The organism is Brevibacterium sp. LAARM3_SD1 (assembly GCF_057364765.1).
This window is the reverse complement of record NZ_JBNFOL010000019.1, coordinates 1-57671: the sequence shown is the minus strand read 5'-3', so window position 1 is coordinate 57671 and position 57671 is coordinate 1. Positions and strand designations below refer to the sequence as shown.

Sequence of the window (57671 nt, the reverse complement as noted above, 5' to 3'; positions counted from 1 at the left end):
GCGGACTGCTGTCGAAGCTCATCGACCGAGTGCCGATCGACGGTTCGCGCGCTGAGATCGAAGGACTCGCGATCGAAGCCATGGAGGGTCAGGGCCGCCGCCACCGGATCACCCACGTGCGGGTCACCCGCACCCACGAGGACAGCAGAGACGACGCGCAGACCGCCGCAGCCGGTGGTTCGGGGACGAAGGAAGAGGACTGAGATGGAATTTCGCACGGACTACCCCGAGGACTACCGGGCCGGTTTCGCCTGCTTCGTGGGGCGGCCCAATACGGGCAAATCGACGCTGACGAACGCTCTGGTGGGGGAGAAGGTCGCGATCACCTCGGCCAAACCTCAGACGACCCGTCACACCATTCGGGGAATCGTCCACAAGGACGACCACCAGCTCATCCTCATCGACACCCCCGGACTGCACAAACCGCGCACCCTGCTCGGTTCACGGCTGAATGATCTTGTGGCGTCCACACTGGGAGAGGTCGACGTCATCGGCTTCTGCCTGCCCGCCGATGAGCCGATCGGCCCCGGTGACCGCTATATCGCCTCCCAGCTGGCGCTGCTGGACGGACGGACCCCGATCGTGGCGCTCGTGACGAAGGTCGATCGGGTGCCCAAGGACAAGATCGCCGAGGCGCTGCTGGCCGTCGGGGAACTCGCCGACTTCGCCGATGTCGTCCCCGTCTCCGCGGTTGAGGACTTCCAGGTCGACACCGTCGATTCGGTGCTCGCGGCGCACCTGCCGACATCACCTCCGCTCTACCCCGACGGCGACCTCACGGATGAGCCGGAGGAGAAGATGATCGCCGAACTCGTCCGTGAAGCAGCCCTCGAGGGTGTGCGGGATGAGCTGCCACATTCGCTGGCCGTGCAGGTCGAGGAGATGTATCCGCGGGAGGGACGCAGCGAGGAAAATCCGCTGTGGAACGTCCACGTCAACCTCTATGTCGAACGTCCCAGTCAGAAGGCCATCATCATCGGCAAGGGCGGCAGCCGACTGAAGGCTATCGGCTCGGAATCCCGGCAGGGCATCGAACGGCTCCTCGGCACGAAGGTCTACCTCGACCTGCACGTCAAGGTGGCCAAGGACTGGCAGCGCGATCCCAAGCAGCTCGGCCGCCTCGGCTTCGACTTCAACAACTGAGCCTGTCAAGCCTGTCGCCGATGGCGGGGTGTATCGCGCGTTGTCTGTCAGTTGTCAGGTGGCGGAATCCGCGTCGATCCGCGTCGATCCAGGCTCTGTGATGGACGCCACCTCGTGTCGGCCGAGTTGAACCGGGTGCTCGAGCCTGCCTTAGACTAGGCCGAGTGAATGCCGAGCAGACTCTGGTCGCACTGAGCGACCGATCCCCACAGGTTGCCCCCGAAGAGCTCATCGCAGGCCTCGTGCCGCCGCCTCAGTTCGAGGACGTGTCCTTCGACAGCTACCGCACGGACCCCGCCGAACCTTCGCAGGAAGAAGCGCGGAACAAGCTGCGGGAATTCACCGAACGCTCCACCAGCCAGGGATTCTTCGGCAAGCTGTTCTCGAAGGGCAAGTCCGGCGGCGCGAAGGGCGTCTACCTCGACGGCGGCTACGGCGTCGGGAAGACCCACCTGCTGGCCTCTGCCTGGCATGCGAATGAGAAGCCGGCGACCTTCGGCACCTTCGTTGAGTACACGAACCTCGTCGGAGCCTTGGGCTTCGCCCGAGCCCGCGACGACCTGTCGAAGATGAAGCTCGTCTGCGTCGACGAATTCGAACTCGACGATCCCGGCGACACCGTGCTCATGTCGCGACTGATGCGTGAGCTCACCGACGCCGGGGTGAAGATCATCGCAACGTCGAACACTCTGCCCGGTTCGCTAGGGGAGGGGCGCTTCGCCGCTCAGGACTTCCTGCGCGAGATCCAGGCACTGGCCGATCAGTTCGAGGTCTATCGTATCGACGGCAAGGACTATCGTGCTCGGGAGCTCACCGCTCCGGCAGACCCGCTGCCTGAATCCGAGCTCGATTCGGCCGCAAGCCAGCTCGACGGGGTCGTCGCCCGTGACGACTTCTCTCAGCTGCTCAGCCACCTGTCCACTGTCCACCCCTCACGCTACGGGCGGATGGTCGATGGCATCGACGCGGCTGTGTGGGAGAACGTGCGCACCATCGACAACGAGAGCGTGGCTCTGCGGTTCGTTGCGCTCGTCGACCGGCTCTACGACCGCAATGTGCACATCATCAACTCCGGCGCGGCCCTCGACAAGGTCTTCACGGAGGAGTCGCTGGCCGGCGGGTACAAGAAGAAGTACATGCGCTGCCTCTCACGCCTGACCGCTCTGTCGTCCTGATCCAGGACCGGGTTCGTCAAAGCCCCGCCGGCAGACGCCGGACACTGTCTGCACCCTCCAGAAGCAGGCACGGCCGACACTGACGACGCCCGTCACACCTCAGATCGAGGTGCGGCGGGCGTCTTTCGTCTCAGCGCAGGCCAGACGGTCGTCTCAGCGCAGTCCGATCAGATCGAAGACGCGCAGGTCCGGCACCCAATCTGGCAGACCGGTGAGCCTGAGAGTCAGCCACACGATGATTCCGACGAAGGCGGCTGTCACCGCCCCGACAGTCCACCGCACCCACAGGGGCTGCGCCATGATCCACTGCGTCCAGCGTTCGACATTCACCCGTACGAAGTGCAGAAGGCGCTGAGCCCAGCGGAACTCGCTGGAGATGATGAATAATCCGATGATGACGATGAGCCAGCCGGGACCGGGCAGTGGAACAAGGGCGAGGCCGACGAGCACGATGATCGTGCCGAGTCCGCCGACGATGCTGCGATAGATGGCTGCCGTGTGCGCATTGGCCAGCACAGTGCGTCGCCACCGGAGGAAGCCCAGGCGCAGCTTCCGCCACGGTCGGGGACCTTGTCGATGGTGGCGTGACAACCAGCCTTTGGGGCGGGTCTGCGAGCTCTCTGCGTTCACCCAACCACTATAAGATGGTGACCCTGAAAGCTTGATCGGTACGTGTGACCACGATCACCCGATTCTGATTTTGCGTATGCCGCCACCTGCGTATAGAGTTATATCTCGTTGCCAGGGAAACCGGGCAGCGAGAAATGCGGATGTGGCTCAGTTGGTAGAGCATCACCTTGCCAAGGTGAGGGTCGCGGGTTCGAGTCCCGTCATCCGCTCGGAGGCGTCATGGCACTGCCTTGGCGGTGGCGTGGCCGAGAGGCGAGGCAGCGGCCTGCAAAGCCGTATACACGGGTTCGAATCCCGTCGCCACCTCGGATGACCGGCAGAAATGTCGGTTGACCAGCGCGATTGGCGCAGCGGTAGCGCGCTTCCTTCACACGGAAGAGGTCACTGGTTCGATCCCAGTATCGCGCACAGGGACCCTCGGGTTCCGGTGCAACAAATGAATAGAGCGCGATTGGCGCAGCGGTAGCGCGCTTCCCTGACACGGAAGAGGTCACTGGTTCGATCCCAGTATCGCGCACAGAAGAAGCCCCGAGTGATCCACTCGGGGCTTCGTGCATTCACGCTTGAGCTTCTTTCGCAATAGCTCACTTTTGGTTGAATAGCCCATGTTTGAAACAGGGCTGTTCGCTCTAAGCTGGGCTGAACCCGCGAAACTGGATTGTGTACGTTTCGTTCACCATGTTGCAGGACTGAAACGCGGTCAGCATGCGGTATCAAAGGGGTTTGCTAGTACGCTAGGTGTTGTACTAAACGACGATGACTCGGAGCACCTATGTCTACTCCTCAGAACCCGTACGGATCGGGTGACGGTTCGCCTGACAACCCTAACGGGCAGAACCCGTACAACCAGCCGCCGAGCGCCCCCGGATACGGCAGCGACCAGAACGGCGGTCAGCAGCCCGGCCAGTACGGCTCGGAGCAGTCCGGTCAGCAGTACGGCTCGTCGGGCAACCAGCCTTACGGCTCGCAGCCGAACTACGGTCAGGGCGGCAACGACGGTTCGCAGCAGTACGGGCAGCAGGCTCCCCAATACGGTTCACAGCCGAACTACGGTGCATCGAACGACCAGAACCAGTACGGCCAGAATCAGTTCGGCCAGGACCCGAACAATCAGAACCAGTACGGGGACAACCAGTACGGGCAGAACCCCTATGACGCCAACGCGCAGTACGATGCCAACCAGTACGGTCAGCAGCCGGCCTACGCAGGTGCAGACGGATCCTCCGATCAGTTCACCCCGGCCAACCCGAACGCCGCCTACGGACAGTACCCCTCGGGTACCGGCGGCAACACCTCGAAGAACATCTGGGGCATCCTCGCCCTCATCGGCGGCATCGTCGGTGTCCTCGGTGCCTTCGTCTTCGGCGGCGGCGCACTCTTCGGCATCGCAGCGGTGATCTTCGGCTTCGTCGGACTCTCCGCAGTCAAGAAGGGCCTCGCCAGCAATAAGGGCCTCAACATCACCGGCATCATCCTCGGTATTGTGTCGGTGGTCATCTCGATCGCCGTGATCGTCGCGACCGTCATGTTCGGCGCGTTCATCTTCAAGGCTGCTGACGAAGCCGCCAGCTCCTCCGCCCCCGCCGACCCGAGCCAGGGCGCGGGCCAGGACCCCAGCCAGGGCTCTGACGGCGGAGACGCTCCGCCCGCCCAGGCCGGAGAGGTCGAGATCGGCACCGACGTCACCGCAGCGATCAATGTCCGCCCCGGCACCGTCGATTCGACCGCATCCGGTGCCGAGTCGTCCAATGGTGAGGTCGCCATCGTGACGATGACCGTGAAGAACAACTCGAGTTCCGAGCTGGATCTCGGTCTCACGAATCTGTCCGCCAACAACGGCGGCAGCACGGAATACGACGACGTCTTCGACGGCCAAAACTACAAGGGCTCCCTGGTGTTCCAGGACCCGGTGCCCGCCGGCGGCGAGACGACCTACCAGTTCGCCTTCGGCGTCCCCAGTGCTGAAGTCGACGGGATGCACCTCAAGCTCGAACTCATCGAGGACCTCGGCAAGGGCAAGGACTTCGAGTTCTACAAGCAGTGAGCGACTGAACCCCGAGGTGACAGGGCGCATGCGGTCCTGAACGCTCGGGTAAAGTCCCCAGCAGACTCAGTATGGGTGGCAGTCCTACGACTGCCACCCAACTGATTTGTGACAACCGAATTGGTACTAGAATCGACTGGTGACCAACCCACCGAACAGGTTGGTCGACTGAACACTTAACGAACGGAGAAGATCAGTGGCAGACAGCATTGACTGCGCGGGCGAAAGCATTCCTTTCACAGAGGGGCTGACCGGAACGGAGATCTTCTCCACCGACCGCACGGTCGTTGCAATGTGGCTTAACGGCGAACCCGCCGACCTCAGCCGTCAGCTGCAGGCAGGGGATCGGATCGCACCGATCACCATCGACTCCGACGCCGGACTCGACATCCTGCGCCACTCCACCGGTCACGTCACCGCACAGGCCGTCCAGGAGCTCTTCCCCGGAACCAAGCTCGGCATCGGGCCCTACATCACCGACGGCTACTACTTCGACTTCGACGTCGCCGAACCCTTTACCCCCGAAGACCTCAAGGCGATTCAGAAGAAAGCCGCCCAGATCGTCAAGTCCGGCCAGACATTCAACCGCGTCGTCGTCACCGAGGACGAGGCCCGCGCCCGCATGGCGAACGAGCCCTACAAACTCGAACTCATCGGTGACAAGGGCAAGGGCACCGATGAAGAGGCCTCCGTCGAGGTCGGCGGCGGTGAACTCACCGTCTACGAAAATGTCGACCGCAAGGGCGAAGTCGTGTGGCAGGATCTGTGCCGCGGCCCCCACCTGCCCAACACCAAGCTCATCGGCAACGGCTTCGCCATCACTCGTTCCTCGGCCGCCTACTGGCGCGGCGACCAGGCGAATGCGAGCCTGCAGCGCGTCTACGGAACCGCTTGGGCGTCGAAGGACGACCTCAGGGCCTACCAGGATCGCATCGCCGAAGCCGAACGTCGCGATCACCGCAAGCTCGGCGCCGAGATGGACCTGTTCTCCTTCCCCGAGGAGCTCGGCTCCGGTCTGCCTGTCTTCCACCCCAAGGGCGGCGTCATCAAACGGGAGATGGAGGACTACGTCCGCGCCCGTCACATCGACGAGGGCTTCGAGTATGTCGGCACCCCGCACATCTCGAAAGAGACTCTCTACTACACCTCGGGACACCTGCCCTACTACGGCGAGAACATGTTCCCGGCCATGTCCGTCGACGAGGTCCGCAACGAGTCCGGCGAGGTCGTCAAGGAGGGCACTCCCTACCGGCTCAAAGCCATGAACTGCCCGATGCACAACCTCATCTACCGGTCCCGCGGCCGCTCCTACCGCGATCTGCCGCTGCGCCTGTTCGAGTTCGGCACCGTCTACCGCGACGAGGCCTCCGGAGTCATCCACGGCCTCACCCGCGTCCGTGCACTCACCCAGGACGACTCACACTCCTACGTCGCCCAGGAAGACGCCGCCGCAGAGATCCGCCACCTGCTGAACTTCGTGCTCAGCCTGCTGCGCGACTTCGGCCTCGACGACTTCTACCTCGAACTCTCCACCCGCGACGAGGACGGGAAGAAAGCCGACAAGTTCATCGGCTCCGACGAGCAGTGGGCCGAAGCCACCAGCGTGCTCGAGGAAGTCGCCCAGGAGACCGGACTCGAACTCGTCCCCGACCCGGGCGGCGCGGCCTTCTACGGTCCGAAGATCTCCGTCCAGGCCCGCGACGCCATCGGCCGCACCTGGCAGATGTCGACCGTCCAGCTCGACTTCAACCAGCCCGAGCGCTTCGGACTCGAATACGTCGCCGCCGACGGCTCCCGCAAACAGCCGGTGATGATCCACTCCGCGAAGTTCGGCTCCATCGAACGCTTCCTCGGCGTGCTCACCGAGCACTACGCCGGTGCCTTCCCCGTGTGGCTGGCACCCGTGCAGGTGACCTGCATCCCCGTGGCCGACGAGTTCAACGACTACCTCGCCGAGGTGGCCGACCAGCTGCGCAAGGCCGGAGTCCGGGTCGAGATCGACGACAGCGACGATCGATTCCCCAAGAAGATCCGCAATGCGTCGAAATCGAAGGTGCCCTTCACCCTCATCGCCGGAGGAGAGGACCGCGACGCCGGAGCCGTGTCCTTCCGCTTCCGCAGCGGTGAACAGGAGAACGGCGTCCCCGTCGCCGAGGCGGTGCGACGGATCCTCGACTCGATCGAAACCAAGGCTCAGGTATGAGCGGAGGCGACGACGACCGATCCGCTCAGGAGAACCCGGACGGCCGCCTCGGCGAGGGGATCCCCACCCCGAGGCTGCCGCCGGGTTCCCCGGGGAACCCGACGGATTCCAACGTCTGTGGACCCCGCACCGGATGGTCTACATCGATGGTCAGGACAAACCGAAGAACGATCAGCCCGAGGAATGCCCGTTCTGCGCGGCACTGTCGAAGTCGGATGAGGACGGACTCATCGTCGCCCGCGGCCAGGCCGTGTATGCGGTGCTCAACCTCTACCCGTACAACCCGGGCCACCTGCTCATCTGCCCCTACCGCCACGTCGCCGACTACACGGATCTGACCGGGGAGGAGACCGTGGAACTCGCCGAGTTCACGCAGAAGGCGATGCGTGTCATCCGGGCCGTATCCGGACCCCACGGATTCAACCTGGGCATGAACCAGGGACCGGTGGCCGGCGCGGGAATCGCCGCTCACCTGCACCAGCACGTCGTCCCGCGCTGGGGCGGAGACGCGAACTTCCTGCCAGTGATCGCCCAGACCAAGGCCCTGCCGCAAGTGCACGCCGATGTGCAGGCACGCCTGTCAAAGGAATGGAACAGATGAATCCTGAAGACCTCGGCACTCTTGCCGAGTACTCCTCACCCGTGTTGCGCGGCCATGACACCGTCATCACGATCCGACGACCCGACCTCGAGTCCAACAGCTACCTCTCCCAGCTGTTCTCGCTGACCGAGGACACCTCCAGACGGCTGACCCACTCATGGTCGGACTCGACCCCGCAGTGCGGTCCGAACTGGTCGGGATACCTCAGCGCGGAGAAGAAGGCAGCCCCGCAGCTCTACGTCGGTGACAGCCTGGAGACGGCACACCAGATCACGGACAACCACCTCGGCGTGGCCGAATTCGCGCTCGACGACTCCCGTTCCAGGGCCCTCTACGTCGCCCGCGTCGCCGAACCCGGACGCTACGGACTCGACGAATCCATTCCGGCGACCGAAGAAGCCCCACGCCGGATCACCACGGCGTCCTACCTGGCCAACGGCCTCGGCTATACGAATGACCGACCCGCACGGGCCTTCCTCGTCGACCTCGCCGAACCCGGTCTCGGCACCGTGGGCCTGCGTGGGGCGTCCGAGGTTCCGCTGTCGACTCTGCTGACGACCCCGGACAACGACGTCTACGATCCGCAGTTCTCCCCGGACGGACACTGGGCGAGCGTGATCGCAGCGGTCGAACCCGATCGCGGGCGGCCCGACTTGCGCAGCACCGTGTGGCTGCTCGGCCGCGAGGAGTCGCGCCCGCTTGACCTGCCGCCGATGAGTGTGAGTCTGCACGTGTGGATCGACGCTGATCGGGTGCTGCTGCTCGGCAATGCGCTGACCCGGGACGAACTCGACTTCGTCGGGCAAATGCCCGGGCTCTTCATCCACACGGTGTCGACCGGCTCCACGAGGCGGCTGACCGACCCGGAGACCGTGGCGCTGGCACCGATCCCGCCGCAGATCCGCGGGGGAGCGGTCGTCGCCGCTGTCGACACGGACGGGGCCACCCGGATCGTTCGCATCGGCCTCGACGCCGCAGAGGTCGGCATCGACGACCTCGAGTTCCTCACCGACGACACCACCGTCGTCAACGGCTTCGATGCCGACAACGAGACGCTCGTCTTCACCGGATCGACCCCGCACTCTCCGGCCGTGCTCGGCCGCATCGCTCTCGGCGGGCCCACGGCGTCCGGGGCCGCCACGGCGATGGGGTCCTCTGTCATCGTCAAGGAGCATCCGGCACCGGCGAACTCCGTCCTGCCTCAGGTCCTGCGGGTGCCAGGCGATTCCGGGACGATCACCGGCTGGCTGGCCAAACCGCACGGGGAGGGACCCTTTCCCGTCATCCTCAACATCCACGGCGGGCCCTTCGCCCAGTACACGCATTCGTGGTTCGACGAGACCCAAGTGCTCACGTCCGCAGGCTACGCCGTCGTGTTCTCGAACCCGCGCGGATCCGGGGGCCGCACCCGCAGCTGGGGGACCGCCGTCCAAGGAGACATGGCGGCACCGGCGATGGCCGATGTGCTTGCCGTCCTCGACCATGCCCTCGACCTCGATCCCTCCCTCGACCGCAGCCGTCTGGGCATCCAGGGCGGATCGTACGGGGGATATCTCACAGCCATGACGATCGCCGTGGACCACCGCTTCCGCGCCGCCATCGTCGAACGCGGCTACCTCGACCCCGACAGCTTCGTCGGGACCTCCGACATCGGCCGCTTCTTCACCGAGGAGTACACGAGCCGCAGCCGCGAGGCGATCGCGGCCCAATCACCTCTGGTCCACGCTCCACAGGTCGGCACACCGACCTTGGTGATGCACTCGGAACTGGATCTGCGCTGCCCGCTGGAACAGGCCCAGCAGTACTATGCGGCCCTGCAGAGAGCCGGGGTCGACACCGAGATGCTCATCTTCCCCGGCGAGAACCACGAGCTTTCCCGGGCCGGGCAGCCCCGCCACCGCAGGCAGCGCTTCGAAGCCATCCTCGACTGGTGGGACCGCCGACTGAGCGGTGGGAACCGGACACAGCCGGCCGAAGAGCGACACCTCCCGGAAGCGGCCGATCCAGAGGCCGCCTCTGCCTCCGACACCGCGTCATGAACGTCGAGTTGGTCGGTAAAGCGCAGACCCGATATCGTTCTCTGGGCCGCTGTCGCGCTCTTGCCGAAATCCCCCAGCGTCATTATTCTGCAAACACTTGCCTCCCTTCGCCGCCGACCACTGGAGAAACATGAAACCTCGTAAAGCCTCACGGGTCGTATTACTCAATGAGCGCGACGAGGTTCTCCTGATCCGTGCCCAGGATCTGCTGACCCCCAGTCACCAATGGTGGATGACCTGCGGAGGCGGTTCCGAACTCGGCGAGTCGGCAGCGCAGACGGCGGCCCGGGAACTCGCGGAGGAGACCGGGATCGAATGCGAACCTCACGAACTCATCGGTCCCTTGGCCACGCGCGACGAGGTCTTCGAATTCACGGAGAAGTCGCTGCGCCAGGTCGAAACCTACTTCGCGTTCCGCACCAGCGAGGACATCGAGCTCGAAGATGCGGTATGGACGGACATCGAGAAGCGCAGCCTGCTCGAATTCCGCTGGTGGACTCGGGAGGAGCTCCTGGCCACGACGGAGACGATCTATCCGAAGAACCTCCTGGGTCTTATCGACCTGGCTACCGCCGGGTCCGTTCCCGACGTGCCGCTGGTCATCGACTGAGCTCACGATCGCGGAACCGAACAGGTCAGCAGCGAATTCCGGTGCGATTCCGCACGGAATCGCGCACGGGAAGTCTGCACGAGTCGGCGCGGTCAGCGTATAGACTTGAGAGGCTGTAACTACAGGAAGGAACACCAGTGTCAGGTCATTCCAAATGGGCAACGACTAAACACAAGAAGGCTGCCATCGATGCCAAGCGCGGCAAGCTCTTTGCCAAGCTGATCAAGAACATCGAGGTAGCCGCACGCAACGGTGGACCCGACCCCGACGGCAACCCGACGCTGTTCGATGCGATCCAGAAGGCGAAGAAGAACTCGGTCCCTGCGGACAACATCACCCGTGCGGTCAAGCGCGGCGGCGGTCTCGACGGCTCCGGAGTCAACTACGAGACGATCATGTACGAAGGCTACGCCGCCGGCGGTGTGGCTCTGCTCATCGAATGTCTCACCGACAACCGCAACCGAGCCGCCTCCGAGGTGCGCGTGGCCGTGACCCGCAACGGCGGTTCGATGGCCGATCCCGGTTCGGTGACGTACAACTTCAACCGCAAGGGCGTCATCACCGTGGGTGCCGAGGAGACCGACGAAGAGGCCATTCTGCTGGCGACGATGGACGCCGGAGCCGAAGAGGTCAAGGAAGTCGGCGAGAAGTTCGAGATCATCTGCGAGGCCACCGACCTCGTGGCCGTGCGTACGGCCCTCGTCGACGCTGGAATCGACTACGACTCGGCCGAGGCCTCCTTTGTGCCCGAACTCGAGGTCAGCCTCGACGCAGAGACCGCGAGCAAGGTCTTCTCCCTCATCGATGCGCTCGAAGACAGCGACGAGGTGCAGAACGTCTACTCGAATGCCGATGTCAGCGATGAGGTCCTCGCCGAACTCGATGCCTGATGCGCATCCTCGGCGTTGATCCCGGACTGACCCGGTGCGGGCTCGGTGTCATCGACACCCTGCCCGCCCGGAAGGCGAAGATGGTCGCCGTCGACGTTCTGCGGACTCCCTCCGCAGACTCCGTCGACCTCCGTCTCGGTGCCATCGCCGAGGCGTTCGACACATGGTTGGACACGTACCGACCCGATGTCGTGGCCATCGAACGCGTCTTCGCCCGCAATGACGTGTCCACGATCATGGGCACCGCACAGGCCTCGGGGCTGACCATGGGGCTGGCGGCCCGCCGCGGACTGCCCGTGGCCATGCACACCCCGTCCGAGGTCAAGGCCGCGATCACCGGTTCCGGACGTGCGGACAAGAAGCAGGTCACCTCAATGGTGACGCGGATCCTCGGGCTCGACGCCCCGCCGAAGCCCGCTGACGCCGCCGACGCCCTGGCGATCGCGATCTGCCATTCCTGGCGTGGGGCGCTGTCGGCCCAATCGACGCCGGGGAAGAGCAAAGACCTCACCGAACGCAAGGCCGGCGGCCGGCAGGGCAGCGGACTGACGAAGGCCCAACAGCAGTGGGCCGAGGCCATGCGGCGCGCCAAGTGAGCATGGGGGAGCGGGCGCCTGCTAACCTGGATTCGTACACGTGTTCCCCTTAAGAAAGGCTGCTCGTGATCAGTTTCCTCAGCGGTACGGTGCATCGGATCGCAGCTGACCACCTCGTCGTCCTCACCTACGGTGTCGGCCGCAAGGTCCATGTCACCCCCGACACCCTGGCCGGAACTCGGCACGGAGCCGAGATCGAACTGGTCACCAGCCTCGTGGTGCGCGAAGACTCGATGACGCTCTACGGCTTCGCGACCGAGGATGAGAACCACACCTTCGAGGTGCTGCTGTCGATCTCCGGGATCGGTCCGCGTCTGGCGATGGCGATCCTCTCGGTGATGGGACCTGACGAACTTGCCGCCGCGATCACGAATCAGGATGCCAACGCGCTCACCCGTGTCCCCGGAATCGGGAAGAAGGGCGCCTCGCGCATCATCCTCGAGCTGGAGAACAAACTGCCGAAGCTCACCGCTGCCGCTCCCGGACCGACCCTGTCCTTCGGCGGCGGCAACCAGCAGGTCGTCGACGCTCTTGTGGGTCTCGGGTGGAAGGAAGCGCAGGCTGAGGACGTCGTCGCCGACGTTGTCAAGGAGACCGGTGCTGATGCCGGCACCTCCGTGGTCCTCAAGGCCGCTCTGAAGGTTCTGGGTGCGAAGAAATGACCGAATCGTTCGAACCTGGAACGGGCAGAGACGGGGTCGACTCCTATGAGCTGGAGTTCGGCGATCAGACGATGACCGGTGCCGAACGCGAACGGCTCGTCTCCGGCCGGGCCGAAACGGCCGAACGCGACGACGAGGCGGCCCTGCGCCCGAAAGGGCTTGCCGACTTCATCGGTCAGCCGCAAGTGCGCGAACAGCTTTCGCTCGTGCTCGATGCCGCGAAGGCCAGACAGAAGGCTCCCGACCATGTGCTGCTCTCCGGCCCTCCCGGGCTCGGCAAGACAACTTTGGCGATGATCGTCGCCCATGAGATGAACTCGAGCCTGCGGGTGACCTCCGGCCCGGCGGTCCAGCACGCCGGTGACCTCGCCGCCATCCTGTCCTCCCTCGAGGAGGGCGAAGTCCTCTTCATCGACGAGATCCACCGGATGGCCCGGGCGGCGGAGGAGATGCTGTATGTGGCGATGGAGGACTTCCGGGTCGACGTCATCGTCGGCAAGGGGCCCGGCGCCACGGCCATTCCGCTCGATCTGCCGCAGTTCACCCTCGTCGGAGCGACCACCCGGTCCGGTCTGCTGCCGGCACCGCTGCGCGACCGCTTCGGCTTCACCGCGCTGCTTGACTTCTACTCGAGTGCCGACCTGCTCACGGTGCTGCAGCGCTCGGCCCGGATGCTCGGCATCGACTCCGAACTCGCCGGACTCGAAGAAATCTCCACGCGGTCCCGGGGGACCCCGCGAATTGCGAACCGCCTGCTGCGCCGCGTCCGCGACTGGGCACAGGTGCGGGGGAGCGGAATCATCGACGAGGAGGCCGCCACCAATGCCCTGCGCGTCTACGAAGTCGACGAACTCGGACTCGACCGTCTTGACAGGTCTGTTCTGCAGGTGCTGTGCAAGCGCTTCGGCGGGGGACCGGTCGGTCTGGGAACCCTCGCCGTCTCCGTCGGCGAAGAAGCCGATACGGTCGAAACCGTGTCCGAACCCTACCTCGTGCGAGAGGGACTGATCAGCCGCACCCCACGTGGACGTGTGGCCACGACGGCGGCCTGGAATCACCTGAAAATGCAGATCCCAGCAAATTATGAGTTCTGAACCCCGCATTTGAGTTCGCTATGGGAGGTGAGGACGAACTAAGCTGGTTCACTGATTCATTCATATGAAAGGCTGATATCTGTGGATTTGCTGATCCCTCTTGCGCTTGCCGCGCTGCTGATCTTTTTCCTGTTCAATTCTCGGCGTAAGCAGAAGGCGCGTGCGGAGGAGATCAAATCGGGTCTCGTGCCCGGTGCAAAGGTGATGACTACCTTCGGTGTCTTCGGAACCGTGCTCTCCATCGACGAAGAGAACAACCAGGTGACCATCGAGTCGGGCCCCGGAACGGTCCTGCGCGTCCACCGTCAGGCCATCGGCCAGATCGAGAACAACCAGGCCGCAGCGCCCGTCGACGCCCCTGGCGCCGCCGCTCCTGCCGCTGAGGCGACGTCGATGCCGCCGCCGACGACGAGAAGCCGGCCATCACCGATGCCGAGCTCGACGCCATGAACGAGCGCAAGCGCGCCGAGAAGGACACCGCGGACGAGGACGCAGCCGAGGACGTCGTCGCTGACAAGTCGGCTGCGAAGGCCGAGGACGCCGACGCCGAGGACGCCGACGCCGAGGACGCCGACGCCGAGGATGCCGCTGAGACCGATGCCGACTCCGCCACTGCGGACGAGGACTCCACGGACTCGGATACTGACAAGAAGAACTGATCCGTTCTCGCACTCTGCTCCCGACTGAAAGCTGAAACGTGTCCGATATCGAAGAAAAACCACGCCCTGGTTTGCGCTTCCTGTGGCTGACCATCATCACTGTGGTCCTCGCCGCAATCATCGCCGGAGGAGTCATCTGGTCCAACGCCACGACGACTCCGAAACTCGCTCTCGACCTTGAGGGCGGAACGTCGATCATTCTGGAACCGCAGGTGTCCGAGGGCACGGACATCAGCAAGGAGCAGCTCGATCAGGCCGTGGCGATCATCCGCCAGCGCGTCGACTCGACCGGTGTCTCCGAAGCCGAGATCACGACGCAGGGTGACCGCAACATCGTCGTGAACCTCCCGGGCAACCCCGACGAGGAGACGCGGAACCTCGTGCGTTCGTCGGCTCAGCTCGTGTTCCGTCGTGTGGCGCTGGTCGGTGACCCGCGTTCACAGGAGCAGATCCAGAAAGAGCAGGAGAAGAGCGGCGGCGAGGAGTCGGGTGGCGACGACGGGCTGAGCGACGAAGAGCGCAAACGCCTCGAGGACCTCACCGGCGCCGACTCGCAGGGCGACGCCCAGGGCGAGTCGCAGGCTCCCTCCGGCGGCGGCGATGTCGTCAAGGCCGGCGGAACGGCTGAGAAGAAGACCGATGAGTCGTCTGCGAAGACGAAGTCCTCGGAATCGGAGAGCAAGGACGCGGAGAAGTCCGGGAAGGGCAGCGGCTCGAGCGAGGGTTCGAAGGTCACCGACTCGACACCGCGGCCCCTCTTCGATCCCGAGAAGGATGCCGCCGAGTGGCAGACCGACAAGATCATCAAGGAATACTCGGAGCTCGACTGCACGAACAAGAAGAACCGGACGGGCGGCCAGCAGAAGCCCTCGGACGAACCGGTCGTCTCGTGCTCCGAAGACGGCCAGGCGAAGTACATCCTCGGGCCCGTCGAACTCTCCGGTGATCACCTCGCCGATGCCAACGCGGGCTATGCCGCGGGAGCCAACGGCGTGCAGACGAACAACCCTGCCGTCAACCTCTCCTTCGATGCGACCGGACGTGAGATCTTCAAGCAGATCACCTCGGACATCACCGGCAAGCAGCAGCCGTACAACCAGTTCGCGATCGAGCTCGACGGCCTCGTGCTCTCGGCTCCGTCATCGAACGCTGTCATCACCGACGGCAACGCCCAGATCACCGGCGACTTCTCCCTCGACGAGGCGCAGACTCTGGCCAATCAGCTCAAGAACGGTTCGCTGCCTCTGAGCTTCCAGGTCCAGAGCGAGGACCAGATCTCGCCGACCCTGGGATCGAACTACCTCAAGATCGGTCTGCTCACCGGACTCGTCGGGCTCCTCCTCGTCGTCGTCTACTCGCTGCTCCAGTATCGAGTCCTCGGCCTCGTCACCGTCTCGAGCCTCGTCGTCGCCGGTGTGCTCACGTATCTGCTGCTGTTGTTGGCATCGTGGAGATACGGCTACCGACTGTCCCTGGCAGGTGTCGCCGGTATCATCATCGGCATCGGCATGGCGGCGGACTCGTTCATCGTCTACTTCGAACGTGTGAGGGACGAACTGCGCAGCGGGCGCAATCTGCTCTCCGCCGTCGAGGTCGGCTGGGATCGAGCCAAGCGCACGATCTACGCCTCGAAGGCCGTGAACATGCTCGCCGCCGTCATCCTCTACATCCTGGCCGTCGGCTCGGTGCGAGGTTTCGCCTTCACCCTGGGTCTGACCGTGATCATCGACGTGCTCATCGTCTTCCTGTTCACCCACCCGATGCTGCAGCTCCTGTCCCGGACGAAGTTCTTCGGCGAAGGCCACCCGATGTCGGGCATGGATCCGCGACTGCTCGGGGTCAAACCCTCCGCTTACCGCGGAGCACTCAACCTGTCCATCGATGACAAGGACAAGACGCCCGAGGCGAAGCGCCGTGAGAAGGCGCGGATGCGCAAGGCCGGAATGACACCCGAGGACGGCTCCGAGACGCCCAACGCGGCAACGACCGGATCCGAATCGGACGAGACCTCGACGACGAAGAAGACCAAGGCCGCGAAGTCGAAGAGCGCGAAAGCGGCGAAGACCGCGACTGCGGCGGGCGGAATGACCATCGCAGAGCGGAAGGCCGCCGCTCGGCGAGCCGAGGACGATGATGCCGCCGACGACTCGGCGACTGACGATGGCAAGGAGGCTGACAAATGAAACGGTTCTTTGCCTGGGGCAACCGCCTGCACAGCGGCGAATCATCCATCCCCTTCGTGGGCAAGGCGAAGCTGTGGTTGGGCATCTCCGGCGTCCTCGTCCTCCTGTCCCTGCTCGTCCCGCTCATCTTCGGGTTCAACTTCGGCATCGCCTTCAAGGGCGGTTCGCAGTTCCAGGTCGACCACGTCACCGACACCTCGGCGGCGAAGGGCGAGGGCATCGTCAACGAGGTGGTCTCCGGATCCGAGCCGCGTCTGACGCCGACCAGCGACACGGCCGTTCAGATCGAGACGAACCAGCTCACAGATCCGCAGATGCAGGACGTCCGCGACGCCCTCGTCTCCGGGTACGACGTGAAGGTCGAAGACGTCACCTCGACGTTCGTCGGTCCCGAGTGGGGACAGGACGTGACGTCAAGATGATCCGTGCGCTCGTCATCTTCGTCGCCATCGCGCTCGTCGTCATGGCGCTGTACTTCCGAACCTGGAAGATGTCGTTGGCAGCGATCGTCGGACTCTTCGTCGTGATGATCGTGACCATGGGCATCTACTCGGCCACCGGCTTCGAAGTCACTCCGGAGGCCATCATCGGCTTCCTCACCGTGCTCAGCTTCTCGCTCTATGACACGGTGGTGGTCTTCGACAAGATCCGAGAGAACACGACCAGGTTCGAGGAGAAGCGGAACCTCAAGTTCTCCGAACTCGTCAACCTCGGCGTCAACCAGACGACCGTGCGTTCGATCAACACCTCGGTGGTGTCCGTGCTCCCGATCGCCTCGATCCTCTTCATCGGTGTGTTCCTGCTCGGCGCGGGAACGCTCGTCGATATCTCGCTGTCTCTGTTCATCGGTACTATAGTGGCAGCCGCTTCGACGCTGTTCGTCGCGAGCCCCCTCTATGCTCTCCTCCGCGCGAATGAACCGGCGGTCAAGGCACAGGAGGAGGCCGTGCGTGAACTACGCTTGAAGAACGGGGGAGCAGACGTCCCACCGGTGACACACGCCGAAGTCTGATTCCCGAGAGAGGAGATGTTGTGGCTTCGTCCGCTGAATCGCGCCGTCCGCGAGGCATCTCCCGCTTAGCCTGGTGGGCGGCCAGGGCGCAGAACAACCCTGGCTACCCGCGAGTGCTCGGCCCGATGATCCGAGCCCTGCAGTCGAACCATCCGAAGGCGGACATCGACCTCGTCGTCCGGGCCTACAAGGTTGCCGAGGAGGCACACCGCGGGCAGACCCGGAAATCCGGTGACGCCTATATCACCCATCCGATCGCAGTCGCGACGATCCTCGCCGAGATCGGCATGCTGCCGGTCACGCTCGCCGCCGCACTGCTGCACGACACCGTCGAAGACACCTCGTACTCACTCGAGGAGCTCACCGAGGAATTCGGACCCGAAGTCGCCGCGATGGTCGACGGGGTCACGAAGCTCGACAAGCTCACCTACGGGCAGGCCGCGCAGTCCGAGACCGTGCGCAAGATGATCGTGGCGATGGCCAAGGACATCCGCGTCCTCGTCATCAAGCTCGCCGACCGTCTCCACAACGCGCGCACCTGGCGATTCGTCCCGGCCTCGTCGAGTACGAAGAAGGCCCGCGAGACCCTCGACATCTTCGCCCCGCTGGCACACCGGCTGGGCATGAACACGATCAAATGGGAACTCGAAGACCTGTCCTTCCAGGTCCTCCATCCCAAGGTCTATGACGAAGTCGTCCGACTCGTCGCGGATCGGGCTCCCGAACGGGAGAAGTACCTGGCCACCGTCTCCGAAGAGCTCCAGGGCGAGCTCAAGGAATCCGGGATCGAAGCTTCCATCACCGGTCGCCCCAAGCACTACTACTCGATCTATCAGAAGATGGTCGTGCGCGGACACGAGTTCGCTGACATCTACGATCTCGTCGGAGTCCGCGTCCTCGTCGAATCCGTGCGCGAATGCTATGCCACCCTCGGCATCGTCCACGCCCGCTGGAACCCGGTTCCCGGACGGTTCAAGGACTATATCGCGATGCCGAAGTACAACATGTACCAGAGCCTGCACACCACGGTGATCGGGCCGGCCGGCAAACCCGTCGAGATCCAGATCCGGACCCACGAGATGGATCGGCGCGCAGAATTCGGCGTCGCCGCCCACTGGAAGTACAAGGACCTGGGCAAGTCCTCGAAGGCCGTGACCTCGAACACCGCACGGTCGGTCAAGGTCTCCGATGCCGGAGAAGTCGACGACGCCGCCTGGCTGCGTCAGCTGCTCGACTGGCAGCGTGAGGTCTCCGATCCCGACGAATTCCTCGACAGCCTCCGCTATGAGGTGAATTCGAAGGAGGTGTACGTCTTCACTCCCAAGGGCGAGGTGATGAGCCTGCCCTCCGGTGCCACCCCCATCGACTTCGCCTATGCCGTGCATACCGAGGTCGGACACAAGACCATGGGCGCCCGGGTCAACGGTCGTCTGGTCGCCTTGGACACGGAGCTGAAGAACGGCGATTCCGTCGAGGTCTTCACTTCGAAGGACGAGAACGCCGGACCAAGCCGCGACTGGCTCGGCTTCGTCAAGAGCCCGCGTGCGCGCAGCAAGATCCGCCAGTGGTTCTCGAAGGAGCGCCGCGAAGAGGCCATCGAGAACGGCCGCGAACAGCTCGCCCGAGCAATGCGCCGCCACTCGATCTCCGCGGCCTCACTGATGAGCCAGGAGGCTCTCCAAGTCGTCGCCACGGAGATGCGGCTGCCCGATGTCAGCGCCCTCTATGCCGCGATCGGCAACGGAGTGTCCTCGGCCCAGCACGTCGTCGACCTGCTGGCCAAGGAAGTCGGGGAGGACGACGATTCGGTCGTGCTGCCGCCGGAGCCGCGCAACCGCACCGGCCAGTCCTCGGGACACCATTCCTCGTCCGAAGGCGTCATCGTCAAAGGCGTCGACGATGTGCTCGTCAAGCTCGCCCGCTGCTGCACGCCGGTGCCGGGCGACGAGATCCTCGGCTTCGTCACCCGCGGCTCAGGTGTCTCCGTGCATCGAGTCGACTGCCCGAACGTGACCTCCCTCAAACGCGAACCCGAACGCATGGTCGAGGTGTCCTGGGGCGAGAAGACGAGCGGCATCTACCTCGTCCAGATCCAGGTCGAGGCTCTCGACCGGGCCGGTCTGCTCTCCGACATCACGAAGGTGCTCACCGAGACCCATGTGAACATCCTGTCCGCGTCGGTCGGCACCTCGCGGGCTCGTGTGGCGCAATCGAAGTTCGTCTTCGAGATGAGCGACGCCAGCCATCTGGACACGGTGCTCTCCGCCGTGCGCAAGGTCGAAGGGGTCTTCGACGTCTACCGCATCTCCGGCGGCTGATCCTCCCTGTCCAACACCGCACGCATCTGTGCGACGAACGGCCGTCGGGCCACCTCGGTGAGGTAGTCCCGGAGGCGATGGCGCAGACCGGTGGGGATCTCCGCGATGATTCCCCGCAGCGCGCGCGGCGACTCCGCGGTGCGGTACCGGAAGTGCGGGAAGAGCAGATCGTAGAGCGTGCGCTCCTCCGTGGTGATGGGCAGCCCGTCGATGAGGCACCAATCGTCGTCGGCCAGAGTCGTCTCATGGACGTCGAAACCGTCATCGGCGATCCATCGTCGTCGGGGCAGAGTGATGAAGTTCAGCGGAGCCGGAGCCCGGCCGAGACCGCGATGCACCCACCAGGCGCTGTCGTGCGAGAGTGCGAGGCCAGGCGGGATGAGCGAATGCAGGGCGGCCATGCGTTCCGCAGGGGAGAGGATCGCGCCTTTGCGCACCCAGGTCGATTCGGTCAGTCGGATGAGCAGGCCGTCGAGGGTGAGCTCGGTGAGCTGCTCGTACCCGAAGTCCCGCAGGTGAAACAACGCCTCCATACTCGAACTATCGTCGGGTACGGAGGCGTTGACAAGACTCCGGTGAGCGCCTGTGGACAGGCGCTGACTCGAACGTCAGAAGCTGTGGATGAGGACCGCGGCCTCAGTCGAGCTCTGCGGCGGTCTGTGCGAGCTGATCCCTCCAGGCGCGGCGGGCGTCAAGAGCCTCCTGCGCCTCGGCGACGGCTTTCTCATCGCCGCCGGACTTCGCGGTCTCGAGCTTCTTCTCGAGTTCGACGATCGATTCGTCGAGCTGGCTGAGAGCACCCGAGGTGCGGGCTTTCGTCTCCGGGTTGCTGCGCTGCCACTCGGCTTCCTCGGCATCGGCAAGTGCACGTTCGACATCGCGCAGTCCGTTCTCCATCCGGGACACATCGGCGCGAGGGACCTTTCCGGCGTCCTCCCACACGTCCTGGATGGTGCGCAGCTCGCGCTTGGCAGCCACCGGATCCGTGATCGGCAGCAGCGCCTGAGCCTTCTTCAGCAGCTCCTCCTTGACGACGAGGTTGCCCTTGAACTCCTCGTCCAGGGCAGCGTTCTCCGCATCGCGGGCGGAGAAGAACACGTCCTGTGCGGCGCGGAAGCGCGCCCACAGCGCGTCATCGTCCTTGCGGGACGCACGCGGCGCGCGCTTCCACTGGCTCATCAGGTCCTTGTACTTCTGGGACACGGTGCGGAAATCGGTCGAGGCCGACAGCGACTCCGCTTCGGCGACGATCTTCTCCTTGATCCTCTTGCCCTCGGCATTGACCTTGTCGAGCTCGGCGAAGAACTCCTTGCGCTTGTGCTCGAAGGTGTTGCGAGCCTGCGAGAACCGGCCCCACAGCTCCTGATCGACGGCACGCGGCAGACGCGGACCGCTGCGCTGCATGTCCTTCCACTGGGCGAAGAGCTCACGCAGGCGGGTACCCGACTGCTTCCACTGGATCTTCGACGGGTCCTGTTTGGCCAGGGTCTCGGCCTCGACGACGAGTGTCTCACGGTCCTCGGCGGCGGCCAGCTTCGCTGCTTGGGCGCGAGCGGCCTGGCGGGACTCCGTGGCCTCGGCATCGGAGATGAGGGTGTCGAGCGTGGCGCTCAGTCCCTTGAGATCACCGACGACGTTGGCCTCCGGCAGAGTCTCCTGCAGCGACTTCGCCGCAGAGACGACCTCTCGACCGGGCGCACCGGCGGAGAGGCGATTGCGCAGCAGCACCGCGTTCTCGGCGAGTTCGACGTACTTCTTCGCGAAGTACTCGAGCGCTTCGTCGGGGGTGGCATCCGGGTACTGACCGACGGCCCGCTCGCCGTCGGGAGTGGTGACGAACACATTGCCGTCCGCATCGGCACGACCATGAGTCACCGCGCGAGCCACCTCGGCGTCGTGGTCGATATGGCTGGCATTGACCACCTGTGCGGCCTGCGGACGCGGCAGCGACGACGGACGGGGGGTCGGCTTCGGTGTCGGGGTCGACATGGTTCTCACCTTGTTTCCATCGGTCGAACCGGCGGGTCATTCCACCCGCCGATCACTCGATTGTGGGATAGACGTTATCCCAGCATAACCATCGGCACGCGTGTAGATAGACTTTGCACATGGATGTGTTCTCGACCAACGCCGAATTCCTCGACGTCAACTGCTATGCCGTGCGTGCAGACGGACGCGATGCCTGCATTCTCATCGACTCCGGATACGACTGTGCCCCCGGACTCGAGAAGCTGCTGGACGAGGAGGGACTCAAACCGCAGGCGATCTTCCTCACCCACGGTCATCCCGACCATATTCTGGGCCTTAACAATGTGCTCGCGCGCTGGAACCTGCCCGTCCACCTCGGCGCCGCGGACCGGTACCGTCTGGACTCCCCGGCGACGACGCTCAATCCGCAGTTCGCGGCGATGCTCGCCCCGCTCGTGCAGGACTGGAACGCGCCCGAAGCCGTCGACATCACCGACGGGCAGAGCTTCGAGATCGCCGGGCTGACCATCACCGCGGTCGCCGCTCCCGGCCATACCGAAGGGTCGATGCTCCTGCGCGTCGTCGACGGCGCGGAAGAAGTCATCTTCACCGGCGACGTCGTCTTCGCCGGAGCCATCGGCCGCGTCGACCTGCCCGGGGGAGACCCGCAGGCGATGCAGGAGTCGCTGCGGACATTCGCCGCGCTCCCGGACGTGCCGATCTATCCTGGACACGGTCCGGCCTCCCGCGTGAGCACGGAACTCGCGACGAACCCGTTCTTCTGACGCCTCCGCGACTGCCCCCACTCGTTTCAGACATCACACGACACACACCACAAGACACAACGGTGCCGCACGGCATCGCAACAGCACCCAAAGCAAGGAGCACCATGGCGAAGTCAGCCCGTCTGTCCGGATTCCCGGAACGGCTTCCGGCCGAACGCGTGATCGAGAAGGCCATCATCGACACGCTGGAACACACCTTCGCCCTGCACGGGTTCTCCGCCCTCAACCACCGCGCCGTCGAACCGATCAGCCAGCTGGCCAAGGACGGAGAGATCGACAAGGAGATCTTCGCCGTCTCCCGCCTCCACTCGGAGGGCGCAGAACGCAACCCGCTCGGACTCCACTTCGACCTCACGGTGCCACTGGCCCGCTATATCGCCGACAACGCGAACGACCTGAGCTTCCCGTTCAAGGCCGCCCGCGTCCAGCCCGTCTGGCGCGGCGAACGCCCACAGGCGGGCCGCTACCGGGAGTTCATCCAGGCCGATATCGATGTCATCGCCGACGGTGAGCTGCCCGGACACTTCGAGGTCGAAATCCCCTTGGCCGTGGCCGATGCGTTCTCCCGGCTCGCCCCGCTCGGCGTGCCCGGAATCAGGATCGTCGTCAACGACCGCAGGCTGCTCGAAGGCTTCGCCCGCGGAATCGGACTGACGAACATCCAAGCCGTGCTCCGCTGCCTCGACAAATACGACAAGATCGGCCCTGTTGAGGTCGGCAGACTGCTCGCCGCCGAAGCCGGCGCCGATGAGGAACAGCAGCGTCTGTGCCTCGAACTCGCCGCCATCGAATCCGACTCCCCGGACTTCGCCGATCAGGTGCGTGCCCTCGGTGTCGAGCACCCCCTGCTCGATGCGGGACTCGAATCGCTGACGACGCTCCTGACAGCCGCTGCCGAACGCGCTCCGGGAGTCGTCGTCGCCCAGCTCAAGATCGCCCGTGGCCTCGACTACTACACGGGAGCGGTCTACGAGACCCAGCTGATCGGCCACGAAGAGCTCGGCTCCGTGTCCTCCGGTGGTCGCTACGACTCGCTCGTCACGGTGGGCAAGAAGAACTATCCCGGGGTGGGCATGTCCATCGGCGTCTCCCGCCTCATGGCGTTCATCCTCGGCGAGGACTCGCAGATCCGTGCCACCCGCGGCACCCCCTCGGCCGTCGTCATCGCCGTCACCGAGGAGGCCCGACGGGCTGATGCCGACGCCGTGGCCGCGACGCTGAGGTCCCGGGACATCCCGTGCGAAGTCTCGCCGAACGCTGCGAAGTTCGGCAAGCAGATCCGCTACGCGGAACGCCGCGACATCCCGTTCGTCTGGTTCACCGACGGTGAGTCCGGCCACGAGGTCAAGGACATCCGCTCGGGAGAGCAGACGACAGCGGATCCGGACACCTGGACTCCGGCAGACGAGGACCTCTGGCCCCGCGTGTACCGGAGCTGAGCGCAGGGCGACTATCATTGTTCACGCGCTAGACCACAACATCACAAAGGAGCCCTAGGTGCTGCGAAGCCACGAAGCCGGAAGCCTGCGAGCCGCGAACGCAGGAGAAACCGTCACCCTCACCGGGTGGGTCGATCGTCGTCGCGATCACGGAGGTGTCGCCTTCATCGATCTGCGTGACGCTTCGGGAATCGTGCAGGTCGTCGTCCGGGAGGACGATGCCCACCAGCTGCGCAACGAAACCGTCGTCAAGGCCACGGGCACCGTGTCGGTCCGCCCCGAGGGCAACACGAACCCGAACCTGCCCACCGGCGAGATCGAGGTCATCGACACCACCGTCGAGGTGCTCTCCGAAGCGGCGGCCCTGCCGTTCCAGGTCTCCGACCATGCCGAGGACTCCGGAGCCGTGGGCGAGGAGACCCGCCTGCGCTACCGGTACCTCGACCTGCGCCGTTCGGGCCCGGCCAAGACGATCCGCCTGCGCTCCGATGTCAACAAGGCCGCACGGTCCGTCCTCGACACCCACAGTTTCGTCGAGGTCGAGACCCCGACCCTGACGAAGTCCACTCCGGAAGGTGCCCGTGACTTCCTCGTCCCGGCCCGCCTCAAGCCCGGTTCCTGGTACGCCCTGCCGCAGTCGCCGCAGCTGTTCAAGCAGCTGCTCCAGGTCGCCGGCATGGAACGCTACTACCAGATCGCGCGCTGCTACCGCGATGAGGACTTCCGCGCCGACCGCCAGCCCGAGTTCACTCAGCTCGACATCGAAGCCTCCTTCGTCGAGCAGGAGGACATCATCGCCCTGGCCGAAGAGATCCTCACCGCGCTGTGGAAGCTCATCGGATACGACATCACCACGCCGATCCCGCACATCACCTACCACGAGGCGATGGAGCGCTACGGTTCGGACAAGCCGGACCTGCGCTTCGGACTCGAACTGCACAATCTCACCGAGTTCTTCCAGGACACGCCGTTCCGCGTCTTCCAGTCGCCTTATGTCGGCTCCGTCGTCTATCCCGGCGGCGGATCGCTGCCGCGTCGTCAGCTCGACGGCTGGCAGGACTGGGCCAAGCAGCGCGGGGCGAAGGGTCTGGCCTATGTGCTCATCGGCGAAGACGGAACCCTGTCCGGTCCGGTGGCCAAGAACATCTCCGATGAGGAGAAGGCAGGACTCGCCGAGGCGGCCGGTGCACAGCCGGGCGACGCGATCTTCTTCGCCGCCGGTGAGGCGAACTCCTCCCGCGCCCTCCTCGGCGCCGCCCGCAACGAGATCGCGGCCCGCACCGGCCTGATCAAGGACGGCGACTGGGCCTTCGTGTGGGTCGTCGACGCGCCCCTGTTCGAGTCGGCCGCCGAGGCTCAGGCAGCCGGCGACGTCGCCGTCGGCGGCGGAGCGTGGACGGCCGTCCACCACGCCTTCACCGCACCGAAGCCCGAATTCCTCGACACCCTCGAAGAGGATCCGGGTGCCGCTCTGGCCTACGCCTACGACATCGTGTGCAACGGCAACGAGATCGGCGGAGGATCGATCCGCATCCACCGCAAGGATGTGCAGGAGCGCGTCTTCAAGATCATGGGCATCTCCGAAGAAGAAGCCGAGGAGAAGTTCGGCTTCCTCCTCGAAGCCTTCAAATTCGGTGCACCTCCGCACGGCGGCATCGCCTTCGGCTGGGACCGCATCGTGTCCCTGCTGGCCGGGGTCGACTCGATCCGTGAGGTCATCGCCTTCCCGAAGTCCGGCGGCGGATTCGACCCGCTGACGCAGGCACCGGCCCCGATCACCGACGCCCAGCGTGCCGAGGCGGAGTCGACTTCGAACCGGAAGACGACGCGCCGAGGCTGATGAGCCAAGAACCCAATCTGTTCTCCGACGGCCCGGACCAGGATCCGCCTGGTCCGGGCTTCGCCGGTTCCTCCGGGGCCTCCTCGGGCCGTGCTCTGGACCCGCTTGCGGTGCGGATGCGTCCGCGGACCCTCGACGAGGTCGTCGGCCAGGAGCACCTGACCTTCCCGGGTTCCCCGCTCAACCAGCTCGTCGAAGCCAGCGGGGGAGACCGGGCGGGAGCCTCCTCGGTGATCCTGTGGGGTCCGCCCGGAGTCGGGAAGACCACGCTGGCCCATGTCATCTCCCATGCCCCGGGCCGCACCTTCGTCGAACTCTCCGCCATCACCGCGGGCGTCAAGGACGTGCGCCAGGTGATCGAGAACGCCCGCCGGGAACGGGAGATGTACTCACGCACGACAGTCCTGTTCCTCGACGAGATCCACCGCTTCTCCAAGGCTCAGCAGGATGCCCTGCTGCCGGCCGTGGAGAATCGGCTCGTCGTGCTCGTGGCCGCAACCACGGAGAACCCGTCGTTCTCCGTCATCTCGCCTCTGCTGTCGCGGTCGCTCATGCTCACCCTGCGTCCTCTCGACGACGAGGCGGTCGGCAATCTGCTCGACCGCGCCGTCGAATCCGATCGCGGGCTGACCGGACAGTTCACCCTCACCGAGGAGGCCCGGAACTTCATCGTCCGCATCGCCGGAGCCGACGCCCGCCGGTCGCTGACCGTCCTCGAAGCCGCCGCCGGAATCGCCGCCGCCCAGACCGAGGAGACCGGCGACGAGCCGATCTCGATCACCGAATCCGCCTGCGCCGAGGCGAGCAGCGAGACCGTTCTGCGCTACGACAAGAACGGCGACCAGCACTACGACGTGGTCTCCGCGTTCATCAAATCCATCCGCGGGTCCGATGTCGACGCGGCCCTGCACTATCTCGCGCGGATGATCGTCGCCGGAGAGGACCCACGCTTCATCGCCCGCCGAGTCGTCATCTCCGCGGCGGAGGACATCGGCATGGCCGACCCGCAGGCGCTGCCGATCGCCGTGGCCGCCTCGACCGCGGTTGCCAACATCGGCATGCCCGAAGGACGGATCCCCCTCGCCGAGGCGGTCACCTACCTCGCGCTGGCCCCGAAGTCGAATGCCAGCTACCGGGCCCTGGACGCCGCGATCGCCGATGTGAAGAACGGGCTCGCCGGCGAGGTGCCGATGCATCTGCGCGACGCCCACTATCCGGGGGCGAAGGAACTCGGCCACGGTGAGGGCTACAAATACTCGCACGACTATCCGCACGGGGTCGCCGATCAGGATTACCTGCCGGAGTCGCTGCGTGGGAAGGCCTACTATTCTCCGACGGGCAACGGAATGGAACGCAGCATGTCCGAGAGGCTCGAGAACCTCAGGCGGCTGCTGCGACCGGAGAACTGATCAGCCAACCGGGGGCAGAAGGCCCTTCTGAGCTGCGACCAGACGGGCGACGAGCAGACACGGATCGACGATTTCGCCGCGGCGGACCAACTCGTCGAAATCCCCGACCGACATGTCGACGGCACGAACGACCTCCCGAGGGTCTTCTGTGATCTTCGTGCCCGGCAATGTGTGGGTGCAGAAATAGAGATGGGTCGGATAGGCGTGCCTGCCTTGGTTCTGGCTGAACGTGTATACATGGGTGAGATCGGCCGGTCGGAGTCCGAGCTCTTCTTCATATTCTCGACAAGCCGCCGCAACGGGTGTCTCACCTGGCTCGACGCCGCCTCCGGGAAGCTCGAAGATCCAGCGACCGAGACCATATCGGAGGCTCGCTGCGGGCATCCATCGGACCTTGGCGCTCACCGAGTTTCGGGTCGATGGAGTCGTCACTCATCCAGTTCCAGCTTCGCTCGGTGAATCAGTTCAAGGGCCGTACGCAGTGCTCCGACTCGCTTCGTCATCAGAGTCGTCCTCGACTGGCTGAGAGTAGAGCCCTGGAGAACTGCTTCGCACTTGCGCAGGAGAGAATTCAGTTCAATCTCTGCGCTGTCCAATTCGGCAGTGTCCATGGCACCCATCTTCACACAATCATCCTCCATAAGAACCTTCGAACGGACCGCCCTCCTTGTCCTCAGCGGGGAAACTTTCGCCTCCCAGGTCGAAAGCTGTACTTTTGACATAGTTGAGCAGCGACGGCGCCCGCTGTGAGAGCTGCTGATCGGGGAGGACGGCATGGCAGACATCGTCATCACGATCGCCGCCGCGCTGGCGCTGGGACTCATCGCCCATGAGCTGCGCATCCCGCCGTTGGTCGGATTCCTCGCGGCCGGATTCCTCCTGCACGTCTTCGGCTTCACCGCCTTCGCGGGACTGCAGCAGGTATCGGACATCGGAGTTGTCCTGCTGCTGTTCACGATCGGACTGAAATTCGATCTGCGCTCCCTTCTCCAGCCCGAAGCCCACGGCACTGCCGCGCTGCACATGGTCACGGTGGTCCTCCTCGGTGCCGGGACGATCGGAGCGGCCGCCGCCATCGGCATCGTCAGTGTCGGCGGGGGACTGGGCACCTTGGCGCTGCTCGGCTTCGCCCTCTCGTTCTCCTCCACGGTGCTCGTGGTCAAGGTGCTCGAAGACCGCTCCGACGACGGGTCGTACTACGGCCAGATCGCCATCGCGATCCTCGTCCTCCAGGACCTCGCTGCGGTGGCCTTCATCACGATCGCAGGCGAAGAGCCCCCGAGCCCATGGGCCTTCGCGCTCGTTCTGATCGTCCCGGCCGTCTGGGTGCTGCGACGGATCCTCGACCGCGTCGGACGCGGTGAGCTGCTCGTCCTCTTCGGCGTCGTCATGGCCTTGGGGCCCGGCTATGTCGCCTTCGAATCAGTCGGCATCCACGGCGACCTCGGAGCGCTGGTGCTCGGACTTCTCTTCTCCACCCACCCGCGAGCCGTGGAGATGTCGAAGTCGCTGTTCAGCGTCAAAGAGCTCTTCCTCGTCGGGTTCTTCGTCGTCATCGGCCTCCAAGCGGTCCCCACCTGGTCGGATCTGCTCATGGCGCTGGCCCTGTGCGTCGTGCTGCTGCCGTTCAACTTCGTGAGCTTCTACCTCATGGGTCGGCTCTTCGGCCTGCGCAACCGCACCAGCGTGCGCACCAGCCTGGCCCTGAGCAACTTCTCCGAATTCGCACTCATCGTCGTCGCGGTCGGAGTCGACAACGGACTCTTCGAGGACAACTGGCTGACGATCACCGCCCTCGCTGTGGCACTGGGGATGATCGGCTCCTCCCTGGCGAACGCCTACAGCCTCCAGATCGTCGCGAAGCTCGACGCGATCCTGCCGGATGAGAACGAGAGCCGGCTGCGGGTGGGCGACCGGCCGCTCGACACCGGAGATGCGGAGGTCGTCGTCCTCGGCATGGGCCGCATCGGTCGCGGAGCCTACGAGCGCTTCGTCGAACGCGGCGACCGCAGCGTCATCGGCATCGACAACGACCACACAGTCATCGAAGCCCTGCACGCCGACGAGTTCACAGTGCTCGAAGGCGACGCCACCGACCACGAATTCTGGCACCGCCTCGTCGTCGGAGGCAGCGCCCACACCGTCGTTCTCGCCATGGCGCTGCACGACTCGAACACCTTCGCTCTCGAACAGCTGCGCATCGCCGGCTTCCCCGGGACCATCGCCGCGGTCGTCCAGCGCCCCGATCAGGCCGAGCACTTCGCCCGTGCAGGGGTCCACGCGGTGATCAACATCTACAGCGGTTCCGGAGCGGCCGTGGCCGATGCCGCCATCGACAGCCACGAAGACGGCTGCCGGCAGTGACCGACGGAGAAGGCTGCCGGCAGTGACCGACGGAGAAGGCTGCCGGCAGTGACCGAAGTGAGCGCGGACCGCTCGATCGCCCGGGGCGCGCCGTCCGAATGAAGTCGGGAAGATCACAGCCGGGGAGGCGCCGCTCCGCTTTGCGGCGGTCGACATGGACCCGGTAAGATAGACAGCTGTTGTGCCTGCAACCTAAAGGCGGTCGGTGCGAGCGGATCTCGACGCTCAATCCCTCTTTCCCATCCGGGGAAACAACAGTCGCGTTCGGGGCGAGAACCTGATGGGCCCACCGCGGCAGAACACATTGATGAAAGGTAATACAGTGCCAGCACCAGCACGTAATCGCCGCATGACGCGCCTCTCGCGCGCCCTCGGCATTGCTCTGACACCCAAGGCCGAGAAGTACTTCGAGCGTCGTCCGTACCCTCCGGGTGAGCACGGCCGCGCCCGTCGTCGCAACGACAGCGACTACTCGGTCCGCCTCAAGGAGAAGCAGCGTCTGCGCGCGCAGTACGGCATCCGTGAGGCCCAGATGCTCAAGACCTACAAGGAAGCCAACCGTCTGCCCGGCCTGACCGGTGAGACCATGGTCGAGCTCCTCGAATCGCGTCTCGACGCCCTCGTCCTGCGTTCGGGCTTCGCCCGCACCATGGCCCAGGCCCGTCAGTTCGTCGTCCACCGTCACATCACGGTCGACGGACAGCGCGTGGACCGTCCCTCCTTCCGCGTGAAGGAAGGCCAGACCATCCAGGTGCACGAGCGCTCGGCTTCGATGGATCCGTTCCAGGTCGCCGCCGCCGGTGGTCACAAGGACGTCCTGCCCGCGACGCCGGGCTACCTCAACGTGAACCTCGAGGGCCTGCAGGCAACCCTGCTGCGCGCCCCGAAGCGCGAAGAGGTGCCGATCACCTGTGACGTTCAGCTCGTCGTCGAGTTCTACTCGCGCTGATCTGCTGAACACAGCGCATCGCGCCACCACGACTGCCCGGGACCGCTTGGTTCCGGGCAGTCGTGCATTCAATTCGCGGGAGTCCGCTGAACCGCGCAGGTGGCAACTGGTTCGGCTGCGGCCCACTTTAAGGTGAGCAGCACTGTTTCAAACAGGGGCTATTCACCCAAAAGTGGGCCGTTCGGTCGAAACTTGGTGGAGCGCGCGCCGCGCGGGAGGAAGCGGTCCGCCGAGTGGAGTGGGAGCTACGGACTCGCGAAGCGGTCGACTTCGACGGCCCCGGCACGCCGCGCCATCTCGCATATTGCGACTGAGCCATTAAACTGGTCCCTGGTAAGTGCGGATACGCACGAGTAAGTGTCGCGTCGGGCTCATCAGCCGGGCGACGCACAGGCAATATCTGAAAGGCCTTGGATTGAAGACGGCAGAGATCAAGCAGCGCTGGTTGGACTACTTCGAAGCGAACGGGCACACCGTGGTCCCCTCGGCGTCGGTGATCAGCTCCGATCCGTCCATCCTGTTCAACATCGCAGGCATGGTCCAGTTCATTCCGTACCTGACCGGCCGCGAACCCGCACCGTTCAACCGTGCCACCAGCGTCCAGAAGTGCGTCCGCACCGGAGACATCGAAGAGGTCGGCAAGACGACCCGCCACGGCACGTTCTTCCAGATGAACGGCAACTTCTCCTTCGGCGACTACTTCAAGCGCGACGCCATCAAGTTCGCCTGGGGACTGCTGACGAACCCCGTCGCCGAGGGTGGACTGGGCTTCGCTCCGGAACTGCTGTGGGCAACCGTGCATGAGGACGATGCCGAGACCATCGACATGTGGCTCGAAGAGACCTCCATTCCCCGTGAGCGCATCCAGCTGCGCGACAACGAAGACAACTTCTGGCACACCGGGCAGCCCGGCCCCGGCGGCTACTGCTCCGAGATCTACTTCGACCGCGGCCCCGCCTACGGCGTCGAGGGCGGACCCGTGGCGGACGAAGACCGCTACATCGAGATCTGGAACCTCGTGTTCATGGAGTTCGAACTCTCCGAGGTCCGCTCGAAGGTCGACTTCGACATCGCCGGCGACCTGCCCGCGAAGAACATCGACACCGGCATGGGTCTCGAACGCGTCGCCTTCCTGCTCCAGGGCGTGGAGAACATGTACGAGATCGACGAGGTCTTCCCCGTCATCGAGGCCGCCAGTCGTCTGGCCGGTCGGAAATACGGCGAGGACGAGCACGCCGATGTGCAGCTGCGCGTAGTCGCCGACCATGTCCGTTCGGCGCTGATCATCATCGGCGACGGAGTCCGCCCCGGCAATGAGGGCCGCGGCTACATCCTCCGACGTCTGCTCCGCCGCGCCGTGCGCGCCATGCGCCTGCTCGGCGTCAAGGAAGAGGTCCTGCCGGAGCTGCTGCCCGTGTCCATGCAGGCCATGAAGCTGTCCTACCCGGAACTCGAAACCGACTTCGACCGGATCTCCCGAGTCGCGTTCGCCGAGGAGAAGGCGTTCCTGCGCACCCTCGAATCCGGCACCCAGCTGTTCACCACTGCCGCGCAGTCGCTGAGCGGCGAGAACAAGACCATCAGCGGCGACATCGCCTTCGCCCTCCACGACACCCATGGGTTCCCCATCGACCTCACGCTTGAGATGGCCTCCGAAGCCGGACTGAACGTCGACGAATCCGGATTCCGCGCACTGATGAGTGAACAGCGCACCCGCGCCAAAGCCGATGCTAAGGCGAAGAAGGGCGGCGGCCACACCGACCTGTCGGCCTATTCGGCACTGCTCGAGGAAGGCACCAGCGAATTCGTCGGCTATGACCGCCTCGAGGCGGATTCCCGGGTCCGCGGAATCGTTTCCGACGGTGTCGCCGCCGAGGTGCTCACCACCGGCCAGAGCGGTGATGTCGTCCTCGACCTGACTCCGTTCTATGCGGAGTCCGGCGGCCAGCGTGCCGATGTCGGCCTCATCTCCGGCCATGGCTTCACCGCCCGCGTCACCGACGTGCAGAACCCGGTCAAGGGCCTGCCCGCCCACCGGGTCGAGGTCATCGACGGAGAGCTGCGCGTCGGCGACGAAGTGCTCGCCGCCGTCGACCACGACCACCGGTTCCAAGGTGCACAGGCGCACACCGCCACCCACCTCGTCCACGCCGCGCTGCGCGAGATCCTCGGCAGCCACGCCGTGCAGGCCGGCTCGCTCAACCAGCCCGGATACATGCGCTTCGACTACTCGTTCCCCGAAGCCCCGAGCACCCAGATGCGGTCCGAGATCGAAGAGGTGGCGAACCTCGCAGTGCGCTCGAACTACGAAGTCGGCACCGAATACATGTCCTTCGACGACGCAAAGAAGTCCGGTGCCATGGCGCTCTTCGGCGAGAAGTACCCGAACGTCGTGCGCGTCGTCGACATCGGCGGGCCCTTCTCCCGCGAACTCTGCGGCGGCACCCACGTCGGAGCTTCCGCCGAGGTCGGTCCCATCTCCGTGCTCTCCGAAGCCTCCGTCGGCTCCGGAGTCCGACGCATCGAAGCCGCGGTCGGCATGGACGCGTTCCGGTCCCTGGCCGCAGAACGGACCATCGTGTCTTCGCTCTCGGAGATGCTCAAAGTCCCCGGTACCGATGTCACATCGCGCGTGTCCGACCTGATGAGCCGTCTCAAGGACGCAGAGAAGGAGATCGCCCGCCTCAATGCTCAGCAGCTGCTGGCCTCGGCCGGGAAGTTCCTCGACGAGGCGCAGACCGTGGGCCAGACGCTGTTCGTGCAGGCCGAGCTCGGCGATATCGCCAATGCCGGAGACATCCGGACCCTGGTCACCGACCTGCGCAACCGCGTCGCCGACCGCCAGGCGGTGATCGTCGGCATCGGAGTGAGCAGCGGAAAGCCTGTCGTCGTCATCGCCACCACCGAGGCGGCCCGCACCGCCGGACTGCAGGCCGGCAAACTCGTATCGTTGGCCTGCGGTGAACTCGGCGGCGGAGGCGGCGGCAAGCCCGACCTCGCCCAGGGTGGGGGCAGCAACCCCGCGGCGATCCCGTCTGCCATTGCGGCGGTCAAGGCAGCCATCCAGTGAGTTTCCGCCGAGGTCGCCGGCTGGGTCTCGACATCGGTTCCGTGCGGATCGGTGTCGCCTCCAGCGATCCCGACGGGATTCTGGCCACCCCGCTCACCGTCGTCCGTCGCAGCGACGAACCGGCGGCACTGAAGCAGCTGCGGGAGATCGTCGACGAATACGAACCCATCGAACTCCTGGTGGGGGACCCGAAGTCCCTCGACGGAGCCGCCCGGGCCGCAGCCACCTCGGCGTTGGAATTCGCCCGCCGGATCGCCGCGGCGACCGGCACCTCGATTCGTCTCGTCGACGAACGCTTCACCACGGTCGAGGCCCACCATGCCCTCGCCGCGGCCGGGAAGTCATCGCGTCAGCGACGCGAGATCGTCGATGCCCAAGCCGCCGTGATCATCCTCCAGAACGCCCTCGAGTACGAACACAACACCGGTGTTCCCGCCGGTCGTGAGATGCCCGACGAGGAGAACGACGTATGAGCCCCATCACCGAAGAGTTCTCGTCCGACGAAGGACTCACCCGCGCAGAAGTCCGTGCGAAGAAGCGGCGCAGAATGATGCGCCGGCGACGGACGACGACGATCGTGATCATCTGCATCCTCGTCTTCGGCATCGGAGGATTCTTCGGTGTGCGCGCGGCCGGGGGAGTCTTCGACGACCTGTTCGGACCCAAAGGCGACTATGAGGGCCAGGGCACGAACGAGGTCTCGATCGAGATCGCTCCCGGCTCGTCGGCCCGCACCGTCGCCAACCAGCTCGTCGAATCCGGAGTGATCATGAACTCCGAACCCTTCCTCGATGAGATCGAACGCCGTGACGCGACCATCCAGGCAGGAACCTGGACGATGCGGGAGAAGATGAGCTCGAAGGCCGCGGTCGAAGCGCTCATCAACCCCATCGCCCCGCCGAAGATCACGGTTGCCGAAGGCAAGCAGGTCGAAGAGATCAAGTCGATCATGATCGAATCCGGGATGAACGCGGATGAGGTCGACAAGGCCATCGACGACAAGACCCCGAAGGACTACGGACTCGAGATCGACGCTCCGAGCCTCGAAGGCTACCTGTACCCGGCGACCTACGACCTCAACAAGCAGAAGACTGCCGAGGATATCGTCCAGGAGATGGTCGACAAGACCGAGACCGAAATCGACGAACTGGGAATCGAGAGCAAAGACGCCAACCGCATCCTCACCTTGGCCAGCCTCGTGGAGAAGGAATCCCCGGGCGACCCCGAGGTGCGTTCGAAGGTGGCGAGGTCCTTCCTCAACCGCATCTCCGACGAATCGCAGACGGGAGGACTCCTCCAATCGGATGCGACCGTGGCTTATATCCACGGTGCCCGCTCCGACCTGACGACGACGAAGAAGGAACGCCAGTCCGACTCGCCGTACAACACGTACAAGAAGAAGGGGCTGCCTCCCGGACCCATCAACTCGCCGAGCCAGGGAGCCGTCGAGGCGGCGCTCGAACCCGCCGACGGCGATTGGCAGTTCTTCGTCGCAACGAACCCGGACACGGGCGAGACGAAGTTCGCCGACAACTACGAGGACCACAAGAAGAACGTCGAGATCTACCGCAAGTGGCTGCGCGAGCACAGCAAGGAGAACGGATAGCCGGTGAGGATCCTCGCTGCAGTGCTCGGTTCGCCGATCGCACATTCGAAATCCCCGCTGCTCCACCGCGCCGCCTTCGCAGCACTGAATATGGAGTCCAGCGAGTACTCCCGGTTCGAACTCGGCTCGGAAGAGCTCGAGGGATTCCTCGACTCCCACCCCGAGCACGTCGGGTTCTCGCTGACGATGCCGCTGAAGGACCGACTCGTCGCCCTCGCAGGCGTTCGCGGGTGGACCGTTGACGAGACGGCCACACTGACGGCGGCCGGCAACACGCTAGTCCGCGGCAGCCGTGAGGTGCAGGTGGCGAACACCGACGTGCGCGGCATCGTGCGCGCCATCGCCCCGCACATGGAATCCGTCCCGTACGCGGCCCACGGTGCGGGAACCGGCAGTGCGGGAGCCCGACGGGCGACGATCCTCGGTGCCGGGGCCACGGCCGCCTCGGCGCTCGTGGCCTGCCGTGATCTCGGGATCGCTCATGTCGACTTCCGCGTCCGCAATCCCGACCGTGCACGCCGGGTCCTCGACCTGGCCGAGCGGATCGGACTGACCTCCTCAGTGGGGGATCTGACCCGGATCGGCCCGTCGGCGATCGTCATCTCCACCCTGCCCGCCGAGGCGGCCCCGAACCCGATCTGGGAGACGCCGGTTCCCGGTGGGGTCGCCCTCGACGTCGCCTACGCCGCAGAGTCGGCGTTCCTCACCGCAGCCGCAGCACACGGCCTGCACCCCGTCGACGGCACGGCGATGCTCGTCGAACAGGCCGTCGCTCAGTTCGAGATGTTCCTCGCCGCCGCCCAGGCCGACGACGCAGGGACGACGGAGAACCTGCCGACGATCGAGAACCTGCCGACCGGACAAGAACTGACCTCTCGGGTCGCTGCAGCCATGTACGCAGCACTCGAAGGCCCGCCCGCCCGGGCTCGGGACTGAACCGGAGCTCGCGATGGATGCCGGAGTGCTGCACGGAATGACCATCGGCGTGACGGTTCTGGCCGCCCTGGCCTGCGGCCTCATCCTCGCCGCAACCCCACGGGTCTGGCTCAACGACTCCGCACACCTGCAGCAGTGGCAGGCCTCCAGATGGGCTCGCGGACCGGGACCGATCGTGGCGGGTCTCATCATCGCCGCAGTCGCCGCCGTCGTCTTCACCCTCGCAGTGCTCGCTCCGCTGGAAACAGGATGGAGTGCGTATGCGCCGCTGAGTAAAGAGACGTTCGCCCCGGATCAGCCGAACTCGGCCGATCGCATCGTCTCCGCCCTGCTGCTGGGCCTCGTCTCCGGAGCGACTCCATTCCTCGTCACCGCGGACGTCAGCGTCCGCAGACTGCCCGATCGGATCGTCATCCCCCTGACGGTGGTCGCCCTGGGGCTCATCATCACCGGCTCCGTACTCGGAGAGTTGTCGATGTGGTTCTCGTCATTCTTCGCCGGAGTCCTCGCCCTCGCCTTCTTCGCCGCACTGCACCTGGTGGGCCGAGTGCTGCGGGCGCGGACGATGGGTCTCGGGGACGTCAAGCTCGCGTTCATCGTCTTCGCCGTCGCCGGTCTCTTCGACCTGTGGGCACCGACCCTCGTTCTTGTGGTGGTGATGCTCATCGCTGGCGTCTGGGCGCTCATCGGTGCGGTGCGCGCCGGTCGGGTCCGCGGGGTGACCATCGCCTTCGGACCCGCCATGCTTTCCGGCATGTGGCTCGGGTGCCTGTTCGCCCCAATACTTTTGTAGAATCGGTGGAATGTTGAGATGGCTGACTGCAGGCGAATCCCACGGCGAAGCGCTGACCGGGATCATTGAAGGGCTTCCCGCCCATGTACCGATCACCAGGGACGATATTCGAGCGAGCCTGGCTCGCCGCCGACTCGGCTATGGCCGCGGCGCACGAATGAAGTTCGAAGCCGACGAGGTGCGTCTCCTCGGCGGCGTCCGACACGGGCAGACCCTGGGCTCACCGGTGGCGATCGAGGTCGGCAACACCGAATGGCCGAAATGGGAATCCGTGATGAACCCGGACCCCGTCGACGCCTCCGAACTCGAAGGACTGGCACGCAACGCCCCGCTGACCCGTCCGCGCCCCGGGCATGCCGATATCGTCGGAATGCAGAAATACGGCTTCGACGAAGCCCGCCCCGTGCTCGAGCGCGCCTCGGCACGTGAGACCGCGATGCGCGTGGCACTGGGCACTGTCGCCGCGAAGTTCCTCGGCGAACTGGGCATCACCCTCGTGTCCCACACCGTGGCCATCGGCGGAGCCGAACACTCGGCCGATGCGCTGCCCGCACTGCCGACCGCGGCCGATGTCGAGGCCCTGGATGCCGATCCTGTCCGCTGCTTCGACGCGGACCTCTCGGCGGCGATGGTCACCGAGATCGACGCGGCGAAGAAGGCCGGGGACACCCTCGGCGGAGTCGTCGAAGTCCTCGCCTACGATCTGCCTCCTGGACTCGGCTCCCACGTGCACTGGGACCGTCGTCTCGACTCCCGCCTGGCCGGTGCCCTCATGGGCATCCAGGCGATCAAGGGAGTCGAGGTCGGAGACGGATTCCTCACCACGAAGCGTCCCGGCTCGCGCGCCCATGACGAACTTGAAGTCGGACCCGACGGATTCCGCCGCACGAGCAACCGCGCCGGCGGCACCGAAGGCGGAATGTCGACCGGCGGACCGCTGCGTGTGCGGGCGGGAATGAAGCCGATCGCCACGGTGCCGCGCGCCCTGGCGACGGTCGACGTCGAAACCGGCGAGGCCGCCAAGGCGAACCACCAGCGCTCCGACGTGTGCGCGGTGCCCGCCTCGGGCGTCGTCGCCGAAGCCATGGTGGCACTCGTGCTCGCCGAGGCGGTCGTCGAGAAGTTCGGCGGAGACTCCGTTGCCGAGACGAAGCGGAACCTGGACGCCTATGTCGCGGCCATTCCGGAGAACCTCCGCATCGGACGATGAACCACACCCCGCTGCCCAAACCGGTTCCGCCCCTGGAACCGGTCCCCGCCGCGCTTTCGCGCATCGTGCTCTCCGGTCCGCCGGCGGCAGGGAAATCGACGATCGGTCGGCTGCTGGCCGACCGGCTCGGTCTGCCGCTGACGGACACGGACGCGAACATCGTCGACAAGTACGGGGTGATCTCGGAGATCTTCGTCGAACGGGGCGAAGATCACTTCCGACGCATCGAACGAGAGGTCGTGCGCAGAGCGCTGCGTCGGCTGCTTGATCGGCCGGGCATCGTCTCCCTGGGCGGGGGAGCGATCCTCAACCCCGGCACCCGGGCACAGCTGAAGCACCCGGCGATCAAGGTCGTGCACATCGATATCGACGTCGAGACCGTCGCACAGCGGCTGACCGCCCCGCACCGGCCGCTGCTGCGCGGTGCGGGAAGCCCGGTGGAGAACTGGCTGGCGCTGGTCAACGAGCGCGAACCGCTCTACGAACAGGTCGCGACCTTCCGCGTCCAGGCCTCGAACTCACCGCCGTCGACGGTGGTCAACCGGGTCGTCGACGTCCTCACCGGTCTGCAGCGTGCCGAAGAGTACGCGAAATACGCCCATTCCGATGAGGGTGGACCCCAATCCGCGGACTGAGATATCCGTGACCTTCGGCGAACCCGCGTCGCCACGGCGACTCAGCGAGGACTAGGCTGGGCCTGATATGACTTCGAATGATCAGGAAGACGGACGAATGAGCCTCACACGCATCAATGTGGACGCCGGCGGGAACTACCCCGTCCTCGTCGGCCAGGGACTGCTCGGCGAACTGCCCGAGCTGCTCGGAAACCGCGTCGAGAAGGTCCTCGTCATCCACCCGCGCGCCCTGCGCACCACCGGTGAGACCGTTCGTGACGACCTGGCCGCGGCCGCCTCGAGGCCGTGGCCGCGGAGATCCCCGACGCCGAAGAGGCCAAGCACGTCCAGGTGGCCGCGTTCTGCTGGCAGGTCCTCGGACAATCCGATTTGACCCGCACCGACGCCATCGTCACCGTCGGCGGGGGAGCGGTGAGCGACCTCGGCGGATTCGTCGCCGCCACCTGGCTGCGCGGAATCAAGGTCATCCACATCCCCACCACCGTCCTCGGCATGGTCGATGCTTCCGTCGGCGGCAAGACCGGAATCAACACCGCCGAAGGCAAGAACCTCGTCGGCTCCTTTCACGCACCCGCCGGAGTCCTCGTCGACCTCGACACGCTCGGGACTCTGCCGGAGAACGAACTGTTCACCGGACTCGCCGAGGTGGTCAAGACGGGATTCATCGCCGACCCCGCGATCCTCGATCTGGTGTCGAACCACTCGAAGGACGAGATCGCCGATGTGCACGGTCCGGTGCTGCGCGAACTCATCGAACGTTCCATCCGTGTCAAAGCCGACGTCGTCTCCGGCGATTTCAAGGAATCCGGACGTCGGGAGATCCTCAACTACGGCCACACCCTCGGCCATGCGATCGAGCACAAGGAGCGCTACCAGTGGCGCCACGGCGCCGCCGTGTCGGTGGGCATGGTCTTCGCCGCCGAGGTGGCGTCGATGATCAAGAGCCTGCCCTACGAGGTCGTCGACCTCCACCGCGAACTGCTCGGCAAGCTGGGGCTGCCCGTCGGCTACCGCTCCGACGTCTGGCCGCAGCTGCTGGACACGATGAAGAGGGACAAGAAGGCCCGCGGAGCGATGTTGCGGATGGTGCTCCTCAGCGACATCGGCGAGCCCAGCACCGTCGAGATCCCCGATGCCTCCATCCTCTTCACCGCCTACCAGGAGATCGGCGAGGATTCGCCGACGGTTCCCCTCGGCATCGGCATCGGCCTCAACTGATCTCGCCCGGATGGAAGGCTCCCGCTCAATCTTGCTAGACTTGCCCAGTGGCGCGTTCGTCGACCCCGAACCCGGGGCTGAGCGGCGCGTACTGCCGACTGCGATCACCATTCGGTGATCAGGACTGAACCGAAGAAGGACGAATTAGTGGCGACAACGAACGACCTGAAGAACGGCCTTGTGCTCAACCTCGACAACCACCTGTGGCAGGTGCTGGAATTCCAGCACGTCAAGCCCGGTAAGGGTCCGGCGTTCGTTCGCACCAAGCTCAAGAGCGTGACGACCGGCAAGATCATCGACAAGACCTTCAACGCCGGCACCAAGGTCGAGACCGCGAATGTCGACCGTCGCGATATGCAGTACCTCTACCATGACGGCACCGACTACGTGTTCATGGACTCCCAGGACTACGATCAGGTCAACATCTCCGCAGAGCTCGTCGGCGACGCCGCGAACTACATGCTCGAGAACCAGGACCTGCAGATCTCCTTCCACGAAGGCACCCCGCTGTCTGTGGAGCTCCCGCCGTCTGTGGAACTGACCATCACCCACACCGAACCCGGACTCCAGGGCGACCGTTCGACCGGCGGTTCGAAGCCGGCGACGCTCGAGACCGGCTACGAGATCCAGGTGCCCCTGTTCCTCGAAGAGGGCGTCAAGGTCAAGGTCGACACCCGCAGCGGCGACTACCTCGGTCGCGTCAAGTAAGTGGCATCGGCACGTACCCGAGCCCGTCGCCGGGCTCTCGAGCTGCTCTTCGAAGCCGGGCAGCGTCGGCTGGCCATGGATGAACTCGTCACCATGCGGTCGAACGATCCCGACTATCCGATGAAGGAATACGCGGTCGAGATCGTCAAGGGCATCACCGAGAAGCAGGCGGAGATCGACGAGATCATCTCCACCTACTCAGAAGGTTGGACCCTGGATCGGATGCCGGCCGTCGACCGGTCGCTGCTGGAGATCGGAACCTGGGAGATGCTGTTCAACGACGAGGTACCCGACAAGGTGGCCATCGACGAGGCCGTGTCCCTGGCCCGACAGTTCTCCACAGATGACTCTCCCGGATTCGTCTCGGGGCTGCTCTCCCGCATCCTCGACGTCAAACCGACACTCATCTGAGCCGGCGGGTCCGGATTCCGGACCCGCCCTCCGGTCGGCATCCCACCGGGTCTACAATCGAATCGAACCACTCCTTTAACCACCGTCCAGAGAGGCGGAGAAGGGGAAATATGACACAGCGAACAGTGCTGGACGCCCCCGATATCTCGCGGGCGATCACCCGCATCGCGCACGAGATCATCGAATCCAACAAGGGCAGCGACGACCTCGTCCTCTTAGGCATCCCACGCCGCGGAGTCCCGCTGGCCCACCGACTCGCCGAGGCGATCGCATCCATCTCCGGGCAGCCGGAGACCGCATCCGAACTCGCCGGCAGCCTCGACATCACGATGTACCGCGACGATCTGCGCGGCGGCTCCTACCGGGCACCCGAACCCACCTCCATCCCGACCGCGGGAATCGATGCGAAGACCGTCGTCCTCGTCGACGATGTGCTCTTCTCCGGACGCACCATCCGCGCCGCTCTCGATGCTCTCGCCGATGTCGGTCGCCCCGCTAAGGTCCGCCTCGCGGTCCTCGTCGACCGCGGTCACCGGGACCTGCCGATCCGCGCCGACCATGTGGGCAAGAACCTGCCGACGTCGAGCAGCGAACGCGTCAACGTCGCTCTCACCGAAATCGACGGTGACGACTCCGTGAGCATCTCGGGAGGCCGCGAATGAAGCATCTGCTCGACACCACTTCGCTCAGCCGAGACGATGCCATCGGCATCCTCGACATCGCCGAGGAGATGACCCTCGTGTCCGAACGAGAGGTCAAGAAGCTGCCCGTGCTGCGCGGACGTACCGTGGTCAACCTGTTCTTCGAAGATTCCACGCGCACCCGGCTGTCCTTCGAAGCCGCAGCCAAACGGCTCTCGGCCGATGTTCTCAACTTCTCCGCGAAGGGCTCGTCAGTATCGAAGGGCGAGAGCCTCCAGGACACCATCCAGACGATCTCGGCCATGGGCGCCGACGCCATCGTCGTCCGCCACTCGGGGGCCGGCACCGCCCACCGTCTCGCTCACACCGGGTGGATCGACGTCCCCGTCGTCAACGCCGGCGACGGCACCCACGAACATCCGACCCAGGCACTGCTCGACGCCTTCACCCTGCGCCGGGCCTTGGCCGGTGTTCCCGCCTCGGGGCCGGTGTCCGGGGGACCGCGCGGCCAGGGACTGGACGGCGCGAAGGTCGCTATCGTCGGAGACATCCTGCACTCCCGTGTGGCCCGGTCGAACGTCCACCTGCTCGCCCGCCTCGGCGCCGACGTCCATCTCATCGCCCCGCCCACCCTCCTGCCGTGGGGAGTGGAGAACTGGCCGGTGACCGTTCACTTCGACTTCGATTCGGCGCTGAGCACCGAGGACTTCGCCGCCGTGATGATGCTGCGGGTCCAGCAGGAGAGGATGCACGAGTCCTTCTTCCCCAACGAACGCGAATACGCCCGCCTGTGGGGACTGAGCGCGGCCCGGCTGGCCGACCTGCCGGAGTCGACCTTCATCATGCACCCGGGCCCCATGAACCGCGGTTTCGAGATCTCCGCTGCCGCAGCGGATTCACCCCGCGCCCTCGTCCTCGACCAAGTCGAGAACGGAGTGAGCGTGCGCATGGCGGTCCTCTACCGTCTGCTGACCGGTCAGGAGGAGACCAATGACTGATTACCTCATCCGCGGAGCCGACGTCCTCGGACGCGGAGTCGCCGATACCGCGATCCAGGACGGACGCATCGTCGATCCCGAGCTGCTGGGCGCAGGCGAATATGAGACCGTCGAGGGCGCGGGCCTCGTGGCGCTGCCCGGATTCGTCGACATGCACACCCACCTGCGCGAACCGGGCAAAGAGGACGCCGAGACGGTGCTCACCGGATCCCGTTCGGCGGCATCGGGCGGATTCACCTGTGTCCATGCCATGGCCAACACCGCTCCCGTGGCCGACACCGCAGGAGTCGTCGAACAGGTCCACCGCCTCGGCCGCGCCGCCGGATTCACCGAGGTCGTCCCCGTCGGTGCCGTGACCACCGGTCTCGAAGGCCGGCAGCTCGCCGAACTCGGGGCCATGGCACGCTCGGGTGCCCGCGTGCGGATGTTCTCCGACGACGGCATCTGCGTGTCCGATCCGCTGCTCATGCGCCGCGCCCTCGAATACGTCAAAACCTTCGACGGAATCATCGCCCAGCACGCACAGGAACCGCGCCTGACCGAAGGCGCACAGATGAATGAGGGAACGGTCTCGGCCGAACTCGGTCTGCCCGGCTGGCCCGCGGTCGCCGAGGAGTCGATCATCGCCCGCGATGTGCTCCTGGCCGAACACGTCGGGTCCCGGCTGCACGTCTGCCATGTGTCCACGGCCGGCAGCGTCGACCTCATCCGCTGGGCCAAGGCCCGGGGGATCGCCGTGACCGCCGAGGTGACGCCGCACCATCTCATGCTCACCGACGAACTCGTGCGCACCTTCGACCCCGTGTACAAGGTCAACCCGCCGCTGCGCACCGATGAGGACGTGCAGGTGCTCCGGGCCGCCCTGGCAGATGGCACGATCGACGTCGTCGGCACCGACCATGCCCCACACACCGCCGAACACAAATGCAGCGAATGGACCGCAGCGGCCATGGGCATGGTCGGCATGGAGTCCGCGCTGTCCATCGTCGTCGCCGCCATGGCCGAACACGACTTCGACTTCGGCGATGTGGCCCGTGTGATGTCTTCGGCCCCGGCCCGCATCACCGGCGCCTCCGGACACGGCAGCCTCGAGGTCGGGGCCAGTGCGAACATCGTCCTCGTCGACCCGGCCGCACCGCACCGCATCGAACCCGGCGACCACGCCACGAAGGGACGCAACAACCCCTTCGCCGGCGTCGAGGTGACCGCGAAGGTCACCGACACCTTCTTCTACGGCCACCGGGTCTTGGCCGCAGGGTCACTCACCACACCCCACCCGGCAGGAGCAACATGGACACCACAGTAGGCACACTCATCGTCGCCGCAGTCATCCTCGTCGTGATCGTCGCGATCGCCTGGGGATGGAGCCGACGCAAACAGTCCCAGTCAGAGGTCGCCACCCCGCCGAAGCCCCATATGGGCATCAAAGCCGTGTCCGAACCTGTCGAAGGCTCCTACGTGTCGACGACGAAGGCCGGCCATCCGCTCGAACGCGTCGCCGTCCACGGTCTGGGCATCCGCACCACCGGTGAACTCGTCGTCACCGACGGGGGAGTGATCATGGACCTGGCCGGACGCGAGGACTTCCTCATCCCGCGCCGCGACATCGTCTCCGTGGACACCACGAACGGGATGATCGGGAAGTTCGTCGAACGCGGAGGCATCATCCGCATCACCTGGCACCTCGGCGACACCCTCGTCGACACGGGCTTCCGCGCCCGCTACGCCGCATCCACCACCCCCACCGTCGACCGCATCCGCGAAATGATCGAAGAGGCACAATGAGCTTTTCAACCACCCCCGCCGTCCTCGTCCTCGAAGACGGCCGGACCTTCCACGGATCCGCCTACGGACACCTCGGCGAGACCACCGGTGAGGCCGTGTTCGTCACCGCCATGTCCGGCTACCAGGAGACGCTGACCGACCCGTCGTACCACCGACAGATCATCATCCAGGCCGCTCCGCACATCGGCAACACCGGCATCAACCGCACCGATGACGAATCCGCCCAGATCTGGGCCGCCGGCTACGTCGTCCGCGACGCCTCCCGGATCTCATCGAACTGGCGGTCCGAAGGTGACCTCGTCGATTGGCTGACCGAGTCCGGGATCGTCGGAATCTCCGACGTCGACACCCGAGCCCTGACCCGACATCTGCGCGACAAGGGCGCCATGCGCGTGGGCATCTTCTCCGGACCCGCCGCCGAGGCGCCCGAATCCGAGCTGCTCGCCCGTGTCCAGGCCTCCCCGCAGATGGCGGGAGCCAACCTCGTCGACGAAGTCTCGCTCACCGAACCCACGCTCATCCCCGCGAAGGGGGAGAAGAGGTTCAGCGTCGCCGCCGTCGACCTCGGCATCAAATCGATGACCCCCGAACGACTGAGCGAACGCGGAATCGACGTCCACCTGCTGCCGTCGTCGATCAGCTTCGAAGAGATCCGAGCCCTGGGCGTCGACGGAGTCTTCTTCTCCAACGGTCCCGGCGACCCCGCCACCGCAGACGACCAGGTCGAACTGCTGCGCGCCGTCCTCGACGCGGGCCTGCCGTTCTTCGGCATCTGCTTCGGCAACCAGCTGCTCGGTCGGGCACTGGGCTTCGGCACCTATAAGCTGCCCTTCGGCCACCGCGGCATCAACGTGCCCGTGCTGGACCGGACCACCGGAAAGGTCGAGATCACCTCGCAGAACCACGGCTTCGCCGTCGACGCACCGCTTAAGGGCGAGACCATCGCTCCGCACAAGGCCGACTACGGCCGGGTGACCGTCTCCCACGTGTGCCTCAACGACGATGTCGTCGAGGGACTCGCCTGCCTCGACATACCCGCCTTCTCCGTCCAATTCCACCCCGAGGCTGCGGCCGGCCCGCACGATTCGAGCTATCTGTTCGATCGCTTCGTCGACCTCATGTCCGCTTCCCAGGCCGATTCGGCTGCCCAGGCCTAAGGAGAACACCCCATGCCACTGAGACAAGACCTCAACTCCGTCCTCGTCATCGGCTCCGGCCCCATCGTCATCGGCCAGGCCTGCGAATTCGACTACTCGGGCACTCAGGCCTGCCGTGTGCTGCGCTCCGAGGGCCTGCGCGTCATCCTCATCAACTCGAACCCGGCGACGATCATGACCGACCCGGACATCGCCGACGCCACCTATGTCGAGCCCATCGACCCGGAGGTCATCGAGACGATCATCGAGAAGGAGCGCCCCGATGCGCTCCTGCCCACCCTCGGCGGACAGACCGCGCTCAATGCGGCCATTGCGCTGCACGACTCCGGAGTGCTCGAGAAGTACGGCGTCGAACTCATCGGCGCCGACGTCGATGCCATCCAGCGCGGTGAGGACCGTCAGAAGTTCAAAGACATCGCCGAAGCCTGCGGCGCCGAGGTGGCCAGATCGGCCATCTGCCACACCCTCGACGAAGCCCTGGCCGCCGCCGAGGAGCTCAACTACCCGGTCGTCGTCCGCCCCTCGTTCACCATGGGCGGCCTCGGTTCGGGCATGGCCTACGACGAAGCCGATCTGCGCCGCATCGCCGGCGCCGGACTGTCCGATTCCATCACCCACGAGGTGCTGCTCGAGGAATCGATCCTCGGATGGAAGGAATACGAACTCGAGCTCATGCGCGACAACAAGGACAACGTCGTCGTCGTGTGCTCGATCGAGAACGTCGACCCCGTCGGTGTGCACACTGGTGACTCGATCACCGTGGCCCCGGCACTGACCCTGACCGACCGGGAATACCAGTCGATGCGCGATATCGGCATCGCCATCATCCGCGCCGTCGGCGTGGACACCGGCGGCTGCAACATCCAGTTCGCCGTCGATCCCAAGACCGGACGCATCATCACCATCGAGATGAACCCGCGCGTGTCCCGGTCCTCCGCGCTGGCGTCGAAGGCCACGGGCTTCCCGATCGCCAAGATGGCGGCGAAGCTCGCCGTCGGCTACTCGCTCGACGAGATCCCCAACGACATCACGAAGGTCACCCCGGCCAGCTTCGAACCGACGCTGGACTATGTGGTCGTGAAGATCCCGCGCTTCACCTTCGAGAAGTTCCCGGCCGCGGACCCGACCCTGACGACGACGATGAAATCCGTCGGCGAAGTCATGGCGCTGGGCCGCAACTTCACCACGGCCCTGCAGAAGGCGATGCGCTCGCTCGAGCAGAAGGACGCCTCCTTCAGCTGGGCCGACCTGCCCGACGTGACCGATGACGACGTCCGCGAATCCGTGCTCGAGGCCATCTCGCATGCCACCGCTGACCGCATCCACTCCGTCCAGCGCGGACTCGCCGCCGGACTGAGCGCGGAAGAGGTATTCGACGCCTGTGAGATCGACCCCTGGTACCTCGACCAGATCCAGCTCATCAACGAGGTGGCCGCGTACATCCGCGACGCCGACGAACTCGATGCCCAGGTGCTCAAGGTCGCGAAGAACCACGGATTCTCCGACGCGCAGATCGCGGGGCTGCGCAGCCTCGAGACAAGCGTCGTCACCGGCATCCGCCACGCCCTGCGCGTGCGCCCGGTGTTCAAGACGGTCGATACCTGCGCCGGCGAATTCGAGGCGAAGACCCCCTACCACTACTCGAGCTACGACTCCGAGACCGAGGTCATGCCGCGCGACCGCCCGGCCGTGATCATCCTCGGCTCCGGTCCGAACCGGATCGGACAGGGCATCGAGTTCGACTACTCGTGCGTGCACGCCACCATGGCGATCGGGTCGGCCGGATTTGAGACCATCATGGTCAACTGCAACCCGGAGACCGTGTCGACCGACTACGACACCGCAGACCGTCTGTACTTCGAGCCCCTGACCTTCGAAGACGTCATGGAGGTCTACCACGCCGAGCTCGCCGCCGGCGAGGTCCTCGGAGTCGTGTGCACCCTCGGCGGCCAGACCCCGCTGGGCCTGGCCGACAAGCTCAAGGCAGCCGGCGTGCCGGTGCTGGGCACCCAGCCCGAAGCCATCGACCTGGCCGAGGACCGCGGAGAATTCGGCGCAGTCCTCGACCGGGCCGGACTCACCGCACCCAAGCACGGCACCGCGGTGACCGCGGGCGAAGCCGCAGCGATCGCCGAGAACATCGGCTACCCGGTGCTCGTGCGTCCCTCCTACGTCCTCGGCGGACGCGGAATGCAGATCGTCTACGACCGCACCCAGCTGCTCGACTACATGGCCAGCGCCACGGAGATCTCGACCGATCGTCCGGTCCTCGTCGACCGGTTCCTCGAAGACGCCATCGAGATCGACGTCGACGCCCTCTTCGACGGAAATGAGGTCTACATCGGCGGAATCATGGAGCACATCGAGGAGGCCGGAATCCACTCCGGCGACTCCGCGTGTGTGCTGCCCTCGCTGACCCTGGGCGAGGATGTGCTCGAGCGCGTCCGTCAGGGCACGAAGGCCATCGCCGAGGGTGTGGGTGTGCGCGGACTGCTCAACATCCAGTTCGCGATCGCCGCCGATGTCCTCCACGTCATCGAAGCCAATCCGCGTGCCTCACGGACCGTGCCCTTCGTCTCGAAGGCGACGTCGACTCAGCTGGCCAAGGCCGCGGCGCTCATCGCCGTTGGCCGCACGATCGACGATCTGCGCGGTGATCTGCTGGCCGAAGAAGGCGACGGCTCGACCCTGCCGCTCGACCATCCGATCGCCGTCAAGGAGGCGGTCCTGCCGTTCCGTCGGTTCACCACCGTCGAAGGCAAGATCGTCGACTCGATCCTCGGGCCGAGATGCGCTCGACCGGTGAGGTCATGGGCATCGACCACAACTTCCCGACCGCGTTCGCGAAGGGCCTCCTCGGCGCCGGAGTGAAGCTGCCGACCTCGGGCACGGTGTTCGTCTCGGTGGCCGATCGGGACAAGCGCGCCATGGTGCTGCCGGTCAAGGAACTCGTCGATATGGGCTTCGACGTCGTTGCGACCACCGGCACCGCGGCCGTGCTCTCCCGCTACGGGATCAAGACCACGCAGGTGCACAAGCACTTCGAGGCCGACGCCGAGGACCGAACTGTCATCGACTACCTCACGGCCGGCACCATCGACATGGTCATCAACGTGCCCTCGGGCCGGCAGGAACGTGCCGACGGCTATGAGATCCGCGCCGCCGCGACCGCGAACTCCGTCCCGCTGATCACGACGCTGGCCGAATTCGCCGCCGCCGTGACCTCCCTCGAGGTTATCCGGGACTCGAAGTTCGACGTGCGCAGTCTGCAGGACTGGAGCGCCTGATGTTCGGCACCCGGCTGGCGGCCGCCATGGACGAGCACGGACCGCTGTGTGTGGGCATCGACCCGCACGAGCATCTTCTGTCCTCCTGGGGGCTGCCGGCCACCGCCGCAGGCGTCCGGGAGTTCGCCCTGCGCACGGTCTCCGAACTCAAGGGCTCGGTGGCCGCGGTGAAACCGCAGTCCGCGTTCTTCGAACAGTACGGCTCCGCCGGAGTCGCCGCTCTCGAAGAGACCCTGGCCGCGGCCGGGGACGCCGGACTGCTCACCGTCCTCGACATCAAACGCGGCGATATCGGGTCGACCATGGGCGCCTATGCGAAGGCCTACCTCGACCCCGCCTCGGCGCTGGCCGCGGATTCGATCACGGTCTCGCCCTACCTCGGGTTCGGCGCCCTGGAACCGGCCTTCGAGCTCGCGGCCGCTCATGGCAAGGGCATATTCGTCCTTGCGCTGACCTCGAACCCGGAAGGCACCGAAGTCCAGCACGCCGTGCGAGACGGCGATTCGGTGGCGGGGTCGATCGTGTCCCGCGTACGGGCGCGCAACGCTCAGGCACTGGGGACGAACGAGGAGCTCGGTCCCTTCGGGCTCGTCGTCGGAGCGACCATCGGCACGGCCGCACGAGACCTCGGCTTCGACCCCAGCGACTGCGGGGGACCGATCCTCGCCCCGGGTGTCGGCGCACAGGGCGCCGGTCTGCCCGAGCTGCGCGCGGTCTTCGGCGACCGAGCCCTGACGTCGGGACAGGTGCTCGCCACCGCGTCCCGGGCCGTACTCGGTGCCGGACCCGATGGTCTGGCTGATGCGGCAGCCGCGCTCAATCGTGAGCTGACGGCAGCGGTCTGAGCACCGGTGTGCCGACCGCAGGTCGGTCCGTGGTCGCCCGAATCGGTGGTCGTTCGACGGGTGGAATCCGGCTCGCCGTGCCACAAATTTCGGCTCATATCGCCTCTCGGCAGGGATTTTGTCTTAGACTGAGACAACTTCCCTACCTGCCCGTTCATGGTGACAGAGGAGACAAAGTGGCACTCGAACCGTTGACCCCGCAACAGCGTTCCGCTGCGTTGGACAAAGCGTTCAAGGCGCGTCAGGCACGAGCCGAAGTCAAGTCGGCGCTGAAGACCGGCGATACCGATCTCGCGGCCGTGCTCAAGAAGGCGGCAGACGACGAAGCACTCGCGAAGATGCGTGTGCTCGATCTGCTCAGGGCTCTGCCCGGAGTCGGCGACCGGCGAGCCGAGGCCGCCATGGAAGAGGTCGGCATCGCCACCTCCCGGCGGATCAAGGGTCTGGGCGTGCACCAGAAGTCCGCGCTGTTGGAGAAATATTCCTGAGTGTGACAACCTCAGATCTGTGAATAATCGACTCACCGTCCTCGCGGGTCCGACCGCCGTCGGAAAAGGCACCATCAGCACCTATATTCGGCAGAACCACCCCGAGGTCTGGTTCTCCGTGTCGGCCACGACCAGGCCCCGGCGCCCCGGAGAGATCGATGGTGTCCATTATCACTTCCTCACCGACGACGCCTTCGACGCCCTCATCGCCGAGGGCCGGCTGCTCGAATACGCCGTCGTCCACGGACGCCACCGGTACGGCACACCCTCGGCGCCGGTGGAGGAGAAGCTCGAACAGGGGATTCCAGCGCTGCTCGAGATCGACCTGCAGGGCGCCCGCCAGGTCAAAGAGAAGATGCCCGACGCCCGCTTCGTCTTCCTCGCCCCGCCCAGCTGGGAGGAACTCGTCTCCCGACTGACCGGTCGCGGCACCGAAACGGAGGAGGAGCAGGAACGGCGCCTGGTCACCGCGAAACGCGAATTGGCCGCGGAATCGGAGTTCGACGTGACCATCGTGAACGACCACGTTCGCACTGCGGCCGAAGAACTCCTATCATTGATGGGTATATCCACCTCCGATTAGATGGGAATCTCCTTGCCCGCACAGCCTGAAGGCATCACTAATCCTCCGATCGACGATCTGCTCAACGTCACCGGTTCGAAGTACGAACTGGTCTCGATCGCGGCAAAGCGCGCCCGTCAGATCAACTCCTACTACGCCCAGCTGCAGGAGGGACTGCTCGAGAACGTCGGTCCGCTCGTCACGCCCGGCACCAACGAGAAGCCTCTGTCGATCGCTCTGCGTGAGGTCAACGAGTCGAAGATCGTCGCCCGCGAGGTCTCCGAAGCCGACTTCATCCAGGCCGCACCCGAGGCCGAAGCGACCGCTCCCGTGAGCAACGACGGCGCGATCGACTTCAGCGACCAGTGAGAATCGTACTCGGCGTCGCCGGTGGGATCGCCGCCTACAAGGCGGCACACATCATCCGGCGACTCCGGGAGCTCGACCACAGCGTCAAGGTCGTGCCCACGGCCAACGCGCTGAAATTCATCGGCGGCCCCACCCTCGAAGCCCTGTCCGGGCAGACGGTGACCACCGACGTCTTCGACGAGATCGACACCGTCAACCATGTCCGGATCGGGCAGGAGGCCGAACTCGTCATCATCGCCCCGGCGACCGCCGATCTCATCGCGAAGATCGCCGCCGGACGGGCAGACGATCTGCTCACCGCCTCCGTGCTCACCACCACCGCCGAGGTGGTCGTGGCCCCGGCCATGCACACGGAGATGTGGCTCAATCCCGCCACCGTGGCCAATATCGCAACCTTGCGCTCCCGCGGCATCCACGTCCTCGACCCTGCTGTCGGACGCCTCACAGGACCCGATTCCGGTCCCGGACGCCTGCCGGAGCCCGAAGACATCGTCGACTATGCACTCTCGGTCAAGAACGCCTCCGCGAACGATCCCGTGAGCACGGCATCCGACCTGCGCGGTGACCTGTCCGGCCGCCGCATCGTCATCAGCGCCGGCGGCACCCGAGAGCCGCTCGACCCCGTCCGCTTCCTCGGCAACCGCTCCTCGGGCAAACAGGGCATCGCCCTGGCAAAGGCGGCCCATGCCGCCGGCGCCCACGTCGAACTCGTCGCCGCGAACATCGATACCGGACTGCTGTCGGGACTGCCCAGTGACATCACGATCACCCAGGTCGAATCCACCCTGGAGCTGCAGGAGGCGATGCACTCGGCCCAGATGCGCGCCGATGCCATCATCATGGCCGCCGCAGTCGCCGACTACCGACCCGCCGAGACCACGGACTCGAAGATGAAGAAGTCCGGAGACGAAGGGCTCACCCTGCGGCTCGTGCAGAACCCGGACATCCTGCGCGGTCTCGTCGACGAGCGCAGTCGGCAGACCGGCCTTCGCGAGCAGATCATCGTCGGATTCGCCGCCGAGACCGGTGACGCCGGCACAACCGCCCTCGATTACGCACGGTCCAAATTCCAACGCAAGGGCGTCGACCTGCTCGTGTTCAACGACGTCTCCGACGACCGTGCCTTCGGCCACGACGACACCATGGTCCAGATCATCTCCGCCGAGCACGGTGACATCGCCGTCGGCGAGGAATTCCACGGGTCGAAGGACCACGTTTCACAAAAGGTCATCGCGGCCGTGTCCGACCAGTTCACCCACGTAGAATCGACAACGTGACACACACAAATCTGCGTTTCTTCTCATCCGAGTCCGTCACCGAGGGACATCCCGACAAGATCTGCGACCAGATCAGCGATGCGGTGCTCGACGACCTGCTCCGTCAGGACCCCAACGCCAAAGTGGCCGTGGAGACCATGGTCACCACCGGACTCGTCCACGTCGCCGGTGAGGTGAATACTGCCGCCTATGCCGATGTCGCCGGAATCGTGCGCAGCCTCATCACCGGAATCGGCTACGACTCCTCGGACACCGGCTTCGACGGACATTCCTGCGGAGTCTCCGTGTCCATCGGCAGCCAGTCCACGGACATCCACTCCGGTGTGACGAACCCGTTGGACTTCCGCGAAGCGGTCGAATCCTCCGACCACGGTACGAGCCTCGGCGCCGGAGACCAGGGGCTGATGTTCGGCTATGCCGACAACTCCACCGACGTGCTCATGCCCCTGCCCATCCACCTGGCCTCCCGGATGGCCGAGCAGCTCTCAGAGGTGCGCAAGTCCGGTCGCCTCGACTACCTGCGCCCCGACGGCAAGACGCAGCTGACCTTGGGCTACGACGGGGACGAAGCCGTATCGATCGAGAACGTCGTCGTCTCCACCCAGCACTCGGCGGACACCAGCCAGTCCCAGCTGCACACTGAGATCAAGGAACTCGTCATCGATCCGGTGATCGCGAATTCCGGTCTCGACACCTCGGGCGCGAACATCCACATCAACCCCGCCGGTCCCTTCGTCACGGGCGGGCCGATGGGCGATGCCGGTCTGACCGGGCGGAAGATCATCGTCGACACCTACGGCGGATTCTCCCGCCACGGAGGCGGTGCGTTCTCCGGCAAGGATCCGTCGAAGGTCGACCGCTCCGCGGCCTACGCGATGCGCTGGGTGGCGAAGAACGTCGTCGCCGCCGGTCTCGCCGACCGTGCCGAAGTGCAGGTGTCCTATGCGATCGGACGTGTCGACCCGATGGGCCTGTACGTCGAGACCTTCGGAACCGAGAAGGTCGATCCGAATGCGATCTCCCGAGCCATCCGCGAGGTCTTCGACCTGCGCCCGGCCATGATCATCCAGGAACTCGATCTGCTGCGCCCGATCTACTCGCAGACCTCGACCTACGGCCACTTCGGCCGCGAACTTCCCGACTTCACCTGGGAGGTCACGGACCGCGCCGAGGATCTGCTGCGCGCCGTGTCCTCCAACTAGTCTGCCGTCGGCGTGGACGAACCCCTCCCGATCGACACCGGAACCTCGGCTGAGGGCCAGGTGCCCCTGGCCCCGACCGATCCGGTCGCCCGTGTGCTCATCGACCATCCCGTCCCGCACCTGGCGCGCACCTTCGACTATGCGGTCCCGGAGAAGCTCGCCGAGGCGGCCCTGCCCGGTGTGCGCGTGCGGGTGAAATTCGCAGGGAAGCTGCGTGACGGCTATCTGCTCGAACGCGTCGATTCCTCGGAGCACATCGGGCCGTTGGCGACGATCCAACGCATCAGCGGACCCATCCAGGTGCTCAGTGAGGATCTGCTCGCACTGAGCGAAGCCGTTGCGCGTCGCTACGGCGGCACGCTCGCCGATGTGCTGCGCCTGGCCATCCCGCCGCGCCATGCCCGCGGGGAGAAAGCCGTGCTCAAGGCGGAGAAGTCCGGGACACCGGCCGATCCAGCCGACGCGAAGACCGAAAACCCCTTAGCAGGACCGGACGACGGTGCGGCGGATGATCCGCAGCTGTTGGGCCGCCTCGGCGAGTGGGTTCTCGCGGCAGGGGAGGAGCCGACGGCCGACGAGCCCTCGGCACCGCCTCGGCGCCGGGCTCTGGCCTGCACTCCCGGGTCGACTCCGGGTCTCAGCTGGATCCGCGCCGGACTCGATGCCGCACGGGCAACCCTCGACGCAGGCCGATCCGTGCTCTGGCTCGTACCCGATCATCGTGAACTCGCCGTGCTCCATGCGGCGCTCACCCACGCCGGGATCGCAGAGGTCTCGGTGCTCAGCGCCGACCAGTCACCGGAGCTGCGATGGCAGGCCTGGCTGCGCGGACTGCTCGGTCACACGAGAGTCACCATCGGCACGCGAGCGGCCGCCTTCGCACCCGTCGCCGATCTCGGGCTCATCATCTGTACCGACGACGCGAACCTCAACTTCCTCGATCAGCACGCCCCGTACCCGCACGCCCGGGAGGTCTGTCTGCTGCGGTCGACGATCGAGGACACCGAACTGCTCTTCGTCTCCACCGACCGCAGCGCCGAAGTGCAGCGGCTCGTCGAAATCGGGTGGCTGGCCGACGTCACACCGGTCGGCCCGGCCAGGCGGCATGCCGCCCCGGTCGTCTTCGTCCCCGACGAGGATCGGGACCCGTTCGCCTGGCAGCGCATCCCCAGCCGGGCCTGGCAGATCATGCGCACGGCCCTGCGCCCGCGTCCCCGCGACGGGGGAGTGCCCGGTCCGGTCCTTGTGCAGGTGCCGCGGTCCGGCTACTATCCGGTCTTCGCCTGCGCCCGCTGCCAGGAAGTCGCCCGCTGCCCCCAATGCCAGGCGACGCTGACCACGCAATCGGAGGTCGGTCCCTTCGCCTGCCGATCCTGCGGGTACCACTCGGAGGCCTTCAGCTGTCTGCGGTGCCGCTCGCACCAGGTGCGGTCGATCGTGCGCGGCCGGGCCCGCACCGTCGAAGAGCTCGCCCGAGCGCTGCCGGACGTCGAGATCGTCGAATCCGGAGGCGACCACATCTCCACCGCACTCGACGAGACCCCGCGACTCGTGGTGGCCACGACGGGGGCCGAACCCTATGTGCTCGGCGGCTACGCCGCGGCGATCCTCCTGGACTCGCTGTGGCCGGGACCGTGGATGCGCTCGATCGACGAAAGCGTGGCCCGTCGACTGCGCGGCGCCTCCCTCGTGCGCTCGCGCGATGACGGCGGAGTCGTCTACCTCGGCGACGAAGACGAACTCATTCGGCAGACCCTGACCGCCTTCGACCCGACGACGTTCATGTCACGGCAGCTGAGCGACCGAAAGGTCCTCGGCTTCCCGCCCTACCGACGGATCATCGAACTCACGGGAGCCGGTGCGGACATCGACGAGGTGATCGGCGAGATCGGCGAAGTCGAGGAGCTCCTGCGCGAAGACGCCGAGGACGGGCAGCGCAGCGTCAGCGCCTACCCGTTCTCCGCCGGAGACCGGGTCGGAACGAGAGTGGCCGAGATCATCGCCTCCCGCTCGGCGAAGAAGCAGCCACAGGTGCGAGTGCACATCGATGATCCCCGGTCGCTGTGACTGACGGTCGAACAAGTAGAATTCCCCGTGTGGATATCGTCTTCGCCGGCACCCCTGATGTCGCAGTTCCCGCCCTCGAGGCCTTAGCCGATTCGGACCATCGGATCCGTGCGGTGCTCACCCGACCCGATGCACCCGTGGGGCGGAAAAGAGTCCTCACACCGTCACCGGTGAAGACCCGCGCCCTCGAACTCGGATTGCCCGTAATCGAGGCCAGTCGACTCCGCGGCGATGTCATCACCCAGCTGCGGGAACTCGCCGTCGACGCCGTTGCAGTCGTCGCCTTCGGAGCTATTGCCGGACCCGCCGCGCTGGCCACCGCACGCCTCGGCTGGTTCAACCTCCACTTCTCCCTGCTGCCCGCCTACCGCGGAGCCGCCCCCGTCCAGCGCGCACTCATCGACGGCGAGACCACCAGCGGAGTCAGCGTGTTCCGCATCGACACGGGCATGGACACCGGCCCCGTGCTGCGCCGACTCGAACTGCCGCTCGATCATCCCGACGTCGCTTCGGCACTCGAGGACTATGCGCGCAGAGGCGCTCCCGAACTCGTCGCTGCCTTCGACGATCTGGCCGCCGGCACCGCTGTGGAGACTCCGCAGTCCGGTGAGTCCAGCCACGCGGAGAAGATCACCGTCAACGATGCCCACCTCGACCTGTCGGCACCCGCAGCCCAGGTCATCGACCGGGCCCGCGGAACCAGTCCCACACCGGGGCCATGGGTGGAACTCGACGGCAAGAGGACGAAGCTCTTCGGGCTCATACCCGCACCCGAGGCGACGGCCTCCGGCCCCGTCGGCGAACTGACGACCTGGCAGCAGCGGCCGGTGCTGCGCTGCGGCGACGGCTGGGTCCGTGTCGAGGAGATCCAACCCTTCGGCAAGCCCCGGATGAATGCGGCCGACTTCCTGCGCGGCCGCGGTGACGTGACCTTCGACCCCTATACCGATGAGGAATCATAAGAGCCATGGCTGAGTCAGCAGACAGAGACCGCCGAGGCGGCAGCCGCGGCCGAGGCGGCCACCGAGGCACCGACCGACGCGGCGGCCACGGCCGCGGCAGAGGCGATCGGGACCGGACAGGTCAGGAACGCGGAACACCGCAGGGTGAACGAACGGGCAAGAACCTGCCGCGGCGCATCGCCTGGGAAGTCCTCCTCGATGTGGCGACGAAGGACGCCTATGCGAACCTGCTGCTGCCGGCCAAACTCTCCCGCACGCATATGGGTGCCCAGGATGCGGCCTTCACGACCGAACTCACTTACGGAGCCCTGCGTCGGCAGAAGTTCTACGATGCGGTCATCGAAATCGCCTCCTCCCGCGCCATCGACAAGATCGATCCCGAACCCCTGGCCGCGATGCGCCTCGGCGCCCACCAGCTGCTGTCGATGCGGGTGCCCAACCATGCGGCACTGTCCGAGACCGTGGCCGTGGTCAAACGCTCGGCTGCGAAGACCGCCGGGTTCGTCAACGCCGTTCTCCGCCGCATCTCCGAAGCCGAACCGGACGTGTGGCTCGACCGGGTGACCGCTGAGACCTCGGAGACGACTCGACTGGCGATCGAACATTCCCATCCCGAATGGGTCGTCCGTGCGCTCACCCAGGCGCTCAAGGGGCACGGCCGCGACGCCGCCGAACTCGAAGCGCTGCTGGCCGCCGACAATGCTCCGGCGAAGGTCGGTGTGACCGCCCTGCCCGGACTCATCGACCGCACCGAACTGCCTGGGGACCCGACTCCGGCTGTCGCCGATCGGCGTCAGCTTGGACACCGCGGTGCCCCGGGACGCGCCGGCC

General features: G+C 65.6%; 49 protein-coding genes, 4 tRNA genes and 3 pseudogenes (1 of these 56 running past the window's edge). 52 read left to right on the top strand and 4 right to left on the bottom strand.

The window, feature by feature from the left end; genetic code table 11:
• The 3 genes from AC2W7L_RS11760 to zapE form a co-directional block, all read left to right on the top strand.
• A protein-coding gene (locus AC2W7L_RS11760) for a hemolysin family protein (protein WP_486004621.1) crosses the window boundary here: on the top strand, positions 1-203 show its 3' portion. Its footprint begins 1105 nt before the window's first position; the window shows 203 of its 1308 coding nt (coding positions 1106-1308); the start codon falls outside the window, past its left edge; the stop codon is at positions 201-203.
• 1 nt (position 204) lies between these two features.
• Positions 205-1143: a GTPase Era gene (era, locus tag AC2W7L_RS11755; RefSeq protein WP_486004609.1), complete on the top strand. Its 939-nt coding sequence runs from the start codon at positions 205-207 to the stop codon at positions 1141-1143.
• Positions 1144-1307: 164 nt separating this feature from the next.
• Positions 1308-2318 carry a cell division protein ZapE gene (gene zapE / locus AC2W7L_RS11750; protein ID WP_167196664.1) on the top strand — a complete coding sequence of 337 codons (1011 nt, stop codon included), beginning with the start codon at positions 1308-1310 and terminating at the stop codon, positions 2316-2318.
• Positions 2319-2471: 153 nt separating this feature from the next.
• Here the strand turns inward: zapE and AC2W7L_RS11745 are convergent, their stop codons facing one another.
• The gene (locus AC2W7L_RS11745) at positions 2472-2948 is read right to left on the bottom strand and encodes a TIGR02611 family protein (RefSeq protein ID WP_228281218.1); all 477 of its coding nucleotides are present in this window, start codon (positions 2946-2948) and stop codon (positions 2472-2474) included.
• Positions 2949-3084: 136 nt separating this feature from the next.
• Here AC2W7L_RS11745 and AC2W7L_RS11740 point away from each other — a divergent pair.
• The 18 genes and pseudogenes from AC2W7L_RS11740 (at position 3085) to AC2W7L_RS11655 (ending at position 19859) form a co-directional block, all read left to right on the top strand.
• Positions 3085-3157, top strand: a tRNA-Gly gene (locus AC2W7L_RS11740).
• Between the two features lie 26 nt (positions 3158-3183).
• A tRNA-Cys gene (locus tag AC2W7L_RS11735) sits at positions 3184-3254 on the top strand.
• A 30-nt stretch (positions 3255-3284) separates the two neighbouring features.
• Positions 3285-3356, top strand: a tRNA-Val gene (locus AC2W7L_RS11730).
• A 37-nt stretch (positions 3357-3393) separates the two neighbouring features.
• Positions 3394-3465 (top strand) — tRNA-Val (locus tag AC2W7L_RS11725).
• Between the two features lie 255 nt (positions 3466-3720).
• Positions 3721-4992, top strand: a complete 1272-nt coding sequence (locus AC2W7L_RS11720) for a DUF4190 domain-containing protein (RefSeq protein ID WP_486004608.1) — start codon at positions 3721-3723, stop codon at positions 4990-4992.
• A 196-nt stretch (positions 4993-5188) separates the two neighbouring features.
• A complete protein-coding gene (gene thrS / locus AC2W7L_RS11715; protein ID WP_486004607.1) occupies positions 5189-7195 on the top strand; it encodes a threonine--tRNA ligase in 2007 nt (668 codons plus the stop codon).
• Between the two features lie 19 nt (positions 7196-7214).
• A complete protein-coding gene (locus AC2W7L_RS11710) occupies positions 7215-7796 on the top strand; it encodes an HIT family protein (protein ID WP_486004620.1) in 582 nt (193 codons plus the stop codon).
• Positions 7793-9835 carry an alpha/beta hydrolase family protein gene (locus AC2W7L_RS11705; protein ID WP_486004606.1) on the top strand — a complete coding sequence of 681 codons (2043 nt, stop codon included), beginning with the start codon at positions 7793-7795 and terminating at the stop codon, positions 9833-9835. Before AC2W7L_RS11710 ends, AC2W7L_RS11705 begins: the two co-directional genes overlap by 4 nt.
• 130 nt (positions 9836-9965) lie before the next feature.
• Positions 9966-10445, top strand: a complete 480-nt coding sequence (locus tag AC2W7L_RS11700; RefSeq protein WP_062242804.1) for an NUDIX hydrolase — start codon at positions 9966-9968, stop codon at positions 10443-10445.
• A 137-nt stretch (positions 10446-10582) separates the two neighbouring features.
• Entirely contained in the window at positions 10583-11335 is a 753-nt protein-coding gene (locus AC2W7L_RS11695; RefSeq protein ID WP_139467356.1) for a YebC/PmpR family DNA-binding transcriptional regulator, read from the top strand.
• Positions 11335-11931 (top strand): crossover junction endodeoxyribonuclease RuvC, encoded by a 597-nt coding sequence (gene ruvC, locus AC2W7L_RS11690; protein ID WP_486004605.1) that lies wholly within the window; start codon positions 11335-11337, stop codon positions 11929-11931. The genes AC2W7L_RS11695 and ruvC overlap by 1 nt, the downstream gene beginning before the upstream one ends.
• A gap of 65 nt (positions 11932-11996) precedes the next feature.
• Positions 11997-12593, top strand: a complete 597-nt coding sequence (gene ruvA, locus AC2W7L_RS11685; protein ID WP_486004604.1) for a Holliday junction branch migration protein RuvA — start codon at positions 11997-11999, stop codon at positions 12591-12593.
• Complete coding sequence (gene ruvB / locus AC2W7L_RS11680; protein WP_486004603.1) at positions 12590-13687, top strand: Holliday junction branch migration DNA helicase RuvB; 1098 nt, start codon at positions 12590-12592, stop codon at positions 13685-13687. Before ruvA ends, ruvB begins: the two co-directional genes overlap by 4 nt.
• An 81-nt stretch (positions 13688-13768) precedes the next feature.
• Positions 13769-14137 carry a preprotein translocase subunit YajC gene (gene yajC / locus AC2W7L_RS11675; RefSeq protein ID WP_486004602.1) on the top strand — a complete coding sequence of 123 codons (369 nt, stop codon included), beginning with the start codon at positions 13769-13771 and terminating at the stop codon, positions 14135-14137.
• Positions 14134-14346: a hypothetical protein gene (locus AC2W7L_RS11670; protein WP_486004601.1), complete on the top strand. Its 213-nt coding sequence runs from the start codon at positions 14134-14136 to the stop codon at positions 14344-14346. The genes yajC and AC2W7L_RS11670 overlap by 4 nt, the downstream gene beginning before the upstream one ends.
• Before the next feature lie 38 nt (positions 14347-14384).
• Positions 14385-16529, top strand: coding sequence for a protein translocase subunit SecD (gene secD, locus AC2W7L_RS11665; RefSeq protein ID WP_486004600.1), 2145 nt, complete (start codon positions 14385-14387; stop codon positions 16527-16529).
• Positions 16526-17541 (top strand): annotated as a pseudogene (gene secF / locus AC2W7L_RS11660) (protein translocase subunit SecF). The gene secD and the pseudogene secF overlap by 4 nt, the downstream one beginning before the upstream one ends.
• A 20-nt stretch (positions 17542-17561) precedes the next feature.
• The gene (locus AC2W7L_RS11655; protein ID WP_486004599.1) at positions 17562-19859 is read left to right on the top strand and encodes a RelA/SpoT family protein; all 2298 of its coding nucleotides are present in this window, start codon (positions 17562-17564) and stop codon (positions 19857-19859) included.
• Here the strand turns inward: AC2W7L_RS11655 and AC2W7L_RS11650 are convergent.
• Together AC2W7L_RS11650 and AC2W7L_RS11645 are read right to left on the bottom strand one after the other, a co-directional pair.
• Positions 19838-20392 carry a hypothetical protein gene (locus AC2W7L_RS11650; RefSeq protein WP_442329670.1) on the bottom strand — a complete coding sequence of 185 codons (555 nt, stop codon included), beginning with the start codon at positions 20390-20392 and terminating at the stop codon, positions 19838-19840. The two genes, AC2W7L_RS11655 and AC2W7L_RS11650, sit on opposite strands and share 22 nt — an antisense overlap.
• A gap of 103 nt (positions 20393-20495) precedes the next feature.
• On the bottom strand, positions 20496-21848 hold the full coding sequence (locus AC2W7L_RS11645; protein WP_486004598.1) for a DUF349 domain-containing protein: 1353 nt from the start codon (positions 21846-21848) through the stop codon (positions 20496-20498).
• 119 nt (positions 21849-21967) lie between these two features.
• Here AC2W7L_RS11645 and AC2W7L_RS11640 point away from each other — a divergent pair, with 119 nt between their 5' ends.
• The 4 genes from AC2W7L_RS11640 (at position 21968) to AC2W7L_RS11625 (ending at position 27300) form a co-directional block, all read left to right on the top strand.
• Positions 21968-22612 (top strand): MBL fold metallo-hydrolase, encoded by a 645-nt coding sequence (locus AC2W7L_RS11640; RefSeq protein ID WP_486004597.1) that lies wholly within the window; start codon positions 21968-21970, stop codon positions 22610-22612.
• 104 nt (positions 22613-22716) lie between these two features.
• Positions 22717-24051 carry a histidine--tRNA ligase gene (gene hisS / locus AC2W7L_RS11635; protein ID WP_486004596.1) on the top strand — a complete coding sequence of 445 codons (1335 nt, stop codon included), beginning with the start codon at positions 22717-22719 and terminating at the stop codon, positions 24049-24051.
• 58 nt (positions 24052-24109) lie between these two features.
• Positions 24110-25891: an aspartate--tRNA ligase gene (aspS, locus tag AC2W7L_RS11630; RefSeq protein WP_486004595.1), complete on the top strand. Its 1782-nt coding sequence runs from the start codon at positions 24110-24112 to the stop codon at positions 25889-25891.
• Positions 25891-27300, top strand: coding sequence for a replication-associated recombination protein A (locus AC2W7L_RS11625; protein ID WP_486004594.1), 1410 nt, complete (start codon positions 25891-25893; stop codon positions 27298-27300). The genes aspS and AC2W7L_RS11625 overlap by 1 nt, the downstream gene beginning before the upstream one ends.
• On the opposite strand, the gene AC2W7L_RS11620 is transcribed toward AC2W7L_RS11625, so the two are convergent.
• Positions 27301-27684: an NUDIX hydrolase gene (locus tag AC2W7L_RS11620; RefSeq protein WP_486004593.1), complete on the bottom strand. Its 384-nt coding sequence runs from the start codon at positions 27682-27684 to the stop codon at positions 27301-27303.
• Positions 27685-28074: 390 nt separating this feature from the next.
• On the opposite strand from AC2W7L_RS11620, the gene AC2W7L_RS11615 reads away from it, so the two are divergent.
• From AC2W7L_RS11615 to AC2W7L_RS11485, 27 genes and pseudogenes are all read left to right on the top strand, one after another.
• On the top strand, positions 28075-29664 hold the full coding sequence (locus AC2W7L_RS11615; protein WP_486004592.1) for a cation:proton antiporter domain-containing protein: 1590 nt from the start codon (positions 28075-28077) through the stop codon (positions 29662-29664).
• Positions 29665-29971: 307 nt separating this feature from the next.
• Entirely contained in the window at positions 29972-30613 is a 642-nt protein-coding gene (gene rpsD, locus AC2W7L_RS11610) for a 30S ribosomal protein S4 (protein WP_407645272.1), read from the top strand.
• Between the two features lie 415 nt (positions 30614-31028).
• Complete coding sequence (gene alaS, locus AC2W7L_RS11605) at positions 31029-33683, top strand: alanine--tRNA ligase (protein WP_486004591.1); 2655 nt, start codon at positions 31029-31031, stop codon at positions 33681-33683.
• On the top strand, positions 33680-34156 hold the full coding sequence (gene ruvX, locus AC2W7L_RS11600) for a Holliday junction resolvase RuvX (protein WP_486004590.1): 477 nt from the start codon (positions 33680-33682) through the stop codon (positions 34154-34156). Before alaS ends, ruvX begins: the two co-directional genes overlap by 4 nt.
• Positions 34153-35289, top strand: a complete 1137-nt coding sequence (gene mltG, locus AC2W7L_RS11595; RefSeq protein WP_486004589.1) for an endolytic transglycosylase MltG — start codon at positions 34153-34155, stop codon at positions 35287-35289. The genes ruvX and mltG overlap by 4 nt, the downstream gene beginning before the upstream one ends.
• A gap of 3 nt (positions 35290-35292) precedes the next feature.
• Positions 35293-36225, top strand: a complete 933-nt coding sequence (locus AC2W7L_RS11590) for a shikimate dehydrogenase family protein (protein WP_486004588.1) — start codon at positions 35293-35295, stop codon at positions 36223-36225.
• 13 nt (positions 36226-36238) lie between these two features.
• Positions 36239-37018, top strand: coding sequence for a prepilin peptidase (locus AC2W7L_RS11585; RefSeq protein WP_486004587.1), 780 nt, complete (start codon positions 36239-36241; stop codon positions 37016-37018).
• A gap of 10 nt (positions 37019-37028) precedes the next feature.
• Positions 37029-38228, top strand: coding sequence for a chorismate synthase (aroC, locus tag AC2W7L_RS11580; protein ID WP_486004586.1), 1200 nt, complete (start codon positions 37029-37031; stop codon positions 38226-38228).
• On the top strand, positions 38225-38863 hold the full coding sequence (locus tag AC2W7L_RS11575) for a shikimate kinase (RefSeq protein WP_486004585.1): 639 nt from the start codon (positions 38225-38227) through the stop codon (positions 38861-38863). The genes aroC and AC2W7L_RS11575 overlap by 4 nt, the downstream gene beginning before the upstream one ends.
• Before the next feature lie 97 nt (positions 38864-38960).
• Positions 38961-40081: pseudogene (aroB, locus tag AC2W7L_RS11570) on the top strand (3-dehydroquinate synthase).
• A gap of 147 nt (positions 40082-40228) precedes the next feature.
• Entirely contained in the window at positions 40229-40789 is a 561-nt protein-coding gene (efp, locus tag AC2W7L_RS11565) for an elongation factor P (RefSeq protein ID WP_486004584.1), read from the top strand.
• Positions 40790-41200: a transcription antitermination factor NusB gene (nusB, locus tag AC2W7L_RS11560; RefSeq protein WP_039207417.1), complete on the top strand. Its 411-nt coding sequence runs from the start codon at positions 40790-40792 to the stop codon at positions 41198-41200.
• 110 nt (positions 41201-41310) lie between these two features.
• On the top strand, positions 41311-41862 hold the full coding sequence (pyrR, locus tag AC2W7L_RS11555; RefSeq protein WP_486004583.1) for a bifunctional pyr operon transcriptional regulator/uracil phosphoribosyltransferase PyrR: 552 nt from the start codon (positions 41311-41313) through the stop codon (positions 41860-41862).
• A complete protein-coding gene (locus AC2W7L_RS11550) occupies positions 41859-42839 on the top strand; it encodes an aspartate carbamoyltransferase catalytic subunit (RefSeq protein ID WP_167196588.1) in 981 nt (326 codons plus the stop codon). Before pyrR ends, AC2W7L_RS11550 begins: the two co-directional genes overlap by 4 nt.
• On the top strand, positions 42832-44145 hold the full coding sequence (locus tag AC2W7L_RS11545; RefSeq protein ID WP_486004582.1) for a dihydroorotase: 1314 nt from the start codon (positions 42832-42834) through the stop codon (positions 44143-44145). Before AC2W7L_RS11550 ends, AC2W7L_RS11545 begins: the two co-directional genes overlap by 8 nt.
• A complete protein-coding gene (locus AC2W7L_RS11540) occupies positions 44130-44624 on the top strand; it encodes a PH-like domain-containing protein (protein ID WP_486004581.1) in 495 nt (164 codons plus the stop codon). The genes AC2W7L_RS11545 and AC2W7L_RS11540 overlap by 16 nt, the downstream gene beginning before the upstream one ends.
• Entirely contained in the window at positions 44621-45781 is a 1161-nt protein-coding gene (gene carA / locus AC2W7L_RS11535; RefSeq protein ID WP_486004580.1) for a glutamine-hydrolyzing carbamoyl-phosphate synthase small subunit, read from the top strand. Before AC2W7L_RS11540 ends, carA begins: the two co-directional genes overlap by 4 nt.
• Positions 45782-45793: 12 nt before the next feature.
• Positions 45794-49068, top strand: a pseudogene (gene carB / locus AC2W7L_RS11530) (carbamoyl-phosphate synthase large subunit).
• Entirely contained in the window at positions 49068-49913 is an 846-nt protein-coding gene (pyrF, locus tag AC2W7L_RS11525) for an orotidine-5'-phosphate decarboxylase (RefSeq protein WP_167196574.1), read from the top strand. Before carB ends, pyrF begins: the two are co-directional and overlap by 1 nt.
• Before the next feature lie 176 nt (positions 49914-50089).
• Positions 50090-50401: an integration host factor, actinobacterial type gene (gene mihF / locus AC2W7L_RS11520; RefSeq protein WP_025777825.1), complete on the top strand. Its 312-nt coding sequence runs from the start codon at positions 50090-50092 to the stop codon at positions 50399-50401.
• 19 nt (positions 50402-50420) lie between these two features.
• The gene (gene gmk, locus AC2W7L_RS11515; protein WP_486004579.1) at positions 50421-50984 is read left to right on the top strand and encodes a guanylate kinase; all 564 of its coding nucleotides are present in this window, start codon (positions 50421-50423) and stop codon (positions 50982-50984) included.
• Between the two features lie 12 nt (positions 50985-50996).
• Complete coding sequence (rpoZ, locus tag AC2W7L_RS11510) at positions 50997-51332, top strand: DNA-directed RNA polymerase subunit omega (RefSeq protein ID WP_228281215.1); 336 nt, start codon at positions 50997-50999, stop codon at positions 51330-51332.
• Positions 51329-52609, top strand: a complete 1281-nt coding sequence (gene coaBC / locus AC2W7L_RS11505) for a bifunctional phosphopantothenoylcysteine decarboxylase/phosphopantothenate--cysteine ligase CoaBC (RefSeq protein ID WP_486004578.1) — start codon at positions 51329-51331, stop codon at positions 52607-52609. Before rpoZ ends, coaBC begins: the two co-directional genes overlap by 4 nt.
• Positions 52606-53811 carry a methionine adenosyltransferase gene (metK, locus tag AC2W7L_RS11500; RefSeq protein ID WP_486004577.1) on the top strand — a complete coding sequence of 402 codons (1206 nt, stop codon included), beginning with the start codon at positions 52606-52608 and terminating at the stop codon, positions 53809-53811. The genes coaBC and metK overlap by 4 nt, the downstream gene beginning before the upstream one ends.
• Before the next feature lie 12 nt (positions 53812-53823).
• Entirely contained in the window at positions 53824-55878 is a 2055-nt protein-coding gene (locus AC2W7L_RS11495; RefSeq protein ID WP_486004576.1) for a primosomal protein N' family DNA-binding protein, read from the top strand.
• 29 nt (positions 55879-55907) lie between these two features.
• Complete coding sequence (gene fmt / locus AC2W7L_RS11490; RefSeq protein WP_486004575.1) at positions 55908-56840, top strand: methionyl-tRNA formyltransferase; 933 nt, start codon at positions 55908-55910, stop codon at positions 56838-56840.
• 5 nt (positions 56841-56845) lie between these two features.
• Positions 56846-57671 (top strand): transcription antitermination factor NusB (locus AC2W7L_RS11485; RefSeq protein ID WP_486004574.1); only part of this gene is annotated, 826 nt, incomplete at its 3' end.

Bases quoted from the DNA above. Each gene is read 5' to 3' on its own strand.
- AC2W7L_RS11550 (WP_167196588.1), top strand. From the start codon at position 41,859: ATGAAGCATCTGCTCGACACCACTTCGCTCAGCCGAGACGATGCCATC.
- AC2W7L_RS11720 (WP_486004608.1), top strand. From the start codon at position 3,721: ATGTCTACTCCTCAGAACCCGTACGGATCGGGTGACGGTTCGCCTGAC.
- AC2W7L_RS11645 (WP_486004598.1), bottom strand. From the start codon at position 21,848: ATGTCGACCCCGACACCGAAGCCGACCCCCCGTCCGTCGTCGCTGCCG.
- mltG (WP_486004589.1), top strand. From the start codon at position 34,153: ATGAGCCCCATCACCGAAGAGTTCTCGTCCGACGAAGGACTCACCCGC.
- era (WP_486004609.1), top strand. From the start codon at position 205: ATGGAATTTCGCACGGACTACCCCGAGGACTACCGGGCCGGTTTCGCC.
- ruvB (WP_486004603.1), top strand. From the start codon at position 12,590: ATGACCGAATCGTTCGAACCTGGAACGGGCAGAGACGGGGTCGACTCC.
- AC2W7L_RS11705 (WP_486004606.1), top strand. From the start codon at position 7,793: ATGAATCCTGAAGACCTCGGCACTCTTGCCGAGTACTCCTCACCCGTG.
- AC2W7L_RS11540 (WP_486004581.1), top strand. From the start codon at position 44,130: ATGGACACCACAGTAGGCACACTCATCGTCGCCGCAGTCATCCTCGTC.
- hisS (WP_486004596.1), top strand. From the start codon at position 22,717: ATGGCGAAGTCAGCCCGTCTGTCCGGATTCCCGGAACGGCTTCCGGCC.
- AC2W7L_RS11670 (WP_486004601.1), top strand. From the start codon at position 14,134: ATGAACGAGCGCAAGCGCGCCGAGAAGGACACCGCGGACGAGGACGCA.
- rpsD (WP_407645272.1), top strand. From the start codon at position 29,972: ATGAAAGGTAATACAGTGCCAGCACCAGCACGTAATCGCCGCATGACG.
- AC2W7L_RS11640 (WP_486004597.1), top strand. From the start codon at position 21,968: ATGGATGTGTTCTCGACCAACGCCGAATTCCTCGACGTCAACTGCTAT.
- AC2W7L_RS11575 (WP_486004585.1), top strand. From the start codon at position 38,225: ATGAACCACACCCCGCTGCCCAAACCGGTTCCGCCCCTGGAACCGGTC.
- AC2W7L_RS11625 (WP_486004594.1), top strand. From the start codon at position 25,891: ATGAGCCAAGAACCCAATCTGTTCTCCGACGGCCCGGACCAGGATCCG.
- pyrR (WP_486004583.1), top strand. From the start codon at position 41,311: ATGACACAGCGAACAGTGCTGGACGCCCCCGATATCTCGCGGGCGATC.
- AC2W7L_RS11585 (WP_486004587.1), top strand. From the start codon at position 36,239: ATGGATGCCGGAGTGCTGCACGGAATGACCATCGGCGTGACGGTTCTG.
- ruvC (WP_486004605.1), top strand. From the start codon at position 11,335: ATGCGCATCCTCGGCGTTGATCCCGGACTGACCCGGTGCGGGCTCGGT.
- aroC (WP_486004586.1), top strand. From the start codon at position 37,029: ATGTTGAGATGGCTGACTGCAGGCGAATCCCACGGCGAAGCGCTGACC.
- AC2W7L_RS11650 (WP_442329670.1), bottom strand. From the start codon at position 20,392: ATGGAGGCGTTGTTTCACCTGCGGGACTTCGGGTACGAGCAGCTCACC.
- AC2W7L_RS11620 (WP_486004593.1), bottom strand. From the start codon at position 27,684: ATGCCCGCAGCGAGCCTCCGATATGGTCTCGGTCGCTGGATCTTCGAG.
- AC2W7L_RS11615 (WP_486004592.1), top strand. From the start codon at position 28,075: ATGGCAGACATCGTCATCACGATCGCCGCCGCGCTGGCGCTGGGACTC.
- carA (WP_486004580.1), top strand. From the start codon at position 44,621: ATGAGCTTTTCAACCACCCCCGCCGTCCTCGTCCTCGAAGACGGCCGG.
- AC2W7L_RS11545 (WP_486004582.1), top strand. From the start codon at position 42,832: ATGACTGATTACCTCATCCGCGGAGCCGACGTCCTCGGACGCGGAGTC.
- AC2W7L_RS11700 (WP_062242804.1), top strand. From the start codon at position 9,966: ATGAAACCTCGTAAAGCCTCACGGGTCGTATTACTCAATGAGCGCGAC.
- pyrF (WP_167196574.1), top strand. From the start codon at position 49,068: ATGTTCGGCACCCGGCTGGCGGCCGCCATGGACGAGCACGGACCGCTG.